Annotated in this window: 52 protein-coding genes, 1 tRNA gene and 1 pseudogene (1 of these 54 cut by a window edge); 31 read left to right on the top strand and 23 right to left on the bottom strand. The window is 59.8% G+C overall.

Annotation, left to right across the window (positions count from 1 at the left end; genetic code table 11):
* Positions 1–845 carry the 3' portion of a sodium:solute symporter family protein gene (locus WHJ28_RS07065; RefSeq protein ID WP_340041038.1) on the top strand. It extends 586 nt beyond the left edge of the window, so 845 of the gene's 1,431 nt are visible here — the last part of the coding sequence; its start codon lies beyond the left edge, outside the window; its stop codon occupies positions 843–845.
* 349 nt (positions 846–1,194) lie between these two features.
* Here WHJ28_RS07065 and WHJ28_RS07060 read toward each other — a convergent pair whose 3' ends face one another.
* The 6 genes from WHJ28_RS07060 to WHJ28_RS07035 all read right to left on the bottom strand — a co-directional run bounded on the left by WHJ28_RS07060 (position 1,195) and on the right by WHJ28_RS07035 (position 5,574).
* Positions 1,195–1,587: a hypothetical protein gene (locus tag WHJ28_RS07060; protein WP_340041036.1), complete on the bottom strand. Its 393-nt coding sequence runs from the start codon at positions 1,585–1,587 to the stop codon at positions 1,195–1,197.
* Between the two features lie 3 nt (positions 1,588–1,590).
* Positions 1,591–2,199, bottom strand: a complete 609-nt coding sequence (locus WHJ28_RS07055) for a hypothetical protein (protein WP_340041034.1) — start codon at positions 2,197–2,199, stop codon at positions 1,591–1,593.
* 238 nt (positions 2,200–2,437) lie between these two features.
* Positions 2,438–4,807 (bottom strand): phage/plasmid primase, P4 family, encoded by a 2,370-nt coding sequence (locus WHJ28_RS07050; RefSeq protein WP_340041032.1) that lies wholly within the window; start codon positions 4,805–4,807, stop codon positions 2,438–2,440.
* On the bottom strand, positions 4,800–5,201 hold the full coding sequence (locus WHJ28_RS07045; protein ID WP_340041030.1) for a hypothetical protein: 402 nt from the start codon (positions 5,199–5,201) through the stop codon (positions 4,800–4,802). Before WHJ28_RS07045 ends, WHJ28_RS07050 begins: the two co-directional genes overlap by 8 nt.
* A complete protein-coding gene (locus WHJ28_RS07040; protein WP_340041028.1) occupies positions 5,198–5,395 on the bottom strand; it encodes a helix-turn-helix domain-containing protein in 198 nt (65 codons plus the stop codon). Before WHJ28_RS07040 ends, WHJ28_RS07045 begins: the two co-directional genes overlap by 4 nt.
* Positions 5,395–5,574: a hypothetical protein gene (locus tag WHJ28_RS07035; RefSeq protein WP_340041026.1), complete on the bottom strand. Its 180-nt coding sequence runs from the start codon at positions 5,572–5,574 to the stop codon at positions 5,395–5,397. Before WHJ28_RS07035 ends, WHJ28_RS07040 begins: the two co-directional genes overlap by 1 nt.
* A gap of 147 nt (positions 5,575–5,721) precedes the next feature.
* Between WHJ28_RS07035 and WHJ28_RS07030 the strand changes: the two genes are divergently transcribed.
* Positions 5,722–6,420: a helix-turn-helix domain-containing protein gene (locus tag WHJ28_RS07030; RefSeq protein WP_340041024.1), complete on the top strand. Its 699-nt coding sequence runs from the start codon at positions 5,722–5,724 to the stop codon at positions 6,418–6,420.
* 100 nt (positions 6,421–6,520) lie between these two features.
* The gene (locus WHJ28_RS07025) at positions 6,521–7,702 is read left to right on the top strand and encodes a tyrosine-type recombinase/integrase (protein WP_340041022.1); all 1,182 of its coding nucleotides are present in this window, start codon (positions 6,521–6,523) and stop codon (positions 7,700–7,702) included.
* A gap of 78 nt (positions 7,703–7,780) precedes the next feature.
* On the opposite strand, the gene WHJ28_RS07020 is transcribed toward WHJ28_RS07025, so the two are convergent.
* Positions 7,781–7,856 (bottom strand) — tRNA-Val (locus WHJ28_RS07020).
* A gap of 123 nt (positions 7,857–7,979) precedes the next feature.
* Between WHJ28_RS07020 and ymfI the strand changes: the two genes are divergently transcribed.
* The 8 genes from ymfI to WHJ28_RS06980 all read left to right on the top strand — a co-directional run bounded on the left by ymfI (position 7,980) and on the right by WHJ28_RS06980 (position 15,666).
* Positions 7,980–8,702, top strand: a complete 723-nt coding sequence (ymfI, locus tag WHJ28_RS07015; RefSeq protein WP_340041020.1) for an elongation factor P 5-aminopentanone reductase — start codon at positions 7,980–7,982, stop codon at positions 8,700–8,702.
* Positions 8,703–8,844: 142 nt separating this feature from the next.
* A complete protein-coding gene (locus WHJ28_RS07010; protein ID WP_340041018.1) occupies positions 8,845–10,047 on the top strand; it encodes an ABC transporter substrate-binding protein in 1,203 nt (400 codons plus the stop codon).
* A 175-nt stretch (positions 10,048–10,222) separates the two neighbouring features.
* A complete protein-coding gene (locus tag WHJ28_RS07005) occupies positions 10,223–11,095 on the top strand; it encodes a branched-chain amino acid ABC transporter permease (protein ID WP_340041016.1) in 873 nt (290 codons plus the stop codon).
* A 10-nt stretch (positions 11,096–11,105) separates the two neighbouring features.
* Positions 11,106–12,197: a branched-chain amino acid ABC transporter permease gene (locus WHJ28_RS07000; protein ID WP_340041014.1), complete on the top strand. Its 1,092-nt coding sequence runs from the start codon at positions 11,106–11,108 to the stop codon at positions 12,195–12,197.
* Positions 12,190–13,041, top strand: a complete 852-nt coding sequence (locus WHJ28_RS06995) for an ABC transporter ATP-binding protein (RefSeq protein ID WP_340041012.1) — start codon at positions 12,190–12,192, stop codon at positions 13,039–13,041. The genes WHJ28_RS07000 and WHJ28_RS06995 overlap by 8 nt, the downstream gene beginning before the upstream one ends.
* Positions 13,042–13,044: 3 nt before the next feature.
* Positions 13,045–13,755: an ABC transporter ATP-binding protein gene (locus tag WHJ28_RS06990; protein ID WP_425461110.1), complete on the top strand. Its 711-nt coding sequence runs from the start codon at positions 13,045–13,047 to the stop codon at positions 13,753–13,755.
* Positions 13,756–13,960: 205 nt separating this feature from the next.
* Positions 13,961–14,665 (top strand): stalk domain-containing protein, encoded by a 705-nt coding sequence (locus WHJ28_RS06985; RefSeq protein ID WP_340041010.1) that lies wholly within the window; start codon positions 13,961–13,963, stop codon positions 14,663–14,665.
* A gap of 155 nt (positions 14,666–14,820) precedes the next feature.
* Positions 14,821–15,666 carry a zinc dependent phospholipase C family protein gene (locus WHJ28_RS06980; protein WP_340041008.1) on the top strand — a complete coding sequence of 282 codons (846 nt, stop codon included), beginning with the start codon at positions 14,821–14,823 and terminating at the stop codon, positions 15,664–15,666.
* A gap of 190 nt (positions 15,667–15,856) precedes the next feature.
* Here the strand turns inward: WHJ28_RS06980 and WHJ28_RS06975 are convergent, their stop codons facing one another.
* Genes WHJ28_RS06975 through WHJ28_RS06965 form a run of 3 tightly spaced genes read right to left on the bottom strand, consistent with a single transcriptional unit; the run spans position 15,857 to position 17,922 of the window.
* Positions 15,857–16,276: a PaaI family thioesterase gene (locus WHJ28_RS06975; RefSeq protein ID WP_340041006.1), complete on the bottom strand. Its 420-nt coding sequence runs from the start codon at positions 16,274–16,276 to the stop codon at positions 15,857–15,859.
* Positions 16,260–17,183 (bottom strand): SufB/SufD family protein, encoded by a 924-nt coding sequence (locus WHJ28_RS06970; RefSeq protein ID WP_340041004.1) that lies wholly within the window; start codon positions 17,181–17,183, stop codon positions 16,260–16,262. Before WHJ28_RS06970 ends, WHJ28_RS06975 begins: the two co-directional genes overlap by 17 nt.
* Position 17,184: 1 nt before the next feature.
* Complete coding sequence (locus WHJ28_RS06965) at positions 17,185–17,922, bottom strand: ABC transporter ATP-binding protein (protein WP_340041002.1); 738 nt, start codon at positions 17,920–17,922, stop codon at positions 17,185–17,187.
* Positions 17,923–18,066: 144 nt separating this feature from the next.
* On the opposite strand from WHJ28_RS06965, the gene WHJ28_RS06960 reads away from it, so the two are divergent.
* On the top strand, positions 18,067–18,660 hold the full coding sequence (locus WHJ28_RS06960; RefSeq protein ID WP_340041000.1) for a rubrerythrin: 594 nt from the start codon (positions 18,067–18,069) through the stop codon (positions 18,658–18,660).
* Positions 18,661–18,663: 3 nt separating this feature from the next.
* Here the strand turns inward: WHJ28_RS06960 and WHJ28_RS06955 are convergent, their stop codons facing one another.
* Entirely contained in the window at positions 18,664–19,491 is an 828-nt protein-coding gene (locus tag WHJ28_RS06955) for a putative RNA methyltransferase (RefSeq protein ID WP_340040998.1), read from the bottom strand.
* 374 nt (positions 19,492–19,865) lie between these two features.
* Complete coding sequence (locus WHJ28_RS06950) at positions 19,866–22,031, bottom strand: bifunctional metallophosphatase/5'-nucleotidase (RefSeq protein WP_340040996.1); 2,166 nt, start codon at positions 22,029–22,031, stop codon at positions 19,866–19,868.
* 234 nt (positions 22,032–22,265) lie between these two features.
* On the opposite strand from WHJ28_RS06950, the gene WHJ28_RS06945 reads away from it, so the two are divergent.
* Together WHJ28_RS06945 and WHJ28_RS06940 are read left to right on the top strand one after the other, a co-directional pair.
* Entirely contained in the window at positions 22,266–23,861 is a 1,596-nt protein-coding gene (locus WHJ28_RS06945; protein WP_340040994.1) for an ABC-F family ATP-binding cassette domain-containing protein, read from the top strand.
* Between the two features lie 199 nt (positions 23,862–24,060).
* Positions 24,061–24,504 (top strand): hypothetical protein, encoded by a 444-nt coding sequence (locus tag WHJ28_RS06940; protein ID WP_340040992.1) that lies wholly within the window; start codon positions 24,061–24,063, stop codon positions 24,502–24,504.
* 64 nt (positions 24,505–24,568) lie between these two features.
* Here WHJ28_RS06940 and WHJ28_RS06935 read toward each other — a convergent pair whose 3' ends face one another.
* A complete protein-coding gene (locus WHJ28_RS06935) occupies positions 24,569–25,897 on the bottom strand; it encodes an MATE family efflux transporter (protein ID WP_340041304.1) in 1,329 nt (442 codons plus the stop codon).
* 178 nt (positions 25,898–26,075) lie between these two features.
* On the opposite strand from WHJ28_RS06935, the gene WHJ28_RS06930 reads away from it, so the two are divergent.
* From WHJ28_RS06930 to WHJ28_RS06920, 3 genes are all read left to right on the top strand, one after another.
* Positions 26,076–26,894, top strand: coding sequence for a hypothetical protein (locus tag WHJ28_RS06930; RefSeq protein WP_340040990.1), 819 nt, complete (start codon positions 26,076–26,078; stop codon positions 26,892–26,894).
* Entirely contained in the window at positions 26,887–28,929 is a 2,043-nt protein-coding gene (gene metG / locus WHJ28_RS06925) for a methionine--tRNA ligase (protein WP_340040988.1), read from the top strand. The genes WHJ28_RS06930 and metG overlap by 8 nt, the downstream gene beginning before the upstream one ends.
* 179 nt (positions 28,930–29,108) lie before the next feature.
* On the top strand, positions 29,109–29,465 hold the full coding sequence (locus WHJ28_RS06920; RefSeq protein ID WP_340040986.1) for a hypothetical protein: 357 nt from the start codon (positions 29,109–29,111) through the stop codon (positions 29,463–29,465).
* Positions 29,466–29,528: 63 nt separating this feature from the next.
* Here the strand turns inward: WHJ28_RS06920 and WHJ28_RS06915 are convergent, their stop codons facing one another.
* Positions 29,529–30,896, bottom strand: a complete 1,368-nt coding sequence (locus WHJ28_RS06915; RefSeq protein ID WP_340040984.1) for a citrate/2-methylcitrate synthase — start codon at positions 30,894–30,896, stop codon at positions 29,529–29,531.
* 139 nt (positions 30,897–31,035) lie between these two features.
* Between WHJ28_RS06915 and spoIID the strand changes: the two genes are divergently transcribed.
* Positions 31,036–32,037, top strand: coding sequence for a stage II sporulation protein D (gene spoIID, locus WHJ28_RS06910; RefSeq protein WP_340040982.1), 1,002 nt, complete (start codon positions 31,036–31,038; stop codon positions 32,035–32,037).
* A 163-nt stretch (positions 32,038–32,200) separates the two neighbouring features.
* Here the strand turns inward: spoIID and WHJ28_RS06905 are convergent, their stop codons facing one another.
* The 3 genes from WHJ28_RS06905 to WHJ28_RS06895 all read right to left on the bottom strand — a co-directional run bounded on the left by WHJ28_RS06905 (position 32,201) and on the right by WHJ28_RS06895 (position 35,464).
* Complete coding sequence (locus WHJ28_RS06905; RefSeq protein ID WP_340040980.1) at positions 32,201–34,294, bottom strand: M56 family metallopeptidase; 2,094 nt, start codon at positions 34,292–34,294, stop codon at positions 32,201–32,203.
* On the bottom strand, positions 34,291–34,665 hold the full coding sequence (locus WHJ28_RS06900) for a BlaI/MecI/CopY family transcriptional regulator (RefSeq protein ID WP_340040978.1): 375 nt from the start codon (positions 34,663–34,665) through the stop codon (positions 34,291–34,293). The genes WHJ28_RS06905 and WHJ28_RS06900 overlap by 4 nt, the downstream gene beginning before the upstream one ends.
* 103 nt (positions 34,666–34,768) lie before the next feature.
* Positions 34,769–35,464 (bottom strand): hypothetical protein, encoded by a 696-nt coding sequence (locus WHJ28_RS06895; RefSeq protein ID WP_340040976.1) that lies wholly within the window; start codon positions 35,462–35,464, stop codon positions 34,769–34,771.
* 311 nt (positions 35,465–35,775) lie between these two features.
* On the opposite strand from WHJ28_RS06895, the gene WHJ28_RS06890 reads away from it, so the two are divergent.
* A complete protein-coding gene (locus WHJ28_RS06890) occupies positions 35,776–37,170 on the top strand; it encodes an NAD(P)/FAD-dependent oxidoreductase (RefSeq protein WP_340040974.1) in 1,395 nt (464 codons plus the stop codon).
* A gap of 52 nt (positions 37,171–37,222) precedes the next feature.
* Here WHJ28_RS06890 and WHJ28_RS06885 read toward each other — a convergent pair whose 3' ends face one another.
* Both WHJ28_RS06885 and WHJ28_RS06880 read right to left on the bottom strand, forming a co-directional pair.
* Positions 37,223–37,903, bottom strand: coding sequence for a YczE/YyaS/YitT family protein (locus WHJ28_RS06885; protein ID WP_340040972.1), 681 nt, complete (start codon positions 37,901–37,903; stop codon positions 37,223–37,225).
* A gap of 173 nt (positions 37,904–38,076) precedes the next feature.
* On the bottom strand, positions 38,077–39,441 hold the full coding sequence (locus WHJ28_RS06880) for a hemolysin family protein (protein ID WP_340040970.1): 1,365 nt from the start codon (positions 39,439–39,441) through the stop codon (positions 38,077–38,079).
* A gap of 358 nt (positions 39,442–39,799) precedes the next feature.
* On the opposite strand from WHJ28_RS06880, the gene WHJ28_RS06875 reads away from it, so the two are divergent.
* The 7 genes from WHJ28_RS06875 to pyk all read left to right on the top strand — a co-directional run bounded on the left by WHJ28_RS06875 (position 39,800) and on the right by pyk (position 48,105).
* Complete coding sequence (locus tag WHJ28_RS06875) at positions 39,800–41,104, top strand: chloride channel protein (RefSeq protein ID WP_340040968.1); 1,305 nt, start codon at positions 39,800–39,802, stop codon at positions 41,102–41,104.
* Positions 41,105–41,134: 30 nt separating this feature from the next.
* Positions 41,135–41,503: a VOC family protein gene (locus WHJ28_RS06870; protein WP_340040966.1), complete on the top strand. Its 369-nt coding sequence runs from the start codon at positions 41,135–41,137 to the stop codon at positions 41,501–41,503.
* Positions 41,504–41,507: 4 nt separating this feature from the next.
* On the top strand, positions 41,508–42,572 hold the full coding sequence (locus WHJ28_RS06865) for an acyltransferase (RefSeq protein WP_340040964.1): 1,065 nt from the start codon (positions 41,508–41,510) through the stop codon (positions 42,570–42,572).
* A 13-nt stretch (positions 42,573–42,585) separates the two neighbouring features.
* Positions 42,586–43,992, top strand: a complete 1,407-nt coding sequence (locus tag WHJ28_RS06860; RefSeq protein WP_340040962.1) for an MBOAT family O-acyltransferase — start codon at positions 42,586–42,588, stop codon at positions 43,990–43,992.
* Between the two features lie 14 nt (positions 43,993–44,006).
* Positions 44,007–45,215 carry an alginate O-acetyltransferase AlgX-related protein gene (locus WHJ28_RS06855; protein ID WP_340040960.1) on the top strand — a complete coding sequence of 403 codons (1,209 nt, stop codon included), beginning with the start codon at positions 44,007–44,009 and terminating at the stop codon, positions 45,213–45,215.
* Between the two features lie 5 nt (positions 45,216–45,220).
* Entirely contained in the window at positions 45,221–46,438 is a 1,218-nt protein-coding gene (locus WHJ28_RS06850; protein WP_340040958.1) for an MFS transporter, read from the top strand.
* Positions 46,439–46,671: 233 nt separating this feature from the next.
* Entirely contained in the window at positions 46,672–48,105 is a 1,434-nt protein-coding gene (pyk, locus tag WHJ28_RS06845; RefSeq protein ID WP_340040956.1) for a pyruvate kinase, read from the top strand.
* Positions 48,106–48,171: 66 nt separating this feature from the next.
* On the opposite strand, the gene WHJ28_RS06840 is transcribed toward pyk, so the two are convergent.
* A complete protein-coding gene (locus tag WHJ28_RS06840) occupies positions 48,172–49,638 on the bottom strand; it encodes a M15 family metallopeptidase (protein WP_340040954.1) in 1,467 nt (488 codons plus the stop codon).
* Between the two features lie 347 nt (positions 49,639–49,985).
* Between WHJ28_RS06840 and WHJ28_RS06835 the strand changes: the two genes are divergently transcribed.
* From WHJ28_RS06835 to WHJ28_RS16505, 5 genes are all read left to right on the top strand, one after another.
* Positions 49,986–50,243: a TM1266 family iron-only hydrogenase system putative regulator gene (locus WHJ28_RS06835; RefSeq protein WP_340040952.1), complete on the top strand. Its 258-nt coding sequence runs from the start codon at positions 49,986–49,988 to the stop codon at positions 50,241–50,243.
* The gene (gene hydE, locus WHJ28_RS06830; RefSeq protein WP_340040950.1) at positions 50,236–51,273 is read left to right on the top strand and encodes a [FeFe] hydrogenase H-cluster radical SAM maturase HydE; all 1,038 of its coding nucleotides are present in this window, start codon (positions 50,236–50,238) and stop codon (positions 51,271–51,273) included. Before WHJ28_RS06835 ends, hydE begins: the two co-directional genes overlap by 8 nt.
* A 61-nt stretch (positions 51,274–51,334) precedes the next feature.
* Complete coding sequence (gene hydG / locus WHJ28_RS06825; RefSeq protein ID WP_340040948.1) at positions 51,335–52,753, top strand: [FeFe] hydrogenase H-cluster radical SAM maturase HydG; 1,419 nt, start codon at positions 51,335–51,337, stop codon at positions 52,751–52,753.
* A gap of 12 nt (positions 52,754–52,765) precedes the next feature.
* The gene (gene hydF, locus WHJ28_RS06820) at positions 52,766–53,953 is read left to right on the top strand and encodes a [FeFe] hydrogenase H-cluster maturation GTPase HydF (RefSeq protein WP_340040946.1); all 1,188 of its coding nucleotides are present in this window, start codon (positions 52,766–52,768) and stop codon (positions 53,951–53,953) included.
* A gap of 228 nt (positions 53,954–54,181) precedes the next feature.
* Positions 54,182–54,487: an IS3 family transposase gene (locus tag WHJ28_RS16505; RefSeq protein ID WP_425461108.1), complete on the top strand. Its 306-nt coding sequence runs from the start codon at positions 54,182–54,184 to the stop codon at positions 54,485–54,487.
* 82 nt (positions 54,488–54,569) lie between these two features.
* Here the strand turns inward: WHJ28_RS16505 and WHJ28_RS06815 are convergent, their stop codons facing one another.
* From WHJ28_RS06815 to WHJ28_RS06805, 3 genes and pseudogenes are all read right to left on the bottom strand, one after another.
* Positions 54,570–54,875 carry a cysteine-rich small domain-containing protein gene (locus WHJ28_RS06815; protein ID WP_340040944.1) on the bottom strand — a complete coding sequence of 102 codons (306 nt, stop codon included), beginning with the start codon at positions 54,873–54,875 and terminating at the stop codon, positions 54,570–54,572.
* A gap of 111 nt (positions 54,876–54,986) precedes the next feature.
* Positions 54,987–55,652 (bottom strand): acyltransferase, encoded by a 666-nt coding sequence (locus WHJ28_RS06810; RefSeq protein ID WP_340040942.1) that lies wholly within the window; start codon positions 55,650–55,652, stop codon positions 54,987–54,989.
* Between the two features lie 170 nt (positions 55,653–55,822).
* Positions 55,823–56,293 (bottom strand): annotated as a pseudogene (locus WHJ28_RS06805) (lactate racemase domain-containing protein); the annotation flags it as partial.

The raw sequence follows: 56,293 nt of genomic DNA, 5'->3' as shown, positions 1-56,293 counted from the left end.
TCGCCATGTTCCATGCCGGGGGGATAGACGGGATCGGCCAGGCTGCTCAGTCGGCAGGCAAGCAGGACTATATGAGCATCATGGCAGGCGCCGGCGACTATATCGTGTATATCATTACCTTTGGCTGTGCGTGGACCATACAGGCAAATGTATGGCAGCGCATCTCCGCCACAAAAACAAGTCGGGACGCGCGGCGAATGGCCATGATCGGCTTTTTTGCCTATATCCCTCTTTACCTGATCGTGGTGCTCAGCGGCATGGCGGCCTTTGTGCTCTTTGACGCTATGCCGGAGGGCGGCGTGGTCACAGCCATCGTCATGGATTATATGCCCCCGGCGCTGGGCGCATTGGTGTTTGTGGGGATCTCTGCCGCCATCATGTCCACCATGGATTCCCTCATCAATACCGGAGCCATGACCCTGACCATCGACCTGAACCTCAGACCGATGGAGGAGCAGGCGCAGCTGCGCTTTTCCCGGATCGCCACCCTCTGCGTAACTGCCGCGGCCCTTCTGATTGCGTTGAAGATCCGTTCCATTCTGGAAATCGCGTGGATCGCCTCTGATATGATTACCACCGGGGCGTTTATTCCGCTCATTGCCGGCTTTATCTGGCGGAGAGGGAACAGGCAGGGCGCATTGGCGGCCATGCTCTCCGGCCTGGCGTACTGCGGATATCATTTGATGATCCAGTTGGGGGTACCGCTGCCGAGTTTCTGGGAACAGCAGTCTGCATTGCGGATCGTGCTGGGCGTGGCAGGGTCGGCGCTGGTATATGTGCTGGTCAGTTTGTGTACCCCGCCGGATTATGAGTGGGCAAATCGCTTTATGGATCAAACAGGTTGATACAAATAGCGGAATGGTTCTATGGAGTTTCCCCAAAAGGTCCGCTTTCATTCAAACAAAAACCCCTGGAACCGTGTGGTTCCAGGGGGACGTCATACAACAAGGCTAAAACCTGTTTTTAGGCAAAACAAAATCCCCTGAAGCCTTGCGGCTTCAGGGGATTGGTCTGGTGGACGATACAGGACTTGAATTAAAAAATGCTGATTATTGTGCGTAAATTGCTGTCATTGCCTGTATTTTTGCCGCTTGCAATTTTGGATAAGTGTAAATAGTGGGTATGACTGTAAAGGGTAGAAAAGCGGCTAAAGGGTATTTTGAAGGGTCAAAAAGGGTCAGGCCTTAGGCGGTGTCAGGGGTCGATATAATAGACTTGTCCGGTGGTCTTGTCAGTAACCACGATCAGCGCCCCGGCCAGCTCGATTTTCAGTGTGGCGGTGTTTGCGGAAGTCCGGGCAATACAGCGGGCTTTCATCTGCTCCAGCGTGGGCTGCTGGGTGGTGAGTTTCCGGGTGGTGGTATAGCTGTACTCGGTTCCGGTGGTCTTGTCCGTTACGGTGGTTTCTGCGCCCTCCAGGACGATTTTTACAGTAGAGGTGTCGAATAGTACCACAGCCTTTTGCACAGCCTGTACGTCCGCTGTGGAGGCGCTGGAGGGGCGTTCCGGTGCTGTTGCGCATCCAGTAAGAACACCGATCAGAATAGCAAGTGCACAAGCAAGGGGAACGATTTTAAATCTTTTCATTGCTTATTCTCCTTTATTTGCTTTTAAGTTCAATTTGGTAATATCCATGAGAAGCTGCCGCTTATACCTATTCTGGTAGTAAGAAAACTTATTTAAGTGCTTGCTGTACGTTTTTCGCCACATCCCGCTCGGCTTTTCAGGTTGGTAATCCATAAAGGTGAAGCCATCTATAAAAAAAGGTGACGGAAGAAGGTTTTTGCTGACGTACTTCATACCACGGCAATAATCTGTCGTGGAATCTCTTGTTTTTTGTTGGCTGCGGTAGTTCAGTCTGGCGCACTGGCGGCAAAGAAACAGGTTTTCCTTCAGGTACAGATACCGTACCCTTTCCCCACACTGAGGGCACAGAAAAAAGGTCTGTGGCTTTCCCCCATAACCGTTTGGCTTGTGTGATAGTTTTACCATTGTGCCTTCTCCCCAGCTTGTTGGGTAAATGCAGGCGGTTGTACCCTCTGTGTTGATCTCTATGGGCGTGTCTCCCAGGACTTCACATCCACAACGGATAATACCCAATGATGTGCCCATTGGCAGCTCAAAGGAATCAATCCGGGGTGTACGCTCCACCTGTCCGTGGCTACGGTTCCAGCCTCCGGCGTTGCTTTGGTAGTACATTTCTTTTCCCTCGTTTTATGCCTAAATACATTGAAAACTGTGGGTGTATCTCCACCGGGTGGAGGTTGAGTGGAAGCGCCTCCACCGGCTATATCCCCACTCCCACAAGGGATTGCGGGTTTTGGTGGAGGCGGTGGAGCTATTTCCCCAAAAGTCCCTATAGGGTTTTAATTTTTTCCGATTTTTTTAAACAATAGGAAAGTAGCTCCACCTCCACCTAGTAGCTCCACCTTTTAAGTCATGCAACACCCTGCCACACGTTGCAGGTCTTTGTCTTTTTTCGGGATAGTCCCCGATTTTCCAGGGCTGCATTGAAGTCAGGCAGACGGCGCACGTAGTCCCCCGAATTTTCCGCCCATTGGCGGTAACGCTGGTACAGTTCAGAGGATGGAACCCACACACCTGGCCCCAGGGTGCAGCACTCCGCCAGGAAGTTGCCCACCCAGTCCTCCTGCCCTCGGTATGTTTCTGTGGCTTCCTCCACCACATCCGGGGTCTGGAGCTGGTAGCCGTTGCGTGCAAAGTTCACAGCTCCTTCAATGGCCCAGGACAGGATAGACGGCCCGGCATCTCGCACCAGAATGTCACCATAGTTTGACCGGCTCCCCTGTGTGGGGATGGTGGCACGGAAGGGTACCACGATCAGCCGCCGCCAGGTGCCGGGGTCGGTGCTGCCAACACGGGGTAGATGGTTGGTAAACAGGCACAAGGTATGGGAGGGGGTGATGGTCTCCGGGGCCTTGTACTTTTCTTCGATGGTGATCCGGTCGGTAGAGCATACCTTTTTCACCGTGGCAACGGATAGCCGCCGCCCTTCCTCCAGCTCTCCGGCAATCACAAGGCGCTTGCCTCGCAGGGTTGCCAGGGCTGCGCCTCTGTTCTGCTTGTCGGTAGTAAAGGTGTCGATGTCGATACTTCCGGCATAGTCACCCAGGACAGCGGCCAGGGCATTAAAAAAGGTGCTTTTGCCGTTGCGGCCCGCTCCGTGGGCCAGGATCAGCCCTTCATGGTAGACTTTGCCGTGGAGGGCCATACCCGCCACAAGCTGGAGGAATCCCCGCAAGCTGTTGTCCCCCTGGGTGATGGTGTCCAGGAAGGTGTCCCACATCTGCGCCCCCTGTTCTCCGGGGGAGGCGGTGGTGATCTGGCTACATCGTGCTGCCCGGTCATGGGGCCGTAGCGCCCCAGTGGTTAGGTCAATAATCCCGGCGGGGGTGTTCAGGTCTGCCGGGTTTGCGTCCAGGGTGTCGGCCTTAACCACAAAGGCGGGCTTTGCCAGCTCCAGCATACTTTTCAGCCGTCCGGCGCTGCGGGTCCGCTTTGTGTGGGTAAGGTATGCCTTTGCACTTGCGGCCCGATTGGTGGCCCGCTCCATGTCCTCCGGCTTGCTTCTACCCTCCGCCTCTGTTGCCTTTGCCTCTGCCATAGCTACAAGAGCGGCGCGGTTCTCCCGCTGTGCATCTGCCAGCATTTCCCCGGATAGCTCGGTTGCCAGGGTGAGGGCCTTGTGGTCGCTGCGCTCCCAGCGTTGACTGTTCCACACCATCCAGCCCAGGGCATCGGAAAAGAGAAGGGTGTCCCGGTATATCTGGATAAATGCCTCAGAGTTGCCAGCGTCCGAAAAGTCCGGCGGTCTGACTTGCTCCGGCGAGCATTTAGGGGGTGTTATCAGGGCATTTTTGGGTAATTTTTGGGGGTATGTATGCGGCTCATAGGAGGCGCTGCAAGTACGGATAGCCTCCGCAATGGTCAAGGCCCCATAGGTGCTGCCGCTCTGCCGCCTGTCCCATTTCTCCCGCATCAGGCCGGACGATCTGAAAAGTCTGTCCATCTGTCCGGCGTTGCATCCTGTCCAAAAGGCCAGGGCGTTGCAGAGGGCCATGTCTGCCTCTGAATGACTGCCATAGCCGGAAGTGTCCCCGTTCCACAGGGCGGCAAATGCGGCCCCGTTGCGGGCGTTGTGAGCCTTTGTGATGATCTCGGTATCCGACAGGTCAAGGGGTGCCTGGGGCGCTCTGGTGGCCTCTGGAGTGGTTCGAGCGGGGCGCACCATGTAGCGGTCGAGGATGGTCTGCAATGCCTCCGCCCGCTCGTGGACGGGGAAAGCACCCGCCCAGGGTTCAGAGTTGCCGGTGACGGTCAAAAACTTGTTGGTAGCGCCAGAAACATAGATTTCCAGCCCTTGTTTTGCGTTCATGGTGTAATAGCGGGCCTTGTCGTAGGTAAAACCGGCGGCTTTGAAGAATATCCTTACCCCTTGCCCGCTGGGGCTTGTTTCGGTGTAGCTCTCCATTGTGGAAACAATGTCCACAGCAAGAGGGGAGGGGGTGCCGTCCTCCGCTATACAGTGGTCAATGTCAACGGCACACAAGCTGTCAAACACACCCACACCCAGGCCGTCATATCTGCCCCGCTCCAGGGCGTTTAGAGCCGTCTGGTAGCCGGTGAAGGTGCTGGGGTTGTTGGACATAGCCCCGCCCCCGGTTCGGGGGTTGTACGGTACTTTGGTAGGCTTGTCCCGGCCCTCTCGCTGTTCGTATCTCCACACGCACCAGCGCCCGCTGTCTTTCAGTTCTTGGGGCAGTCCGTCCGGGAAAAACCTAGTCAAGCCGCCGCCCCCTCAGTTTTACCGCTGTGGCAACCCTGGTGATCTCCGCCGCCCGGTGGAGCATGGACTTGTAAAACAGTTCCACATCCTCCTGGGTTTCAGGCAGATAATAGCCGTTCTGGTTGTCAGCCAGGATCTGAGCGCCCCGCAAGCGTTCCGCCTGAATGAGTTGGCGGACTTGGCGGGCGGGCAGCTCGGTGAGGGTCACCAAATGCTGGAGCGGGACGGCGTTCTCTGCGCCGTGGGATAAAAGCCGCTCGATTTTTCCCGGTTGCCTGCCGGTTGGCTGTGTGGTATTCTGATAAATGGAAGTGGAGGCCCTGCCATAAGTCCCCGTTTCCGCCTGCCGTCCTGGTGCTGCAACACTGGGACGGCTCTTTTTTGTCTTACTCATATATTCACCTCTGCTTGTGTCTGTCTGGAGATCCATTCCCGCAATCCGTCCACACTAATCAAAGTGCGGCTGCCCAGCTTAAAGGAAGGGAATCCGCCTTGATTGATAAGGTCATAAACCTTTGGCCTGCTGATACCCAGCAGACGGGCACACTCCGCCGGGGATACGGCCAGGGGGTCTAGTTTGTCTGCCATTAGCTCACCTCCTTTGCAAGCCGCTGAATGATAGCGAAGATTTTCGCCTTTTCATCCTGGGGCAGCTCCTTGCGAAGTTTCCGGGAAAAGCTGCAATCCGCCATTCCTAGAGCGTCCGCGATCTGCCAGAGTTTCACCCCGGCCCCTGCCGCTGTGCGTCTAATATCCTGGTTGCTCATTTTGATGTCACCTCCATGTTGTTGTTGCAAACGTCCTTTGCGTCTGCTATAATTATTATAGTGCAACATCAACGTACTTGCAACACACAAGAACACATATATCAGATATGCAAACTAATAGAACATACAGGGATTGGAGTGAGACATTTGGCAAGGAAAGAGGTATCTGATGATTTTAAGGTGTTTTCAGAGCGCCTTTCGATTCTCATGAAAGAAAGAAACTTAAAGCAGAAAGATTTAGCTGACTATCTTGGAGTAAAACGTCAAACCGTTAGCCTGTACATGACGGGACAATCTATGCCAGACGCAGAGTTACTTAAAAAGATAGCTGTATATTTTGAAGTATCTGCTGACTGGATACTAGGTTTAAGCGATGTAAAAATGGTGAACGCTGATGTCCAAAGCATTTGTAGATATACCGGCCTATCCGAAGAAAGTATTGACTATACTCATCGCTTGAAGGTTAGCCAACAAAACGATTTACTGTTTATTCTAAATACATTGTTTGGATGGGAAACATTTGACGTGCTAATCAATACAATTCAGGAAATACGAGAATTGCAAAAGTCTAGAATTGAATATGGTTCTTTCGAATATGAAGCTGAAAGCAGTGCGATAGAACAAGCACAAGCGTTATTAGATGCGGCTGGAGTTTCAAATTATGAGATTATCGATCGTGATACTTTAATGATGTACAAGCAACGCTGTTTAGAGGGGATATTTGCAGCCAGTATGGATATTCTTCTTTATTCTGACAGTGGCCCACTAAATATGAGCTACAAAGTGCCGTATGGTAAGCTTCTTGTAGATGCCGTTAAAGATATAAGAAAGGCATCAAAAAAATAAAACCGCCCCCGGTGCTGCGAACACCAGGGACGGCTATAAGGGCAGTAAACTTTGACGGCCTACTGCCCTCCCATTCTATCAATTTAAGGGAGGAATTGCAATGCCAAGAAAGAGCAACACCAGAGGGGCCCAGGGGGCCGGGACGATCCGCCAGCGAAAGGACGGACGATGGGAGGCCCGTTATACGGTGGGCCGTGATCCCGGCACCGGGAAGCAGATACAGCGGTCAGTCTATGGGGCCACTCAGCAGGAAGTGAGGAAGAAGCTGGCCCAGCTTACTACCGCCCTCGATAACGGCACCTATAAGGAGCCCTGCAAGATGACGGTGGGCCAATGGCTGGACATTTGGACGGCGGACTATATGGGCGGCGTAAAGCCCTCCACCACTTTTCTCTATGGGGAACAGATACGGCTATATATCAAGCCCGCCCTGGGTGCGGTGAAGCTGGAGGCCCTGAACACCCACACCATTCAGGGCTTTTACAACGGCCTGAGCATCGAGCGGGAAGGGGGCAAGGCACTGTCCCCCAAGTCCGTAAAGAACATCCACGGCATCCTCCACAAGGCGCTCCAGCAGGCCGTGGCGGTGGGATATATCCGCTTCAATCCGGCGGACGCTTGCACCCTCCCCAGGGTGGAGAAAAAGGAGATAAGCCCGCTCGATGAAGAACAGATAGCAGCCTTCCTAAAGGCCATAGAGGGGCACCGGCACGAACTGCTTTATAAGGTAGCCCTGTTTACCGGCATGAGGGAGGGGGAGGTACTGGGGCTCATGTGGGATTGTGTGGACTTTGAGAAGGGCACCATTACCATCAAGCGCCAGCTCCGTCGGGAACAGAAAAAGGGCGGGGCCTACTACATTACCACACCAAAGAACGGAAAGCCCCGTACCATCACCCCTGCCCCCTGGGTGATGAAGCTGCTCCGTTCTCAAAAGGCCAGACAGGCGGAGCAACAGCTAAAAATGGGCCCGCTGTGGGAGAACTCCGGGATGGTGTTTACCAATGAGACGGGTGGGTATCTCTCTTACCGGACGGTGTACGATTGCTTCAAGCGCATTGTGGCCCAGATGGGCACCCCGTCCACCCGGTTTCACGATCTGCGCCACACCTTTGCCGTGGCATCCCTTCGAGCGGGGGACGATATCAAGACTGTCCAGGGCAACCTGGGGCACCACACGGCGGCATTTACCCTGGACGTATACGGCCATGTCACGGAACAGATGAAGAAGGACAGCGCCCAGCGCATGGAGGGGTTCATAAAAGGTGTTTTGAACCTGTAAAGGGTCAATTAAAGGGTCATTCCCTGATTTTAGACAGCAAAAAAGCCCTGGAACCGTTGAGGCTCTAGGGCTTTACTCTGGTGGACGATACAGGACTTGAACCTGTGACCTCCCGCACGTCAAGCGGATGCTCTACCAGCTGAGCTAATCGTCCGAACAGCATGGACTATTATAGCGAAAATAAAGACGCTTGTCAACACTTTTTTGAAATTTCTCTTTTCAAGGCCGCAAAGCGCTGGTATACTGAGAAAAACGCCGTAAACAAGGAGGAAATGGTATGGCAGGACGGGTGGTTCTCATTACCGGCGGCAGCCGGGGCATCGGTGCGGCGGCGGCCCGGCGGTTTGCCGCCGGGGGCGACCGGGTGGTGGTCAACTACTGCCGCTCTAAAGAGAAAGCAGAGACCCTGGCGGCGGAGATCGGCGGCTGGGCGATCCAGGCCGACGTGTCCGACCCGGTCCAGGTACAAAATATGGTTGACAATGTGTTGGATAAATTTTGTCAACTTGACATTCTGATATGCAACGCTGGCATCGCCCAGCAGAAATTGTTTGGCGATCTGACGGACGAGGACTGGCGGCGGATGTTTGCCGTTAATGTGGACGGAATGTTCTACACCATCCGGGCGGCGCTGCCCCATTTGATCCATCGGAAGGCGGGGAAAATTTTGACGCTGTCCTCCATGTGGGGACAGGTGGGCGGCTCCTGCGAAGTGGCCTATTCTGCCGCAAAAGCTGCTGTTATTGGGCTTACAAAGGCCCTTGCCAAGGAGGTTGGGCCCTCTGGGATCACGGTGAACTGTGTGTCTCCCGGAGTCATTGACACCGAGATGAATGGCAACCTGGGCCCTGAGGACCTGGCTGTCCTGGCGGAGGAGACCCCCCTGGAGCGCATCGGCCGGCCGGAGGATGTTGCGGAAGCCTTGTGGTTCCTGGCTTCCGACGCTGCAAACTTTATCACGGGACAGGTTTTGTCCCCCAATGGCGGGTTGATCATCTGAAATTGCCTGATTACATTCGCAGATTGTTCATAATTTACACAAGGGCTGCCTGTGGAGGGGCGGCCCTTGTGCATTTTTGAGGTTGACAATTTCCGGCGACACGCATATAATTGTCAACAACTTCTTGAAGGAGGAATGAACGATGAAAAAGTCTCGCATCCTGTCTCTTGCGCTGGCGGGTGCGCTCAGCTTCTCCATGCTGGCCGGCTGCGGCGGCGGCAATGAGGGCGGCTCCGCCAATACTCCCTCCGGCGGCAATGGGACCACCGGCGGCAATACTGAGGGCACCATTCAGATCGGCGGCATCGGTCCTCTGACCGGCTCCGCTGCTGTTTACGGCCTGGCCACCAAGCAGGGCGCCGAAATTGCCATTCAGGAGATCAACGCTCTGGGCGGCCTGCAGTTCTCCCTGAACTCCCAGGACGATGAGGGCGACATTGAGAAGGCGGTCAACGCCTACGGCAAGCTGAAGGACGACGGCGCCAAGATCATCTACGGCTGCACCACCACCAACCCCTGTGTGGCCGTGGCCGCCGAGACCTTCAATGACCGCTACTTCCAGCTGACCCCCTCCGCCTCTTCCACCGACGTGACCGCGGGTAAGGACAACGTGTTCCAGGTGTGCTTTACCGACCCCAACCAGGGCGTGACCGCTGCCAACTACATTAAGGACAACAATCTGGGCACCAAGGTCGCTGTCATCTACAACAACGGCGACGCCTACTCCACCGGCATCTACAATGCCTTCCAGGCCACCGCCAAGGAGATCGGACTGGAGGTTGTGACCGTTCAGACCTTCCCCGATGACACTAACACCGACTTCAACGTGCAGCTGAACGCTGCCAAGGACGCCGGCGCCGACCTGGTGTTCATGCCCATCTACTACACCCCCGCCTCCCTGATCCTGTCCCAGGCCAAGAGCATGGGCTATGAGCCCACCTTCTTCGGCTGCGACGGCATGGACGGCATCCTGGACCTGGAGGGCTTTGACAAGAGCCTGGCCGAGGGCCTGATGCTCATGACTCCCTTCAACGCCTGGGGCGAGGATGAGCGCACCAAGACCTTCGTCAGCGAGTATGAGGCCGCTTACGGCGGTATCCCCAACCAGTTCGCCGCTGACGGCTACGACTGCATGTACGCCATCTATGAGGCCTGCACCGCTGCCGGCGTTACCGCCGACATGAGCGCCGAGGAGATCTGCGAGGCTCTCATTGCTCAGTTCACCTCCGGCGACTTCAGCGTGGACGGCCTGACCGGCACCGGCATGACCTGGTCTGCCAACGGCGAGGTCTCCAAGGCCCCCGTGGTGGTCAAGGTCGAGGGCGGCGTGTATGTCACCCAGTAAGTGTATCAGCTTCCGCTGACATAGGAAATGGAAGCGGGTTGCCGGGGGGACCCGGCAGCCCGCTTTTCCCCATTATCCCCGATCGGATGTATGGTGGAAACATCGGCAGCCCGCAGGACCGCCGATGTTTCTGCCATACACAGAACAGAGAAAACAAGTTAGAGAGGTGAATGGTTTGAGCTTCCTCAATAATCTGATCACCGGTATCAGCCTGGGCAGCGTCTACGCCATCATCGCCCTGGGCTACACCATGGTGTACGGCATTGCCAAGATGCTGAACTTTGCCCACGGCGACGTTATTATGGTGGGCGCCTATGTGACCTTCTTTGCCACCGGCAGCTTTAACCTGCCCCCTGTGCTGGGCGTGCTGCTGGCTGTGGTGGTGTGTACCGTCCTGGGCGTTGTCATTGAAGGACTGGCCTATAAGCCCCTGCGTCAGGCATCCTCCCTGGCGGTGCTCATCACCGCCATCGGCGTCAGTTATTTTCTGCAAAACGCCGCCCTGCTGCTGTGGGGCGCAGACCCCAAGGTGTTTACCCCCGTTATCCCTGAAGGCTCCCTGCCCATCGCCGGTGTAAACATCACTTACGTGTCCCTGGTTACCGTGCTGGCCTGTATCATTATCATGGTGGCCCTTACCTGGTTCACCAGTAAGACCAAGATGGGCAAGGCCATGCGGGCCTGCTCCGAGGATAAGGCGGCCGCTCAGCTCATGGGCATCAACGTCAACCGTACCATCTCCATGACCTTTGCCATCGGTTCCGCCCTGGCCGCCATTGCCGGTGTGCTGCTGTGCTCCAGCTACCGGACCCTGATGCCCACCACCGGCTCCCTGCCCGGCATCAAGGCCTTTACCGCTGCCGTGTTCGGCGGCATCGGCTCCATCCCCGGCGCCATGCTGGGCGGCATCCTGCTGGGTATCATCGAGACCTTTGCCAAGGTGATCAACACCAACATCTCCGACGCGGTGGTCTTTGCGGTGCTCATCATCGTGCTGCTGGTGAAGCCCGCCGGTCTGCTGGGCAAGACTGTCCGCGAGAAAGTGTGAGGTGAGGGATATGAAGAAATTGACTTCCGGCCGGAAACGGCTGATCAACAACACCATCACCTACGCCATTGTCATTGCGGCCTTTGTGATCCTTCAGGTGCTCAATGCGGGCGGTATGCTGTCCTCCTCTCTGCAGGGCCAGCTGGTGCCCATCTGCGCCTATATCGTCATGGCCCTGTCCCTCAATCTGGTGGTAGGTATCTCCGGTGAGCTGAGCCTGGGCCACGCCGGCTTTATGAGCGTGGGCGCTTTCTCCGGCGTGGTGACCGCCATGTCCCTCCAGCAGGCCATTCCCAACGGAGCGGTCCGCCTGGTGGTGGCCATGATCGTGGGCGCGGTGCTGGCCGGTATCGCCGGTTTCATCGTGGGTGTGCCCGTGCTCCGTCTGCGGGGCGACTACCTGGCCATCGTGACTCTGGCCTTCGGCGAGATCATCCGCAACATCATGAACGTGCTCTATGTGGGCGTGGACAAAAACGGCCTGCACTTCTCTCTGGAGAATGAGATGGCCCTTAACCTGGAGGAGGGCGGCAAGGCTATCCTGAAGGGCCCCATGGGCTTCACCACCAACGTAAAGCTGGCCTCCTTCACCGCTGGCTTTGTCCTGGTACTCATTGCCCTGACCGTGGTGCTCAACCTGGTGCACAGCCGCTCCGGCCGGGCCATCATGGCTCTGCGGGACAACCGCATTGCCGCTGAGAGCGTGGGTATCGGCGCCACCAAGTACAAGCTGATGGCCTTCGTTACCTCCGCCGTCATGGCGGGCGCCGCTGGCGTGCTGTACGCCATGAATTTCTCTTCCGTGGCTCCCAAGAAGTTTGACTTCAACACCTCCATTCTGGTGCTGGTGTTCGTGGTGCTGGGCGGTATCGGCAACATCCGCGGTTCCATCATCGCCGCCGCCTTCCTCACCTACCTGCCCGAGCTGCTGCGGGCCATCAACCTGGATGAGTACCGGATGCTGGTGTACGCCATCGTGCTCATTCTGGTGATGATTGCCACCAACAACCCGGTGATGCGCGGATTCTTCAACGGCATCAAGGAGAAATTCCGTAAGCCGCCGGAACAGCCGGCCGAGAAGGGAGGCGTCAGCCATGAGTAAGCCCAAGCGTCCCGAGACCAAGCTGGTCCCGGTGCCCAGCCCCAATATCATCCCCGAGCGCGACATCAAGCAGACCCCCATTCTGGAGTGCCAGCACCTGGGCATCGACTTCGGCGGCCTGACCGCCGTGAATGAGTTCAACATGGCCATCGGCCGCACCGAGATCGCCGGCCTCATCGGCCCCAACGGCGCCGGTAAGACCACCGTGTTCAACCTGCTGACCAAGGTGTATCAGCCCACCCGGGGCACCGTGCTGCTGGACGGCATCGACACTCACAATATGTCCACCGTTCAGGTGAATAAGGCGGGCATTGCCCGTACCTTCCAGAATATCCGCCTGTTTGACAACCTGACGGTGGAGGACAACGTAAAGATCGGCCTGCACAACCATGTCCGCTACCCCATGTGGAGCGGCATCCTCCGTCTGCCCGGCTACTGGAAGAAGGAGAAACTGGCCCATGAGAGCGCCCTGGAGCTGCTGAGCATCTTCGATATGCAGCATCTGGCCAACGCCAAGGCGGGCAGCCTGCCCTACGGCGACCAGCGCAAGCTGGAGATCGTCCGTGCCCTGGCCACCAATCCCTCTCTGCTGCTGCTGGATGAACCGGCGGCGGGCATGAACCCCTCCGAGACCGCCGAGCTGATGGACAACATCGTCAAGATCCGGGATACCTTCCACATTGCCATTCTGCTCATCGAGCACGATATGAATCTGGTCATGGGCATCTGCGAGGGCATCTGCGTGCTCAACTTCGGCCAGATCATCGCCAAGGGCACCCCCTCGGAGATCCAGAACAACCCGGAGGTCATCAAGGCCTATCTGGGCGACCAGAAGGAGGTATAAGCCATGGCGGTATTGCTGGATGTCAAGAACATCAACGTGTACTACGGCGCCATCCACGCCGTAAAAGACATCTCCTTCCACGTGGAGGAGGGGGAGATCGTCACCCTCATCGGCGCCAACGGCGCCGGTAAGACCACCACCCTTCAGACCGTCTCTGGTCTGCTCCACACCCGTACCGGCTCCATTGAGTTTATGGGCAAGCCCATTCAGGCGGTGCCTGCCTCCAAGCTGGTGGCCCAGGGCCTGGCCCAGGTGCCCGAAGGCCGCCGGGTGTTCCAGCAGATGACGGTGGAGGAGAACCTGGAGATGGGCGCCTTTACCCAGCCCAACTCCACCATCGCTCCCAACCTGGAGCGGGTGTACGCCCAGTTCCCCCGGCTGAAGGAGCGCCGCAAGCAGGTGGCGGGCACCCTGTCCGGCGGCGAGCAGCAGATGCTGGCCATGGGCCGGGCGCTGATGTCCAATCCCAAGCTGCTTATGCTGGATGAGCCCTCCATGGGTCTGGCTCCCATCCTGGTGGAGCAGATCTTCGATATCATTAAGCAGCTGCACAAGGCGGGCACCACCATCCTGCTGGTGGAGCAGAATGCCCAGATGGCCCTGAGCGTGGCCGACCGGGGCTATGTGCTGGAGACCGGCCGAGTGACCCTTACCGGCCCGGGTCGGCAGCTGCTGGCCGACGAGGCCGTCAAGAAAGCCTACCTGGGCGGTTAAGCCCGACATAACGAAAGAAAAAGCGCGCTGCAATGTGGCAGCGCGCTTTTTGACGTGAAACTCCATAAAATGGTAGCAAAAATTCTCGAAAAATTTTTGCTTTTTTAAAACCGCCCTCCCAGAACCGGACACTAACAGGAGAAAAGAGAGTTCAAGAAGAAATCTCTGCATTCATGAGAAACAATAATATGGGAGGAATTGTATTATGAAACACACCATGCGTAATCGGGTCCTGACCACCATAGTTGCCGCCGGACTGCTCTGCGGCTCGGCGGTGGCGGCCGGTACCGTGACTACCAAAATGATCGAGGCCAACTATATGGGCATCAAGATCGTGGTGGATGGCAAGGAGGTCACCCCCACCGACGCCAGCGGCAAGGCGGTGGAACCCTTTGCCAGCAGCGGCACCACCTATCTGCCTGTCCGTGCCATTGGCGAGGCCCTGGGCAAGGAGGTGACCTGGGACGGCAGCACCGCTACCGTCTATGTGGGAGATATCCCCGGTCAGGAGAGCAGCTGGATGAAAAAACTGCCCCCTTACCAGGTCAGCAAGTACACCAAGATCTATGACGGAAGCGACCACAAAGCCTTTATGGCGGTTGGCGGAGAGGAGATCATGGAAGGTGTTCAGATGAAAGGGAGTACCAGCCATGCTCTGTGGAATACCAATCTGAAGTACAGCAGCATGACCTTTACCGTGGGACATATTGATGGCTCCGCGGAGCTGAATATCAATCTGGATGTCTATCTGGACGGCCAGATGTATGACAGCTATGAGATCAAGTGGGATGAGCCGCCCAAAACCATTACAATCCCGCTGAACCGGGCTGCCAACATCAAATTACAGGGACAGACCGTGGACAGCTGGAATGGACACAACTATGGTATTTACCACATCTCCTTCTCCTGAATCCATACAAAGCGAGCGCGCCGCCGCAGCGGCGCGCTCGCTTTGTATGGAAAAAGATTTAACATTTTTCTGCTTTCTCTCCCTGACACACCGTGATACAATAAACCTATATAATGGACTGCTATGGACTGTGACAGGAGGGAATCAAGGTCACCATGCCAAATTATTACGCGCATCTGAAATTTGGGGATAAGGTATTGGGCGGACTGCCTCGGCCGCTGGCCCAGATCATTGATGAGGAGCGGGAGGCCTTCGACCTGGGCTGCCTGGGTCCCGATCCGCTGTTTTTCTACCAGCCCATCCGACCCAACGCCGTCCGGCGGGAGGGGGTGCGGATGCACCGCAATTCCGCTCTGCCCGCCGTGGAGCGGCTTCGTCAGGCCATTGAGGAGGGCGTGCCCATGTCGGTGGGCTACGGGGCCGGCTTTCTCTGTCACCTGGCTCTGGACAGCGCCTGTCACGGCTATGTGGACGAGCGGGCCGCCGACGGACCCATCTCCCACATGGCCATGGAGGGGGAGTTCGACCGGATGCTGATGGAGAGCGACGGCCTGGACAGCACGGCCCAGGCCCACCTGCCCACACCGCCCCGGAAGGGAAGCCGGGTGTGGAACGCCGCCGCCGCGGCCTATGTCCACGCATCCCCCCGGCAGATGCGCCGGGCTTACCGGGCCATGAACTGGTATCTGGGCTTTTTTGCCCGCTCCTGCGGTACCCGGCGGGGCAAGGTCATCGGCGCGGTGAGCCGGATGCTTCCCATCCAGTCCGCCAAGGATGTGGCCCTGAAGGAGACGCCCCACCCCGCCTCTCTGGAGAGCAGCGCCGATCTGGACCGGCTGCTGGAGGGCGCGGTGGATGAGACCACCCAGCAGATCGGCGCTTTTTTCCAGGCTATTCGGGAGGACGCTCCGGTGCCCCTCTGGTTCGATCGGGATTTCAAGGGAAACCCGCCAGAGGGGGAGAAAGAGTGGGCCGCGGCCCTCAACGGCTCCCTGTCCTGAAGGATTATGTTGTAACTCAGGCGGGCGGCCCTGAGGGTCGCCGCGCAGCCATTCAGCTTGCCTGCCTTACGGGTGCGGCGTACCTCTTGCGGATAGCGCCTGCCAGGCTCCCTGCGAGAGGGTCCATTTTAACAAACAGAACGGGGGCATTGCGATTGCCGCAATGCCCCCGTTCTGTTTAGGGAAACAATCAGGTGTTGAGCCCGTCCACCGACATATCTTTGATAAAGAAAGAGAATACGCCGCTGGCCACCAGCCGGTCCTGGTTGTCAGTGAGGGTCACGTCATAGACCGCGATGGTACGGCCCAGCTTTTTGGGTTTGGCGGTGCAGTAGACCTTGTCGCCCTTGGCGGCGGCCAAAAACTGCATGGAGCTGTCCAGAGTGACACAGGTGTGGCCAGTGGTGAAGGCCGCCGTTCCGGCCACGGTATCCGCCAGGGTGAAGAGGGCTCCGCCGTGGACGATGCCCATGGGATTGCGGGTATCGGTGCAGATCTCCAGTTCCCCATCCGCCTCGCCGTCCCTTGCCCGGGTGACCTTTACCCGGCTGCGGGGGCCGAAGTAGGGGCCGTTATTGACCGCGTTTAACAGTTCACTGTAGGAATCCATCCAGAATCTTTTCCTCCGCTTCCTGCTCGGTCAGGCCCAGGGTCATCAGCTTGAGGATCTGATCCCCGGCGATGCGCCCGATGGCAGCCTCGTGGATGAGCTGAGCGTCCACATGGTTGGCCACAATGGCGGGGATGGAGGAGATCTTGGCGTTGCCCATGATGATGGAGTCGCACTGAACATGGCCGAAGCACTTGGTATTGCCGGTCATTTTGGGGTAGAACACCTGGACGGAGTTGTCCTGGGCCACGGACCGGGAGATGACCCGGCCGGTGGCGTCCTCGCCGTCCAGAATGATTTCCATATCGCTCTCAGCGGTCTGCTGACCGTGGGTGAGCAGCTTTTCGGTGATGATGGCCTCGGCGCCCTTGCCCACCACAATGCGGGTCTCCCGCTTGGTGGAGTCCACGCCCCGGATCTGGGTGGACTCCATGTTGATGGAGGCCCCCTCGTCCAGGTAGACGATGGTCTGGGGATTCATGATCCGCTTGCCGGTGCCTTCACCCTCGCCGTAGTGGCGCTCCACATAGCGAACCTTGGAGTTTTTGCCGATGTGGAAGGTGTGGACGCCGTCGTGCTGGCTGGTCTCACAGCCGGTGTTGTGGATACCGCAGCCGGCCACGATGTCCACGTCGCAGTCGTCGCCGATGAAAAAGTCGTTGTACACCAGCTCGGAAAGACCGGTCTGGCTGATGATGACAGGGATGTGGACCGACTCGTGCTGGGTGCCGCTCTTGACGGTGATGTCGATGCCCGACTTGCCCGGCTCGGTCTTGGTGGTGATCTCAATGTTGGCGGTGTTGTTCCGGGAGTCCAGCTGTCCGTTGCGCCGGATGTTGTAGGCCCCCTGGGGGGTCTTCTCCAGGTCCGCGATCTCCTTGAGGAGCTTCCATTCCGCTTGATCCATCTTACTTCGCTCCTTCCGACAGATAACTGCAAGAGGTCCTGGTGTTGGCCAGGATCTGGGGGAAGATCTCATCCTTGGGGCCATGCCGCTGCACCTTGCCGTCGGCGATCATGATGATCTCGTCGGCCAGGTCGATGATGCGCTCCTGGTGGGAGATGACGATGAGGGTGGCCTCCCGCTTCTGGTGGATGAGCTTGAAGGTCTCGGTGAGCTTGGCAAAGGACCAAAGGTCGATGCCGGCCTCCGGCTCGTCAAAGATCATCAGACCGGTCTTGCGGGCCAGGATGGTGGCGATCTCAATGCGCTTGACCTCGCCGCCGGACAGGGAGGCGTCCACTTCGCGGTCGATATAGTCCCCGGCGCACAGGCCCACCTTGGTCAGGTACTGGCAGCCTTCTTCCCGGGTCAGCTTTTCGCTGCCGGCGGCCAGGGCCAGCAGATCCTTTACCTTCAGACCCTTGAAGCGGGGGGGCTGCTGAAAGCCGTAGCTGATGCCCAGACGGGCGCGGCCGGTGATGTCCAGATCGGTAATATCGGTGTCGTTCCAGCGGATGGAGCCGCCGGTGGGCTTGACCAGGCCCATGATGGCCTTGGCAAGCGTGGTCTTGCCGCCGCCGTTGGGGCCGGTGATGACCACAAACTGGTGGTCCTTGACAGAGAGGGAGACGTCGTTGAGGATGCCCAGCTCCTGGCCTTCCTCTCCCTCCACCTGATAGCTGAGATGGCTGATCTCCAGCATAGTCTGTCTCTCCTTTGTAAATGGTTCATTCCATGAGCAATTATTTTATCACGGAAGGCAGGAAAATACAACCCTGAGCGGGGCAAATCTTGCCAGGACGGCATAGGATGGTGGGAATCTACACAGAATGGGGAGGCAATGCGTATGGAACAGGAGTTGCTGCCCGGCTGCGACCGGGAGGTTTTCGAGCGGGTATGGAAGCGGGTCATGCCCAACGAGCGGGGGGACTGCCCCTTTGAGGTGGTGGAGGCGGTGGCCCAGCGGCCTCTGCCGGCGGTGGTGGTACACGACACTCCGGCGGCGGAAGAGGAGGAGACCATCACCTGTCTGGGGCCCGCCTCGGCAGTTCATGGTCCCCAGCTTCAGCAGTACATAGACCAGGAACTGGCCGCCCACCGGTGCTGCCAGGCGCTGGCCCGGCGGGTACCGGGTACCGGGGGCAGGATGCTCTCCAACCTGGCCGCCGAAAAGCGGCGGCGGGCCAAGCGGCTGAGCACCGCCTATTTCCTCATCTCCGGGGTGCGCTACTGGCCCGCTGACCGGGGGAGCGCTCCCGCGCTCCAGCCGGTGCAGGCCGCCCTGCGGGAGCAGTTTCAGGCCATGCAGCGCTACGCAGCCTGCTACCGGGCTGCCGCCGCCGGCACCGCCGACCCCTGCCTGGAGGCCCTCTTCCACGAGTCGGCTGACGAGGCGGAGGCACACGCCTGGATCATCCGCAGCGTGCTGGAGCAGATGTAGTCCTCAGTCCCGGCGGAACACGTGGATACGGAAGGAGGCCTGTACCTTCAGTCCGTCCAGTGCCGCCAGCCGGGCGGCTCCCTCCCTGGGGGTCTTCCAGTAGTAGGGGGTCATCTGGAACAGATGGGGCAGGTCCTCACCCGCCACCTCCATGGTGGTATCCACCGGCACCACGCTGACATAGGAGAAGCCCTCGTAGGGGATGTCCTGCTCCTGATTGGGGTAGGGCTTGTCGTAGAGCACCTGCTTGAGCTCCCACAGGTGGTTGGCGGCAGGCACCACATAAAGAAACAGACCGCCGGGGCGGAGCACCCGCCGGAACTCCTCCAGCGCCAGAGGGGAGAAGCAGTTGAGGAGCAGGTCTACGCTCTGATCCGCCACCGGCAGGTGGTAGGCCGAGGCCACGGCAAACTCCCCCTGGGGCACGCGCTTTGCCGCCAGGCGCACCGAGGGCTTGGACAGGTCGATCCCCGCCAGCTGCACCTGCCTGCCCGCCCCGGTGAGGGCGGTGTGGATGCCGGCGGTGTAGTAGCCCTCCCCGCAGCCCGAGTCCAGCACCGATACCTGCCCGCCGGTATGCTCCAGAGCCAGGGCGCACAGGGCGTCCCGGAGGGGGGCGTAGTAGTCCCTGGACAGGAACTGATTGCGGGCAGTTACCATGCCCTTGTCGTCACCCGGGGACTTGGAGTGCTTCTGGTTGGCGGGGAGCAGGTGGACATAGCCCTCTTTGGCGATGTCAAAGCAGTGGCCGTTGGGGCAGGTATAGGAGCGCTCCTCCCGGTTCAGGGGAGCGGCACAGTGGGGACAGCAAAACAGGCTCAAGGGGGCCATCTCCTTCCAAAGTATCTGAGGGTATCATACCAGTTCGGAGAATATAACACAAGGGCCGCGCCAATGGCGCGGCCCTTCAGTCTGTCGAAAAAGGCGGAACTGATGCAAGAGAGGAATATGTTCTTGCACCAAGGAAAAGCCCTCGGCAGAGTTTTGCCGCCCGCAGGCGGCAAAACAGAGTAAGAATCTGTTTTTTCCAAGGACATGAGCCTTGGAAAAAACACTTCCCAGCCCGCAAGCGTGCGCGCTTTGCGCGTGCGACGCAGCGGGCTGCATTCCCTCGAAAAAATGCTTGCATTTTTGAGAAGCGTGTCGAGCTTTCTCGACACGCTGAAGGGCCGCGCCATTGGCGCGGCCCTTTGCTGCGGCAGGATTTACTTGGTGGTGATGTTGAGGGTGCCGTCGGTGACGGTGCAGGTAATGCCCAGGGCCTCCAGAGCGGAGGGGGCCACATAGTAGTTGCCGTTGGAGAGCACCACGCTCATGCTCTGAGCGGCGCCGTCCACCTTTACGGTCAGGGTCTCGGCGGCAAGACCGGCGGGAGCCTGGGCGGGCATGGTCAGAGCGGGGTCGGCATAAGCCGCGCCGGTGGCGATCTCAACGCCGGCGTTCCACAGCACGTTGAATTGCTTGCCAGTGCCGTTGAGGGCGGCGGCCAGGTCGCGCAGGCGGTAATAGGTGCTGCCGGCGGCGTCGGTGGCGGTGGACACCGCCTTGGGAGTGCCGTCCACCAGCACGGCGGCGTTGGCCTTGGCCTGAGCCACCAGAGCGTCATAGTCGGCCAGGTTGTAGCTCTCGGCGTAGGGGGCGGGCAGCAGGCCGGCATTGATGTAGCCGATGAGTTCAGCGCGGCGGGGGTCGTCCTTATTCAGGTCCACGCCCACGATCTTCCAGTTGTTGTCCACCTCGGGAGCCACGGGGGAGTGCTCGGCGAAGTAGGCCACGATCATGTCGCGGATGGAGTTGGAGGACTCCCACTCCTTGGTGCCGGAGATCAGGTTCTGGCCCTTCAGGGCGGAGGAGTAGCGGTAGTTGTTTACCGCCAGGGTGAGGGTCTGGTCGTCCTTCAGAGGCTCGCCCTTGAACATCACGTTCTTGATGCGCTCGCCCTTGGGCTGAGACAGGTCGATCTCATACTCCACACCGGCGAACATATCATAGAGGTAGTCGGGGTACTCGGGGTCGAAGGAGATGTTGATGTCCCCTTCCTTCCACTGGTTGTAGCACTCGGCGGACCACTCCATGTAGGCCTTCAGCTCCGCGCCGGTGACCTTCACCCGGTAGAGGGTGTTGTCGAACTTGTAGATGTCGAAGATGTTGCCGTAGTTGATGTCACCGGCGGGCAGGTCGCTGGTGTTCTTGAACAGGGCGGCGGCGGACACGTCGGCGCCCGAGTTCTCCAGCTGGATCTTGTTGATCAGATCCATGACGGCGGTATCCTCCAGCTTGCCCTGAGGCAGGCCGGAGATCTCATTCTCCGGCTGGAACTTGGCGGTGGTGGTGCCCAGCGGGGGGAGGGGCTCGCCGCTCTCGTCGGTGCCGCCGGCGATGAAGTCGATGGTCTTCTGATGGGCCTCGGCCACCAGGGGGATGTCCCGAACAGCCTGGCTGGGGGTGACGCCGGCCATGTCCACCACTTCCACGGAGGAGGCGGTGATGTTGTTGTCCTTGTCCAGAGTCAGGTCAAAGCGGGCGATCTCCCGGCCGGCGTTGCGCACGCCGCCGATGACCACATCGCCCTGCTTCTCCTGAACGGTGGTGTGGAGATGGGCCACCTGGAGCACGTCGATCTCCGGGTTGTCGTCCAGGATCTTCTGGGCGGAGTCGGAGCCGCCCTCCTCGTCAAACTCGGCGTACATACCCATGTGGGCGGACACCACGATCACGTCGGCCTGGTCGCCGATCTCGTCGATGGCCTTGCCCACGGCAACATTGGCGGCCTCATAGGTGGCGTCCTCAATGCCCTCCTTGCCGCCATCCCAGATGGGCACGTCGGGGGTGACCACGCCGATGATGGCCACCTTCACGCCGTCCTTTTCCACGATGGTCCAGCCGGCTCCGGTGACGTACTTGCCGTCGGCGTCGGTAACGTTGGCGGCCAGCACGGGGAAGTCGGCCTGACCCAGGATGGTCTGCATGGTGGGGATGCCCCAGTTGAACTCGTGGTTGCCCAGGGTCATGGCGTCATAGCCCATGAAGTTCATGGCGGTGATGACGGGGTGGGGCTGGTCGGGGGTCTTGTTGTAGATATCGTCGGTCATGATGGTGCCCTGGATATCGTCGCCCGCGTCAATGAGGATGGTGTTGGGATTCTCTGCGCGGACCTGCTGGATGTAGGTGTACAGCCGGGCCATGCCGTTGTTGTCGGTCTCTTTGTTGTCCTCGTAGGAGTAGCCCCAGATGTTGCCGTGCATATCCGAGGTGCCCAGGATGGTGATGTGTTTCTCACTGTCAGCGGCGAAGGCGGCGGGCATCAGAGACGCCAGCAGCGCACCGGTGGCCAGCAGAGAGAGCAGCCGGCGGGAACGGTGTTTCTTCATGTTTGATCCTTCCTTCCAACCCAAATTTTACCGGATAGTTTACCCGGTTTTCGCCTTCATACTAGCACTTCCGGGCCGGGAAGTCACCTCTTTTTTCAGCTTTTTTACAGAACATTTTCAGCGGGGCGATATTCTGCCGGTTTATGGTTTGTTTTTTTCTTGTTCTATGGTATACTGTAAAATTGCGAAGATTTTCCCGGCCTGACGCCGGGCTGAACAAAAAAGGAGTACGACATGATCACTGTTTCCGACCTGACCCTGGCATACAGCGGCCAGCCCCTGTTTTCCCATGTGGACCTGCAGTTCACCAAGGGCAACTGCTACGGCATCATCGGCGCCAACGGCGCCGGCAAGTCCACCTTCCTGAAGATCCTCTCCGGCGATCTGGAGCCCACCTCCGGCGAGGTGTCCATCCTGCCCAAGACCCGTATGTCCGTTCTGAAGCAGGACCAGAACGCCTACAACGCCTATTCCGTGATGGATACCGTCATCATGGGCAATAAGCGCCTGTATGATATCGGCAAGGAGAAGGACGCCCTCTACGAGAAGGAGGAGATGACCGAGGCCGACGGCATCCGGGCCTGTGAGCTGGAGGAGGAGTTTGCCGAGCTGGGCGGCTGGGAGGCCGAGAGCGACGCTTCCCGCATCCTCCAGGGTCTGGGTGTGGGCACCGAGTTCCACCAGACCTCCATGGAGACCCTGGATGCCCGCCTGAAGGTGAAGGTGCTGCTGGCGCAGGCCCTGTTCGGCAACCCCGACATCCTGCTGCTGGACGAGCCCACCAACAACCTGGACATCAACGCCGTCAACTGGCTGGAGGACTTCCTGCTGGACTTTGAGGGCACCGTCATCGTGGTCAGCCACGACCGCCACTTCCTCAACACCATCTGTACCCACATCGTGGATATCGACTACAACAAGATCAAGCTCTATGTGGGCAACTACGACTTCTGGTACGACGCCTCCCAGCTGATGCAGAACCTGATGAAGAACCAGAACAAGAAGAACGAGGAGAAGGCCCAGGAGCTGAAGGAATTCATCTCCCGGTTCTCCGCCAACAAGTCCAAGTCCAAGCAGGCCACCGCCCGCCGGAAGCTGCTGGAAAAGATCACCCTGGAGGAGATCCCCGCCTCCTCCCGCCGCTACCCCTGGGTGGCCTTCTCCCCCGACCGGGAGGTGGGCAAGGACATCCTCTTCGTCACCGATGTGTCCAAGACCATCGACGGGGTGAAGGTGTTGGACAAGGTGTCCTTCATCGTGGGCCACGGCGACAAGATCGCCTTCGTGGGCGACAACGAGAACGCCCAGACCGCCCTCTTCAAGATCCTCACCGGCGAGATGGAGCCCGACGAGGGCACCGTGAAGTGGGGCCAGACCGCCACCTTCTCCTACTTCCCCAAGGACAACACCGAGTTCTTCAAGGATTGCGACGACAACCTGGTGGAGTGGCTGCGCCAGTGGTCCTCCGACCCCCACGAGGCCTACCTCCGGGGCTTCCTGGGCCGGATGCTCTTTTCCGGCGACGAGGTGTACAAGGCCGTCAAGGTCCTCTCCGGCGGCGAGAAGGTGCGCTGTATGCTCTCCCGCATGATGCTCTCCGGCGCCAACGTGCTGCTGCTGGACCAGCCCACCAACCACCTGGACCTGGAGTCCATCGCCGCCCTGAACAACGGCCTGGAGGCCGTCAAGTGCAACGTGCTGGTGGCCTCCCACGACCATCAGCTCATCCAGACCGTGTGTAACCGGGTGTTCGACTTCACCGCCGACGGTCAGCTCATCGACCGCAAGATGACTTACGACGAGTACCTGGAGAGCCAGAAGGCCGAGTAAGCTCCAACTGGATATGAAAAAGGAAACCGCAAGCGAGGACTGCCCCAAAGGGCTCCGCTTGCGGTTTCCTTTCTGGTGCCATTGTGTTATAATCTGAGAGGAAGAGAACAGAATCAAAGGAAAAAGACCTGTACCGGAGCAAGATGCCTGGAAATTGTAACGTGCCCCATTTTGTTGAAATGCAAGGAGGATGAGCAGCATGAAGTCCGGAACAAAACGCCGTTTGATCCTGTTGGGGTGTGTGGCAGCGGTCTGCCTGGCGGTGGCGGCTTTTTTGATGTGGCCCCGCAGCATGGAGTCATTGGTGGGCATTCCACCGGAAAAAGTCACCTTCTGGGGGCTGGAAGCCTACTCCGGCGAGCATGAAGGCCTGTCCATTTCCTCCCGGACCGAAGGCCGCTCCGCGGAAGAGGATCTGCGGTATCTGTATGGCCTTACCTTCTCCTGGCCCACCTGGAGTCCGAGCCTGTATTATGAAACAGGGAGTGCTTCTTACAGCCTGGTATTTTCCGGAGCAGATGGGCAGAAGCGGTTCGATCTGCTGGAGGACGGCACCCTGTGGGACGGCACCTGGCGCTATTCCCTGGCGGGTGGAGAGACCGCCCTTGCCCGATTGCAGGAGTGGCTGAACCGCTTGGGATAGGTCTCAAATCAGAAAAAAAGCACCGCCGCGGACACAGTCCGCGGCGGTGCTTTTGCCTGGAAATTCAATGGAGGACAGGGCGGCGAAGGTAGAAGACCAGCCCCGCCAGGTCGGCCAGTCCCCACCCGATGGGCACCGCCCACCAGATGCCCTTCAGGCCGATGGACGGGATGGGAGCCAGAAGGTAGGCCAGAGCCACCCGGGTGCCCAGGGAGATCACCGTCAGCACCACCGACACCCCGGGCCGTCCCAGCCCCCGGAAGAGGCCGTAGAGCAGGAAGAGGATGCCGATGCCGCAGTAGCACAGCCCCTCAATGCGCAGATATTCCACTCCGATGGCGATGATCTTGGTCTCCCCCGGCTCCACAAAGAGGGCCATCAGGGGGGCGGCAAAGAGGTACACCAGCAGGGAGCTGACCACGCAGAAGAGGATGGACACCACCACGGCGGAGCGGATGCCCCGGCGGATGCGCTCCGGCTGAGAGGCTCCGGTGTTCTGGGCCACGAAGGTGGAGAAGGCGTTGCCGAAGTCCTGGACGGGCAGATAGGCGAAGGCATCGATCTTGACGGCGGCGGCAAAGGCGGCCATCACGTTGACCCCGAAGGAGTTGACCAGCCCCTGTACCATCAGGATGCCGAAGTTCATCACCGACTGCTGCACGCAGGTGAGCAGGGAGTAGTGGATAATGCGGCCCAGCTCTCCCCGCCGGAAGGTACAGTGCTCCCGCCGCAGGCGGAGCAGGGGCACCCGCTTCCAGCAATACAGGGCAATACCGGCGGCGGACACCCCCTGAGCCAGCACGGTGGCCCCGGCGGCTCCCGCCACCCCCCAGCCCAGACCCAGCACGAACCACAGGTCCAGCCCAATATTGAGCAGGGTGGACAGGGCCAGAAAGACCAGGGGAGCGGTGGAGTTGCCCACCGACCGCAGCAGGCAGGCGAAGTAATTGTATAAGAAGGTAAAGCAGACCCCCAGCAGCACCACCCGCAGATAGGCGTGGGTGTCGGCCCAGGCCTCCGCCGGAATACGCAGCAGGGTCATCACCGGCTCCAGCAGCAAAAGCACCCCCACATTGAGCACCACCGCCACCGCGCCGATGAAGAGGAAGGAGAGGAAGAGGCAGCGTTTGAGCTCCTCCTCCCGCCGGGCCCCGTGGAGCATGGACCACAGAGCCCCGCTGCCCATACACAGCCCCAGCAGTACCGAGGTGAGGAAGGTCATCAGAGTAAAGGAGAAGCCCACCGAGGCCAGGGCGGAGGGCCCCAGAGCCCGGCCCACGATGAGGGTGTCGGCAATATTGTAGCACTGCTGGAGCAGGTTGCCCGCGATCATGGGCGCGGCAAAGCACAGCATGGGCCGGGTGATGCCGCCCCGGGTCAGATCAATCTGCATGATGATCACACGTTCCTTTCCAGGGCATGATAACAGGCCCGGGGAAAAAATACAAGAGCAGCCTTGCCTTTTAGGCCGGGAAACGATAAGATAGGATATGCAAAAAAACCGTGCGTTTTTAACCATATCGTGCTATACTACATATTCGAACTTACTTCATCCGGAAAGGATGCTGACTATGCGAAAAGAGATCCTTTTGCCCGCCATCGCGGTGGTGGGCGGCGGGGCCGGTTTCGCCCTGCGGCGCTGGGAGCTGGCTACCGCCTTTGAGGCGGACACCGGCCTGCCCATCTCCGGCGCTCCCGCCACGATGGCCCTTATCGCCCTGTCGGTGGTGGTGGCCGCCGTGCTGCTGATCCTCAGCTTTATGGGGAAATATCCCCGATTCAGCGGCTATGACCAGGCCTTTTCTGCCAAGGACAATACCCTGTACGCCATGGCGGGGGTGCTCTCCGGCTTCCTGCTCATTGGTGCGGGCGGTCTGATGGCCTATGATTTTGCCGCCGGTACCAATCCCCTCTACACCCGCCTCATGGTGGCGGCTATGGCGGCCATCTCCGGGCTGTGCGTCATGTCCACGGTGCGGGACAACTTCAAGGGAACCAACAGGGGCAAGTACAGCGTGCCCCTGCTGATCCCGGCCTTTGCCTTCTGTGTGTGGCTCATCGCCGCCTACCAGGTGCGGGCGGGGGACCCGGTGCAGCTGGACTATGTGTACGAGCTCTTCGCCATCATTACCGGTCTGCTGGGCCTCTATTTTATGGCCGGATTCTCCTTTGACAAAGGTAAGTGTGCCCCCATGGTGCTGTTCTCTCTGCTGGGGGTGTACTTTTCTCTGGTCACCCTGGCCGACCAGCACGACTGGGCCACTCTGGCCCTTTATGGCTTTACCATTCTCTATCTGCTGACTTCCAGCGCTTTGCTGCTGTACAATGCCGCCCGGCCTCTGCCAGAGGAGCCGGTCGAGAACGATACGGAGGGATCCTCTGATGTCTGAGAAAAAGAAATTTTATATCACCACCCCCATTTACTACCCCTCGGACAAGCTTCACATTGGCCATGCCTACTGCACCGTGGCCACCGACGCCATGGCCCGCTATAAGCGCCTCACCGGCTGCGACGTGATGTTCCTCACCGGTACCGATGAGCACGGCCAGAAGATCGAGGACAAAGCCAAGGCCGCCGGCGTCTCCCCCAAGGAGTACGTGGACAACATCGTGGAGGGCCCCCAGGGCGTCAAGGACCTGTGGAAGCTGATGAACATCTCCAACGACCGGTTCATCCGCACCACCGACGATTACCATGTGGCCGCCATTCAGAAGATCTTTAAGAAGATGTATGAGAAGGGCGACATCTACAAGGGCAAGTATGTGGGCAAATACTGCAAGCCCTGCGAGTCCTTCTGGACCGAAAGCCAGCTGGTGGACGGCAAGTGCCCCGACTGCGGCCGTGAGGTCCAGGACGCCGAGGAGGAGGCCTACTTCTTCCGGCTGAGCAAGTACGCCGACCGGGTCCAGGACCTGCTGGAGAACACCGACTTCCTGGAGCCCCGCAGCCGGGTCAACGAGATGGTGAATAACTTCATCAAGCCCGGCCTGGAGGATCTGTGCGTCTCCCGTACCTCCTTCCAGTGGGGCGTGCCGGTGGATTTCGACCCCGGCCATGTGGTCTATGTGTGGATTGACGCCCTCTTCAACTACACCACCGCCCTGGGCTTCATGAACGACAAGTACGACGACTTTGAGAAGTACTGGCCCGCCGACGTCCACTTCATCGGCAAGGAGATCGTCCGCTTCCACTCCATCATCTGGCCCGCCATGCTCATGAGCATGGAGATGCCCCTGCCCAAGAAGGTGTTCGGCCACGGCTGGCTGCTGCTGGACGGCGGCAAGATGAGCAAGTCCAAGGGCAACGTGGTGGACCCCTATCTGCTGGCCCAGCGCTACGGTGTGGATTCCCTGCGCTACTTCCTGCTGCGGGAGTTCCCCTTCGGCACCGACGGCAACTTCTCCAACGAGACCCTCATCAGCCGTATCAACACCGACCTGGCCAACGACCTGGGCAACCTGGTGAGCCGCACCACCGCCATGGTGGGCAAATACTTCGGCGGGCATCTGCCTGCCGGCTGCGGCGCGGACGAGGATGAGAGGGATCTGGCCAATATGCTGGCTCAGGCCCGGGGCAGCGTGGACCTGGCCGCCAACTTCCCCGAGGACGATCCCCGGAAGTTCGACGTGGAGCTGATCTCCATGGCCGCCGTGCTGCGCAACGCCTATGAGGACAAGATGGAGCAGTATGCCTTCCAGGACGCCCTGATGGAGGTGTTCAAGCTTATCGGCCGGGCCAACAAGTATATTGACGAGAACAAGCCCTGGGCTCTGGCCAAGGACGAGACCCAGCAGGACCGTCTGGCCCATGTACTGTACAACCTGCTGGAGTGCGTGCGCATCTCCGCCGTGCTCCTCACCCCCTTCATGCCCGAGACCTGCGAGAAGATCTTCGCTCAGATCGGCGCCGACGAGAGCCAGCGCACCTGGGAGTCCGCCGGTGTGTGGGGTATGCTGGCTGACCAGGCTGCGGTGAGCAAGGGCGAGAACCTCTTCCCCCGCATCGACGCCGCCAAGGAGCTGGAGGAGCTGGCTGCTCTGGAGGCTGCCGCCAAGGCGGAAGCCGCTGCCAAGGCCGAGCCCGAGTATATCACCATCGACGACTTTGCCAAGGTGAAGTTCGTCACCGCCAAGGTGCTCTCCTGCGAGGCGGTGAAGAAGAGCAAGAAGCTGCTCCGCTTTACCCTGGACTGCGGCGAGGGGCAGACCCGTCAGATCCTCTCCGGCATCCATGAGTACTATGAGCCCGAGGACCTGATCGGCAAGACCGTGGTGGCCTGCGTGAACCTGGCGCCCCGGAAGATGATGGGCCTGGAGTCCAACGGTATGCTCATCTCCGCCGTGAAGGAGGGGGCCGAGGGCCACGAGGAGCTCCACCTGCTCATGCTGGACGACAAGGTGCCCGCCGGCTGTACTCTGGGTTAAGCCATAAAAAGTGATGATATGAAGAAGGAGACGCTGCATGGCAGCGTCTCCTTTTTTATAAATACTATGCAGCCAGCGCATTGTGCCATCTGAGAGAATTCTCTATACTTTAAGAAGAGGTTCAGGTTTTGCAGAGATACCCAAGCCTGCGCCCGTTTTGAGAGGAAAGAAGGATCGCTATGAAAAAGTTTGTTTCCCTTGCGCTGGCCCTGGCCATGATGCTGGGCCTGTGCGCCTGCGGCGGCGGCTCCGCCGCGCCCAAAGAGGAGGACTACTCCGACGCCATTGAGCTGGCGGTACAGTCCGAGGCGGCTGTGGAGTGTATGTTCAGCTATGCCAACGTGAAAAACGTCCTGGCCTCGGTGACCAATACCGACGACAACGGAGACGGCACCTATGACGTCAAAGGCTACATCACCGTAGTGGATGACTACGGCGACCGCTACAAGGCCAAGTTCGACGCCACCGTCTCTGTGGACGAGGACGGCGACGCCGACTGTGACAGCTTCAGCATGGAGACCCCCACCAAGGAGTGATACTTCCAATCCCTTCAAAACAAAGACGTGCTGCACAGCAGCACGTCTTTGTTTTTGGTTCTGTTATCGCTGGTCCAGGGGCACGAAGGGCCGCATGGGGGCCACCGCCTTGTAGGCGGGACGGATGATGCGGTTGCCCGGCTGGTAGACCTCCTCGATACGGTGGGCGCACCAGCCCACGATGCGGGCCACGGCGAACAGGGGGGTGTACAGCTCCTGAGGGATGCCCATCATCTTGTACACCATGCCGGAGAACAGATCCACGTTGGCGCACACCACCTTGCTCTCCCCCTTGACGGAGAGTAGCACCTCGGGGGTGAGCCGCTCCACCGTCTCGTACAGCTCAAACTCGTCCAGCATCCCCTTGCTCTGGGCCAGCTGTTTGGCGAACTTCTTGAGGATGACGGCACGGGGATCGGAGATGGTATAGATGGCGTGGCCCATGCCGTAGATGAGACCGGACTTGTCGCCGGCCTCCTTCCGCAGCAGCTTGCCCAGGTAGGCGCGCACCTCGTCCTCGTCCTTCCAGTCCTTCACTGCATCCTCGATGTAGCCGAACATCTCCATGACCTTCTTGTTGGCGCCGCCGTGACGGGGGCCCTTCAGAGAGCCTACGGCAGCGGCAATGGAGGAGTAGAAGTCGGTACCAGAGGAGGAGAGTACCCGGCAGGTAAAGGCGGAGTTGTTGCCGCCGCCGTGCTCGGCGTGGAGCACCAGACACAGATCCAGCAGCCGGGCCTCCTGCTCGGTGAACTGGTTGTCGTGACGGACAGAGTAGAGGAAGTTCTCCGCCACGCTCAGACCCGGCTGGGGCCGGTGGAGGTAGAGAGACTCGTCGTTGTAGTAGTGGCGCTTCACGGCAAAGGCGTGGGCCACGATGACGGGCACCCGGGCGATGAGCTGGATGGCCTGCCGCAGCTGATTGGACAGAGACATATCATCGGGGTTGTCGTCATAGGAGTACAGGGCCAGTACCGAGCGGGCCAGCTTGTTCATCACGTCGGGACTGGGCGCCTTGATGATCATATCCTCGGTGAACATATGGGGCAGGGTGTGGTTGTCGGTAAGCATCTGCTGGAAAGCGGCAAGCTGCTCTTTGGTAGGCAGAGCGCCGAAGAGCAGCAGATAGGCGGTCTCCTCAAAGCCGAAGCGTTTTTCCCGCACAAAGCCGTCCACCAGCTCCTCCACGTCGATGCCCCGGTAGATCAGCTTGCCGGGGGCGGGGAAGCGCTCCCCGTCCTGAAGGTAGTAGCCCAGTACGTTGCCGATCTGGGTGACGCCTGCCATGACGCCGGTGCCGTCGGCGTTGCGGAGGCCCCGCTTGACCCGATAGCGCTCGTAATCTGCCGGGTCGATCTGGTTATGTTTGCGATATTCCTCACATAGACTGTCAATGAAGTCCATGGATGTGCCCTTCTCCGCGTTTTGCATTTCCAGCCTCTCCTTTGCCCAAATTCTTTTACACGGTATTGTACAACCATTTTGCGGCACAGTCAATATGGAAAGTAGACGAAGTAAAAATTGAAATGGAATGAATGATAACTTGCAAAACGAGAGGACGGTGTTTCCAATGAGACAGGTGGCGGCGATTGCCCTGGCCCTGCTGCTGGCCCTTTTCCTGCTGCCGCTGCTGCTGGTGCCCCAGGGGGAGGGAACCCTGCCGGTGGAGAGCGGCAGCCTGCCCATCGACCGCACGGTGGTCACGCCGGAGCCGGCCCTGGACAGCGCCCAGCAGGTAAAGGTAAAGCGGTCCGACGGCACGGTGGAGACCATGGCACTGGACGACTACCTGTGGGGGGTGGTGGCCGCCGAGATGCCCGCCGCTTTTGAGAGCGAGGCCCTGAAGGCCCAGGCGGTGGCCGCCCGCACCTATACCTATTCCAAAATGGAGCGGGACACCTCCGGTCACCCGCAGGCCGACCTGTGTACCGACGTGAACTGCTGCCAGGCCTACCGCACCCGGGAGGATGCAGCCGCCAGCTGGGGAACCAACGCACAGATGTACACCGACAAGATCGCCGCCGCTGTGGCGGACACCGACGGAGTGGCGGTGCTCTATGGGGGGAAGCCGATCCAGGCCGTCTTTTTCTCCTCCGCTGACGGGCGGACGGTGGACGCGGTGGAGGTGTGGGGCAATTCCGTGCCCTATCTCACCGGAGTGGACAGCCCCGAGGGGGAGGAGGTGCCCAACTACCACTCCACTGTCACCCTGACGGCGGAGGAGTTCAAAACCAAGCTGCTGGCCAAGTACCCCGGGGCGGACCTGTCCGGCGATCCCTCCGGCTGGTTTGGGGGTACCGTGTCCAACTCCGCCGGGGGCGTGAGCAGTGTGGACGTGGGAGGCGTCACGGTCAGCGGACAGGAGCTGCGCACCCTGTTCTCCCTGCGGTCCACCAGTTTCACCGTCTCCGCCGGGGCGGATGGGGTGACCTTTTCGGTCACCGGCTACGGCCACGGGGTTGGCATGAGCCAGTACGGGGCCAACGCCCTGGCCCAGGAGGGCAAAGACTATGAGGAGATTTTAAAGTGGTACTATACCGGCGTGGAAGTGGAGCAGTATGCTCCAGACTGAGGATAAATCCAGCTGGCCAAAAGATTCGGAGGGAAAGATAGTGTGAAAGAAAACCGTCAGGGTTGTCTTTCGCGTCCAATCAAACGACTGCTCTTGTCGAAAAGATCTTTTCGACAAGAGCAGTATACCCCTGGGCAGTCCTGAAACTGCCCAGGGGTATATTTTATGCGGTCAGCTGATTGATGTTGGTTTCGTTCAGTTCATACCAGACCGCATCTTGCTTCTGGGCCTGGGCCTCCAGGACGGCCTCATACTCGGTCTCGGAGACGGGCCGGCCATCCACTTCAAAGGCTTTAGGCTCCCAAGCCTCCATCTCACAGCGGATGTGCTTTTCTAGGGTAAGGCCGTCTTCCTCAAAGCGGGCGGAAGCAATGCCGTCCTCCGTGCCGGCGGAATAGGAGTAAGTAAACGTACCGTCGGTTTTCAGCTGCCAGAAGGTGCGCCAGTGGCTGGGATAGCCCATGATCTCGTCCCCCTCCTGGCGTAAGACCACATAGCCCCCCATGTCATTGGCCACGTCGGTGACCCGGAGGACCGCCTCCCGGCTTCCGTCGCCGTCCAGGTCCAGGACGGCAAACTCCGTTACAGCGGCATAGGAGCTGTAGGGACTGAAGGCAAGGGGAATGTCAGGGAGGAAGGTGGGAGTGTCCTGGCCGGAGCCGTCCACATAGAGGAAAGGAGTCTTTCCCAGCAGGACGTCCTGATAGGGACTCTCCTCTCTGCCTGCGAAGCAGATGTAGGGGAGGGAGATGCCAGACTCCATCCAGCTCTCGCCAATGGCAATGGCTCCTTCGCCGTCCACCGGCACGGAGACCTGGTCCAGGGTCACTAAAAAGCCTTCCGCCGACGGGTCGAACCGATATTGCTTCCACCCGGTCCGCCCCGCGCCGCTGGAGCCGCAGTGGCAGAGGATGTTGTTCTCGCTCACCACATAGAGACTCCGTTCCCAGCCCTCCACCGCCAGGACGGGCTGGTCATCCACCAGGGTGTAGATGGCAAAGACATAGCCCTGGTCCAGATTCCAGATGTCGTTGCCCACCCAGCCCAGCAGCAGTTCCTCCGAGCCGTCCCCGTCCAGGTCCCGGCGGACATAGCCCAGCTGATGGTCCTGCCCCCAGTAGGGAGCAATGACAGCGGATACCAGGTCCGGATAGGCGTTAGGCTGCTGTTGGAGAAAGGCCAATTCATACTCAATCAGAAGGGGTTGATATGGGTCGAATTCCCCGGTAGCAGCCCTGGGATGAGGTTCCAGATCCACCACTGTGCAGGCGCAGCAGGTGACCACCAGTCCCAGAACCAGAGTGAGGCAGATTGCGGCCTTGCCCGGCTTGCGGTATCCTTTAATCCCCAGAAGCCGGGCTTTCAGCCGCTTCCCATTCTGACAGAGAGGGGCTGTCATCCACGGGGAGGCCCTACCAGGCCGGGCGGCCAGCAGCAACAGCATATCCCCGTAGGCCATCCGCTTCTCCGGCTCCAGGGCGCGGAGTACCGCCTCGTCGCAGGACAGCTCACAGTCCAGCGCAATGCGCCGCCCCATCCAGTGGACCAGGGGATTGAACCAGTGGAGGCTGGTCACCAGCACCACCAGCCACTTGTAGCAGATGTCCCACCGCCGGGCGTGGATGAGCTCATGGCGGAGGGCGGCGGCCAGAGCCTGAGGAGGAAGGGCCAGCCCGTCCTGAGGCAGGACGATCACCGGCCGCAGCACCCCCAGCAGCATGGGGGCGTTTACCTGGTCGCTGCAAGCCAGCCTCACCCGGCGGCTGTGGCCCAGCTCCTCAAACAGGGCAAGGGCCTCCGCCGTTGGCGGGGCGAGAGAGGCGCGGACCCAGTGGGAGAAAAGGGCATAGGTGGCGATGTGCCAGCAAAAGAAGCCTGTTCCAACCGCCAGCCACAGGAAAACCAGCACGCCGGGGAGGGAAACTGTCGGGGCGGACGGCCGGGCCGCCTCCGGCTGCTCCGCCGTGACCGGCTCCGACGGCGGAGTAATGGGAGCGGCCTGTGTGCCCCCTTGGTCCTGCCGGTCGGGGAGGGCGGTTTCCTGCCGGACCACCTCCTGGGTGGGCTGGGGAGGCTGGGGCAGGGTGATGCCGTAGCCGAAGGGAATCAGAAAGCGGAGCAGCACCGCCAGCCAGAAATAATAGGAAACGGCCTTGGGCACCCTGTTTCCCATCACGGGGCGCAGGAGCAGCAAAAGCACACACAGCAGGGAGCCGGACAGAGTAAGGGAGAGCAGGGTGAGTAAAATCTCGTTCATGACGACTCCTCCTGATGAAACAGGGCGGACAGCTCGGCGATCTCCGCCTGGCTCAGCTGGCCGTCGGACAGCAGGGAGGCCACCAACTTTTTGGCGCTGCCGTTAAACACCTGGTCCACCAGGTGGCGGGCGGACCAGCGGCCATATTGAGCCTGGGTAATGACCGCCCGGTACATTCCCCGGCGCTCCAGTTGAACGGCCCCCTTCTCGCACAGACGGCGCAGCAGGGTCTTGACGGTGGAGTCCTCCCAGCCGCACCGGGCCGACAGGATGCGGCGCAGCTCCAACAGCGGCGCCGGCTGGGGCAGACTCCACAGGGCCTTCATGACCTCCAGTTCGGCATCCTGGATCTTTTCAGCACCAATACACATAGCGGCCTCCTAAAAAAGTTTACTGTTGTAGCTTAATATAAGACTACAACAGTAAACTTTATTTGTCAAGAACTTATGTACTTGGGCGGCCCCGGGGCGGGGATTATGTACCCTGCCTGTGCAGCTTGCGGCGCTTGGCCGCCTTTATGAGGCGGAGGATCAGGTAGAGGGCAAAAATGACGGTGTAAATCAGGATATCCACCAGCTTTTTATCCAGCTTGGGAAGGAAGAGGACCATAACATGGATATAGATCAGGGCAAAGAATACATAGGCCAGCCGCTGCAGGCTCTTCCAGCGGGATGCCGGCATACGGCCCCGGACGGCCTTGAAGGAGGTCACCATCAGGGGGATCATGATGGCGATCATGATAACGGAGAGTATGGCGGCAATCAGAACATTGGGCTTCATCTCCCAGGGATTGGTGAAGAGAGCCACAAAATGCTTCATGCCGTAGACAATATTGTGCCCAAGGGTAAGGATACAGGCGATAATGGACAGCTCTCCCCGGATCTCCATCAGTTTGCGAACGGCAGGACGGTTCCCATCCAGTGCGCCCAGGTACATTACAACAATGAACATGGCGGTGGAGAGCGCGCCCCGTTTAAAGAAGTTCACAACATGGGCGGTCAGCCATTCCGGCGCCATGTCACGGATGCCGAACTGATAGTATATGACCTCCAGAACAACGATAAGTGCGGCCGCCAGATAGAAGAGACCTGCGTGCTTTTTGAGGGCGTTGCGGCAGCCAAAGGCAAAGAGCAGAGTCAACGCGACGGATACCAGGATATAGGGATACATAGCATTCCTCCTTACAGTCAGATGGGGTGCACCAGTTATTGGTTAGCGAAGACTAACCGCGAGTCAGTATACAATACTTTTGTGGGTATGTCAACCAGGTGATGCGCAGAAACGGAAACTTTTTCAGGGGGGGACTATCGCTATTTCCTAAAAAAAGAAAAAACTAGTAAACGTAGCGGGGAAAAAAGACACCGAATTTTTTACAGGACAGACACTCACCGTTGTCAAAAATGAGACCTTTTGGTATAATATCAAATTGGAAAGATGGGTCCCATCTCTTCCAAAATATGACGTAAAGTGAGAGATCGCACATGAACACACGGTATGACGTTGCTATTCTGGGCTGCGGCGAGGCCGGTATTTTCGCCGGGTACGAGCTGATGCACCGCAACCCCGGCCTCAAGGTGGTGGCCCTGGATCAGGGGGCCGATATCTATACCCGCAGCTGCCCCATCGTGGCGGGCAAGGTGAAGGAGTGCGTCCACTGCAAGGTGTGCGGCACCATGTGCGGCTTTGGCGGCGCCGGCGCCTTTTCAGACGGCAAATATAACTTCACCACCGCGTTCGGCGGCTGGCTCACCGACTTCATGCCCAGGGAAGAGGTCATGGGCCTCATCGACTATGTGGACTCCATCAACATGAAGCACGGCGCTACCGATAAAGTGTTTTCCACCGATACCCCGGCGGCCCGGGCCCTGGAGAAGCGTGCCCTGGAGCACGACCTCCACCTGCTCCAGGCCCGGTGCAAGCACCTGGGCACCGAGAACAACCTGAAGATCCTGCAGAGCATTTATGAAGAGTGCCGCAAGGGTGTGGAGTTCCGCTTCCACACCGCTGTCACCAAGATCGAGGATCTGAAGGGGGAGGGCTACCGTCTCATCACCGAGGGAGGCGACGAGATCGACTGCACCTGGCTCATTGCCGGCCCCGGCCGCTCCGGCGCCGAGTGGTTCTCCAACCAGTGCAAGGAGCTGGGCATCCAGCTCATCAACAACCAGGTGGACATCGGTGTGCGGGTGGAGCTGCCCGCCAAGGTGTTTGAGCACATCACCGACGTGGTGTACGAGTCCAAGCTGGTCTACCGCACCAAGCAGTATGGCGACCAGGTGCGTACCTTTTGCATGAACCCCTACGGCCATGTGGTGGCTGAGAGCGTGGAGGGCATCAACACCGTCAACGGCCACTCCTACTCCGATCCCGCCCTCCAGAGCGAGAACACCAACTTCGCCCTGCTGGTGTCCAACCGGTTTACCCAGCCCTTCAACGAGCCTTACCGCTACGGCAAGCACATTGCCTCTCTGAGCAATATGCTGGCCGGCGGTGTGCTGGTCCAGCGCTTTGGCGATCTGGTCAGCGGCATCCGCACCAACGAGCACCGGATGAGCAAGTCCTTCGTCCGGCCCACCCTCACCGCCGCTGTCCCCGGCGATCTGTCCCTGGCCCTGCCCAAGCGGCAGCTGGACGATATCATCGAGATGATCTACCAGCTGGATAAGATCGCCCCCGGTACCGCCAATTATGACACCCTGCTCTATGGCGCCGAGGTGAAGTTCTACTCCGCCCGGCTGGCCCTGTCCGGCGAGTTGGAGACCTCTCTGCCCGGCTTCTTTGCCGTAGGCGACGGCGCGGGCGTCACCCGTGGCCTGGCTCAGGCAGGCGCTTCCGGCGTAAAAGTGGCTCAGGTGATTCTGGACCGGCTGAAATGAAACCAATCAAAAAACAGCTGCAAGCCATTGGCTTGCAGCTGTTTTTTATTTATTATGCAACGGAGACGCGGGTGTCGGGCAGAGGGGTCTCCTCCGGCTTCTTCACCAGGAAGGCCAGCCGCTTGCAGAAGAACCGGGAGATATAGCCCACCGTCAGGGCGCACACCACGGTGCCCTCCCGCAGACCATACACGGCTCCCAGATCCAGCAGGGACAGCAGGGTGGCGGCGGTCACCATGGTCAGATCGTAACCGGTCTTGGTCTTGCCGAAGTCCCAGTGGAATTCCTGGCTGCACACCCGGACAAAGCCCTCGCAGGGGAGAATGAGCACATTGGGGATGACCTCCAGAGCCACGCCCAGACCCAGGCAGGTGCAGCCCAGAAGCAGTACCACCCAGTGGCCGGCGTAGGACTGGGGCACCAGGTCGCCCAGCAGTCCCATCCACAGGTCGATGCAGCAGGAGAACAGAAAGGTGAAGGGGACCTGGAGCAGCTGGATGGGACGGAACTTCTTGCGGAGGATCAGGGCCTGGCCGCCCAGCATGACGCAGTTCACCAGGAAGGTGAAGGTGCCCAGAGAGACGCCGGGGAATACATAGGTGAGTACATAGGCCAGACTGGATACCGCTGAAGTACCCATTCCGGCCAGGGTAATCAGAGAGATGCCAAGGGCTGAGCACAGGACCCCGGCCAGGAAGATCAAATAGCGCCGGAGCAGACCGGAATGAGACATCGCGCACACCTCGAAAAATATTTTTTAGCACTAAAAATAGTTTAGCACGATAAACAGGGCGGTTCAAGCGGCATCTTTACCAAAACAAAAGGAAAAATTTTGTCGATTTAACAAGAGGGTGGAGTGAATGGATATCAAAGGCGTGCCGCTGAGAACAGCGGCACGCCTGAAATTCAGGATTCTTTTTTGTGGGCGGTGTGTTCCGGTTCCTCCTCCGGCGGGGGGGTATGTTTGGTGACGGTGGCCCACTCCACCCGGCGCTCGGACAGTTCCTCCACCCGGATGTGCAGGCCGTAGATATCCACCTCGGGGTGACTGCCGTCCTCGGGGATGACGGAGAGCTGAGCGTACACCAGCCCCCCCAAAGTCTCCGATTCCTCCTCTTCCGGCATTTCCAGGTCCAGAGTGTCGAAGAGCTCCTCCAGCTCGGCGGAGCCGGCCACCCGCCAGCGCCCCTCCCCCAGGGGGATGATCTCCAGGTCCTCCTGGGGATCAAACTCGTCGTAGATGTTGCCCACGATTTCCTCCAGCAGGTCCTCCATGGTGACCAGTCCGGCGGTGCCGCCGTACTCATCCACCACAATGGACAGGTGGACCTTTTTGCTCTGCATATCCCGGAACAGCAGGTCGGTGCGTACCGACTGGGGCACGAAGTAGGGGGGGCGGAGCAGCTCCCGCAGGGGTTTGGGCTGGGGTTTGCGGGCGTTGATGAGCCACTCCCGGGTGGAGAGGATGCCGATGATGTCGTCGGCGTCCTCCTCGTAGACCGGGAAGCGGGACAGACCGGAGTCCTCAATGGTCTTTTCGATCTCCTCCGGGGTGTCCTCCGCCCACAGCATGACCATGTCGGTGCGGTGGACCATCACGTCGGCGGCGGTCATGTTGTTGAACTCGAAGATGTTCTGGATCATTTCCTTCTCGTCGGTCTCGATGGCGCCCTTCTCCTCGCCGATGTCCACCAGGCGGCGGATACCTTCTTCGGAGACGGGGGCCCGGTCGGCGTGGGGGTCCATGTGGACCAGCCGCAGGCACAGCCCGGTGAGCAGCTCCAGCGGAGCGGTCAGGGGCAGAAGGACGGCGGAGAGGACGGACACCAGGCCGCAGGTGCGGCGAGCCACCGCCGGGCCCCGGTGGAGGGCTATACGGCGGGGGATCATATAGCCGAATACCAGGGTGACCAGGGCCAGCACCAGGATGGTGAGCAGCAGGCACAGGATATGTACCCCCTGGGCGGCGGAACCGGTGAGCTGCCAGCGGAGGGCGGCCCACTGGGAGAGGGGACGGGCCAGCCCCTGGGCGGCAAAAGCCGCTCCCCACAGCTGGGCCAGAATGACGCACAGCTGTACCGTGGTGCGGGTACGGGAGGAGCGGCGGAGCAGTTTTTCCAGGCAGGCGGCTCTGCGGTCGCCCTCCTCGGACTGATGGCGGAGGTCGTTTTCATCCAATGAGAGGATGGACAGCTCAGCGGCGGCAAAGATGGCGCCAAGACAGATGAAGAGGATCTGAAGCAGCAGCCGGGACCATAATGGGGGGTACAAGGTGATTCCTCCTTGACGGTTTGGATGTGTCTTTTTGATCCAGTATAGCACAGCCGTGGAAAAAATCTATAAGAATAGGGAAAAAAGTTGGTATCCATGTTATAATAACCGCAGCCCAAACAGCTGGGCTGTTTGGGGCCGCCTTTCAGGCGGCTGGGCGCGGCGAAACGCCGCGCACTGCGCTTGTTACACCATGGCCGAAACCGGCTGTGCCGGTTTTCGCCGCTCTGCGGCGCGCAAGCCGAAGCGGTTTGCAGCCATGGTATAATACCCGTGTATGTCGTACTGTGCGGAGGGATATTCGCAGCCGCAGGAGAGTAACGGTCCCCGTGCCGGGGACCGATGGAGCGTGAAAAAGATGGAGATAGAGACAAAGAAGATACCGGCCTGGCTGGAACATCCGGCCGCATTTGTCAAATGGCTGATCTTCGCGGGGGTCAGCGGCCTGCTGTGCGGCGGGGTGGCCACCGCCTTTTACTATGCCTTTTCCGCGGTCACAGACCTGCGCCATACAAATCCCTGGGTGATCTGGCTGCTGCCATTGGGCGGTCTGGCCATTGTACTGCTCTACCGGGTGTGCGGTATGGAGGGGGACCGGGGCACCAACTTCGTGCTGGCGGCGGTGCGTGAAAACCAGCCTCTCCGGCTGCGTACCGCCCCCTTGGTCTTTGTGTCTACCATGATCACCCACCTGGTGGGAGGTTCCTCCGGTCGGGAGGGAGCCATCCTACAGATAGGAGGCTCCATCTCCTCCAAGGTGGGTCGGTGGATGCGCCTGGACGATAAGGACAGCCGCATCATCACCATGTGCGGAATGTCGGCGGCCTTCTCCGCCCTCTTCGGCACCCCGCTCACCGCCGCCATGTTTGCCATGGAGGTCACCAGCGTGGGCGTGCTCTACTATGCCGCCATCGTGCCCTGTATTCTCTCCTCCGTCATTGGCCTGTGGATCGCCCAGCATTTCAGCGTACCCCCCACCGCCTTTGTTTTGGAGGGCATCCCAAACTTAAGCGCCGTCACCCTGCTGCAGGTCATTGGAATGGGCATTCTCTTTGCCCTGCTGTCCATTTTCTTCTGCCGGCTGATGCACGCCGCCCCCAAGCTGTACGACAAATTCCTGCCCAATCATCTGGTGCGCTCGGCGGTGGGGGGCGGCCTGGTCATCGGCCTCACCTATGTGATCTGGATCTGGAACCCTGGTACTTATGACTACAACGGGGCGGGAGAGGCTATCATCCACGCCGCCATCGGCGGAAACGCCCGGCCGGAGGCCTTCTTCTTTAAAATGCTCTTTACCACCATCACCCTGGGGGCGGGATTTAAGGGCGGCGAGATCGTGCCGGTGTTCTTCACCGGGGCCACCTTTGGCTGCACCGTGGCCCCCTTCCTGGGGCTCCACCCCTCCTTCGGGGCGGGACTGGGCATGGTGTGCGTGTTCTGCGGCGTCACCAACTGCCCCATCACCTCTCTGCTGCTCTCTCTGGAGCTCTTCGCCGGGGACAGCCTGGGGATGTTTACCGGTCAGAGCCTGTGCCTGTTTGCCGTGTGTCTGGCGGTGTCCTATATGCTGTCCGGCTATTATGGGCTGTACAGCGAGCAAAAAATCGTTTATAGTAAACTGCGGCCCGAATTCATCGACAAGAAAGCCAACCAGGACCACTGAGTCCGAGGACCCATGCAAAGGAGAACCCATATGCTGCGATTTGATCATTTCAATTTCAATGTTCTGGACCTGAATCGGTCCCTGGATTTTTACCGTGAAGCTCTGGGGCTGGCGCCGGTGGCGGAAAAGAACGCCGAGGACGGCTCCTTCAAGCTGGTCTACCTGGGGGACGGGGAGACCGGCTTCCGGCTGGAGCTGACCTGGCTGCGGGACCGGAGAGAGCCCTACGATCTGGGGGAGCAGGAGTTCCACCTGGCCTTTGTCACCGACCGCTTTGACGAGCTGCTGGAGCGCCACCGCGCCATGGGCTGCGTGTGCTTTGAAAATCCTGCCATGGGCATCTATTTCATTGAAGATCCCGACGGCTACTGGATCGAGATCGTTCCTGGGAAGGAATAAGGACATGAGCAAGACAGTGACGGGAGGCCGCCTGGCCTATGCCGACCTGCTGCGGGCTGTGGCCATGCTGGCGGTCATTGTGGTCCATCTGGCCGGCTCTCAGCTGGGCAACGTGCCGGTGGGTTCGGCGGAATTTCATGTGCTCAACGCCTACGACGGGCTGACCCACTGGTGTGTGCCCGTCTTTATCATGCTGTCCGGAATGTTCCTGCTGGACCCCAAGCACAGCCTCTCCCCATCCAAGCTGTTTTTCGGCCACATCCTGCGGATGCTGGTGGCCCTGGTGGTGTGGGGGACGGCCTATGCCCTGGTGACCCAGGTGTCGGCGGCGGGGCTGAGCTGGGCCAGCGTCAAGGCGGCCCTGTGGCAGGTGCTTCAGGGTAAGACCCACTTCCACCTGTGGTTTTTGTATATGATCGTGGGCCTGTACCTCATCACCCCCATTCTCCGCGCCTTTGTGCGGGGGGCCAGCCGGGCGGACTTCCACTGGTTCTTCCTGCTTTGCTTCGTGTTTGCCAACCTGCTGCCCACCCTGCTGCGGCTGTGGCCCCATGAAGCGGTGAGCCTGTGGGTCAACAACCTGAACCTCCACCTGGTGCTGGGCTATGTGGGCTACTATGTGCTGGGCTATTATCTGAAAACCTACACCCTCAACCGGGCGGCGGAGTATCTCATCTATATCCTGGGCATCCTTGGGGCGGTGGTCACTGTGGGGGGCACCGCCTGGCTGTCCCAGCAGCGGGGCGTCTTTGCCCAGACCCTCTACAACTATGACAGCCCCAATATCGCCCTGATGAGCGTGGCGGTCTTTGTGTTCTTCCGGTATGTGCTGGGAGTCAGCGAGGAGCGCTCCCGCCGCCAGCGGATGAGCTCGGTGGCCCAGGTGTCCTTTGGAGTGTACCTGGTCCACGTCTTTTTCCTCATCCTGCTGGACCGGCTGCACATCACCGTGCTCTCCATTCCGCCGGTGCTGGCGGTGCCCGTCCTGACGGCGGCGGTGTTCCTGTGTTCCTTTGCCGTGGCCTGGCTCATCTCCAAGATCCCCCTGGTGGGGCGCTACCTGACTTAAAGGAGGCAACTGAGTGCTCTTTTCCAGTTCCGTATTTCTCTTCCTCTTCCTGCCCCTGGTGCTCATCATCTACTATGTGCCCCTGCGGAAGTTCCGGCAGGGGCAGAACGTGTTCCTGCTGCTGGCCTCCCTGGGCTTTTACGCCTGGGGCGAGCCCTGGTTCGTGCTGGTGATGATGGGCTCCATTGTGGTCAACTACGGCTTCGGCCTGTGGGTGGACCGCAACAAGCGGCGGGACAGGTCCTGCCGGGCCCCCATTTTATTGGCCCTGCTGGTCAATTTGGGTATTCTGTTTGTATTTAAATACCTGATGTTTACGCTGAGTATTCTGGATGGCCTGGGGGCCAGCTTTGTGATCCCGGTGATCGAGCTGCCCATCGGCATTTCCTTCTTCACTTTCCAGGCCCTCAGCTATGTGCTGGACGTCCATCGGGACCGGGGAAAGGTGCAGCGCTCCCCGCTGAAGGTGGGACTGTACATCTCCTTCTTCCCCCAGCTCATCGCCGGCCCCATCGTCAAATATGAGACGGTGGCCGACCAGATCGACAACCGGAAGGAGAGCTGGGAGGACTTCTCCGCCGGCTGCGCCCGGTTTGTGGTGGGCCTGGGCAAGAAGGTGCTGCTGTCCAACCAGCTGGCCATCATTGCCGACCGGGCCTACGGTATGGCGGGAGACGGGCTCACCACCTCCTTTGCCTGGCTGGGAGCGGTGGCCTACATCCTCCAGCTGTATAACGACTTCTCCGGCTATTCCGACATGGCCATCGGCCTGGGCCGGATGTTTGGGTTCCACTTCCTGGAGAACTTTAACTATCCCTTTGTGGCCAACTCCCTGGCCGACCTGTGGCGGCGGTGGCACATCTCCCTGGCCACCTGGTTCCGGGACTATGTGTATATCCCCCTGGGAGGCAGCCGGGTGGACAGCAAGGCCAAGCTGATCCGCAATATCTTTATGGTGTGGCTGTGTACTGGCATCTGGCACGGAGCCAACTGGACCTATCTGGCCTGGGGCATGATCAACTTTGCCCTGCTCATGCTGGAGAAATACGGCGGCCTGGGCCGGGGCTGGCCCAGGTTCTTCCGGTGGCTCTACCCTGTGCTGGTTTTCATGCTTACCTGTGTGTTCTTCCGGTCGGAGAGCATCGGCGCTGCCCTGCAGTATTTCCAGGCCCTGTTCGGCTTCGGCGCCGGACTGGGGGACGGGCTGACGGTGCTCTATCTCACCGAATGCTGGCTGCCTCTGCTGGCCGCCGTGGTTTTTGCGGCGCCTGTGGCCCCCAAGCTGCGGGACTGGGCCGGCAAGCGCAACTGCGTGGTGCTGGATCTTGGCTACGCCCTGCTCATTGCCGGGGTGTTCCTGGTGTCGGCCAGCTTTATCATCAAGGGTACCTATAATCCCTTTATCTACTTCAACTTCTGACAAGGAGCGGCCCAATGAAACGACGCAATACCATAACCGCCTGCCTGTTCCTGCTGCTGATGGCGGGAGGCTTCGTGCTGCTGCTCACCTCCTTTTTGGGGCGGGAGGGCAGCTTTGAGGCCCTGCTCAAGACCTTTGCCAGGGACAAGGATGTGACCGCCTTCCTGGCCCGGGCGGAGACCGCCGTCAACCAGGATCTGGACCGGGACCATCTGTTTATCCAGCTCTATGGCGGCATCCAGCGCATGACCGGTCGCAGAATGGTGGAGGACGCGGTGGATGAAAACACCGTGGTCAAGCTGTCCACCGGGGCGCTGAACTTCGTCAAGCCGGACAGCACCGCCCAGCCTGCGGAAAGCGTGGAGGCCAATGCCGCCGCCACAGTGGAACTGGCCCAGACGCTGGAGGAGCAGGACATCCCCTATCTCTTTGTGATGGCCCCCCAGAAGATCCAGCGGGGGCAGGATATGCTGCCCATAGGCATGGCGGAGAACGGCAACGCCACCGCCGACGCTTTCCTGGAGGAGCTGGACCAGTCGGGCATCAGCTATTTTGACCTGCGGCCCCTCTTTGAGAGCAATGGCATCTATTCCGGCTGGTTCTTCAACACCGACCACCACTGGAAGCCGGAGGCCGCCTTCTTTGCCTGGCAGCATCTGGCCCAGCTGCTGGACCACAGGTACGGGTTCGTCACCCCCTCCCGCCTTACAGATCCCGCCAACTGGTCCACCACGGTGCTGGATGACTTTTTCCTGGGCAGCCAGGGCAAGCGGGTGGGGTCCCTCTACGCCGGGGTGGACGATTTTACCATCTATACCCCCAAATTTGACACCAATCTCACCTATGCCAGCACCGACGGCGGCTTTGAGCGCACCGGCCCCTTCAACCAGTCGGTGTGCTTCCCCGAGCGGGTGGAGAAAAAAGACTGGTTCAACGGCAACCCCTACACCTACTACTCCGGCGGGGACTACGGTGTGGCTACCATGACCAACCACAACAACCCCAATGGGCCCAGGATCGTGCTGCTGCGGGAGTCCTTCTCCTGCGCCCTGGCCCCCTTCCTGGCCCTGTCCTGCTCGGAACTGACCACCATCGATCTGCGGCAATTCCAGGGCGACCTGCTGGCCACCATTGAGGACCTGGACCCTGACCTGGTGATGACTCTCTATGCCGCCAGCTCCACGGGGCTGGAGACCATGTTTGCCTTTGAAGGAACGGAGTGAACCAAGTGGAACTGAGTGAACGCAGGCCCTCCCTGCGGCGGCTGGACTATCACTATATTGCCATGCAGGCGGGGTTCTGGGCCATGTTTGCCGCTATTGTGGCCTACCAGACCGCCCTGCTGCTGCAGCGGGGCTTCTCCAACAGCGAAGCGGGTCTGATGACGGCGGTGCGCTGCCTGGCGGGCATCCTGTTCCAGCCCCTGCTGGGGGGCTTTGCCGACCGGCATCCCCGCATCCCTCTGAAGTATATCGTGGGCCTGTCCCTGCTGATCTCGGTGGCGGCGGGGGCCTGGTACTGGCTGTCCCCCGGCATGGGCCTGTGGGAGACCACCCTGGTGTGGGTGGTCATCGGCGGCCTGGAGGTGTCCTGCTATCCCCTGATGGATGCCATGGCGGTGCAGTTTATCAACGAGGGTATGCCCATCCGCTACAGCCTGGGCCGGGGTATGGGGTCCCTGGCCTACGCGGTGGTATGCGTGGTACTGGGCTTCCAGGCCGGCCGGCTGGGCATGGAGAGCACCCTGCTGACCCATCTGGTCCTGGTGATGGTGGAGATCCTGCTGGTACTTACCTACCCGGCCTACCGGGGCAAGGGGGGACAGGCGGGAGAGGAGGGTCCCAAGCCCCAGTCCGCTCTGTCCCTGCTGCGGAGCAATCCCTGCTTTACCCTGATGCTGGTGGGAGTATTCCTGGGCCTCACCGGCATCATGCCCCTGTCCAACTTTCTGGTGAACATCGTGAGCAGCCGGGGAGGCACCGATTCTGATTTGGGTATCGCCCTCTTCCTTATGGGAGCCTCCGAACTGCCCACCGCCTTCTTCTTTCAGAAACTGCTGCGGCGGCTGGGCAGCGGAAAGCTGCTGATGCTGAGCATGATGTTCGGCACCCTGAAAGGTGTGCTGCTGCTTGGTACCTTTAACTGCCTGGGGGTGCTGGCGGTCCAGCCCATTCAGGTGCTGGGTTACGGTCTGTTTACTCCGGCCTCGGTGTACTTCGTCAACGAGTCGGTGCCCGCCGCCGACCGGGTGCGGGGGCAGACCGTGATGATGGTGGCCTCCAACGGTCTGGGCGGCATGATGGGCGGTGTGCTGGCCGGCTGGACCCTGGATCTGGGGGGCGTCAATCTGATGCTGGCGGCCTGCATTGCCTCGGGCTGTCTGGGTGTGCTCTTCTGTTTGGCGGCCCTACGACTGTTTTCCGGAAAAAGAAACCGGCTAGTATAGCTTTAGGCGCCGCTAAAAGGGCAAGCGAACAACAAAATAGTGGAAAAAAAGGCTGTTCCTGAGTGGGGGGACAGTCTTTTTTGAGCTTAACGCGTATCAACTGGAAACATTTCTAATGAAAAACTCCGAAAGTTGGGTAAAATGAAAATTACCTCTATGCAAAACGGAAAGATTGGTGTATGATAGTCCCGGATTTTTTTAGAGTCATATTTGCATACCTATGGAGGTAGGAAATGAGAAAGACAAAAATCATCTGCACTCTGGGTCCCGCTGTGGACAACGAGGAAACCATTCGCCAGCTGATTCTGAGCGGCATGGACGCCGCCCGCTTCAACTTCTCTCACGGCAGCCACGCCGAGCAGCTGGCCCGGCTGACCATGCTGAAGTCCGTCCGGGACACCCTGGGCCGCCCTGTGGCCACCATCCTGGACACCAAGGGCCCTGAGATCCGAATCAAGTCTTTTGCCAACGGCCCTGTGACCCTGGAGAAGGGTCAGGAGTTTGTCCTGAGCACCGACGAGGTGGAGGGCAGCGAGAAGCAGGTGTCCGTGACTTATCTGAATCTGCATGAAGAAGTGGGCCCCGGCTGCCGCATCCTGGTGGATGACGGCCTGATCGAGCTGCTGGTGGAGAAGGTGGAAGGTCACAACATCCACTGCACCGTGGAGAACGGTGGCCCCCTGTCCAATAACAAGTCCATCAACATCCCCAATGTGAGCATCATGCTCCCCTCCCTCACCGAAAAGGACAAGGACGACCTGAAGTTTGCCGCCGAGAATGACTTCGACTTCATCGCCGCCTCCTTTGTGCGCAAGGCCAGCGACGTGGAGGATATCCGTACCGAACTGCGTAAGCACGAGGGCGGCGAGAATATCCGTATCATTGCCAAGATCGAGAACCGTGAGGGTGTGGACAACCTGGAGTCCATCATTGAGGCCGCTGACGGCGTCATGGTGGCCCGCGGCGACCTGGGCGTGGAGATTCCCGCTCACGAGGTGCCCATCCTCCAGAAGAGAATGATCAAGGCCACCATCCGGCAGGGCAAGCCCGTTATCACCGCCACCCAGATGCTGGACTCCATGATCCGCAATCCCCGGCCCACCCGCGCCGAGGTGTCCGACGTGGCCAACGCCGTGTTTGACGGCACTTCCTGCGTGATGCTCTCCGGCGAGACTGCCTCCGGCAAGTACCCCGTGGACGCCCTTCAGACCATGGTGGACGTGGTCACCTCCGCCGAGAACTCCATCCGCTACTGGGGCCGTTTCCGTGAGCGCAACCTGCTGCCTGAGATCGGCGGCATCAACGACGCCATCACCCACTCCTGCTGCCTGACCGCTATGGACCTGAATGCCACCGCCATCCTGGCGGCCACCAAGTCCGGCTACACCGCCAGGGTGATCTCCCGCTTCCGTCCCGCCTGCCCCATCCTGGCTCTGTGCCAGAATGAGTCCACCCGCCGTCAGCTGGCCATCTCCTGGGGCGTGAAGCCCCTGCTTTCCGGCGAGGTGGATTCCACCGACCGGATGTTCTCCATGGCTGTGGACGTGGCCCGCAAGGAGGGCATCGTGAAGCCCGGTGAGACCGTGGTCATCACCGCCGGCGTGCCTCTGGGCAAGTCCGGTACCACCAACCTCATCAAGGCTGAAGTGGTGGCCGAGCCTGTGTAACAGGTTTCTGAGCATACTTGACCGACATAAAAAAGGAACCGCTGCAGCAGCGGTTCCTTTTTTTGCTTACCCACCCATGTAGGAGAAGTGCATATAGTCGTGGTAGCCGGTGGCGTCGTCGCTGTCAGCGGCCCAGGCGTCGCCGCCCCAGCTCCAGCCGTGGGTCTCAAAGATGCGGACCACAGAGCTGTCCGGCGCAATGGAGTAGGGGTTGCTCCCCGGCTCCCAGCAGCTGCCCACCAGGACCTGCCCGTCCCGGATCTGGTAGTTCTCGTTGGCGTTCAGGTCGATGGCGGTGCCGCAGTTGTGCTCACCGGTGGTGCCTTCCACATACCGGAAGCCGCTGATGCCGTTGATGGGGAACTGCTCCGGGTCGTTGTAGATCTCGGTGAAGATGGCCTTCACATCGTCGGCAATGGCGGCGTGGACCTGGAGCGTGGCAGTGGAGGTCTTCTTTACCCCTTTGGACAGCGTCCAGATGGGCACCGTAATGGTGGTCATGGCGGCCTGGGCCTCTGCCTGGCTGTCAAAGCGGCGTTTTTCCGTGGAGCCGAAGAGCAGGTTGTGCTTGGCTTCGTTCTCCCCCTGCATGGACAGCCAGAAGGGCTGGGTCCAGTAGTCCTCCGCGCTGGCCAGTCCCTGCTCCACCTGATCCCAGAAATCGGCCTCCGCCCGCTCCGCCTGAGTCATGGGCCGGTACTGGGCATAGTAGCTGGTGCAGGCGGAGGTCACGGTGCCGCCTCCCTGAAATCCATCAAAGATATAGTATTGGGGGGCCTCCTCCAGCAGACCGAACAGATAGGCCCCCACCTCGGTTGCATACTGCTGATGGAACAGCTCCTGGCCGCTCTCGCTGTCCACCCCGTACAGAGTAATGGTGGCGGTCTTGCCGGTCCGGGCCTGATCCACCACGTTCAGGGTGCGCATCAGCAGCACCGTGCCGTCGCACCGCTGGATGGGGTCCGTCCGGCCAAAGGAGCCGTCCGGCTTGCCGGAGGATACCTGGGTGTCGGCCAGGGCGGATACCGCCGCCTGATGGACCTCATCCATCTGGTCAAAGTCGGTGAAGAGATCCTCATTTTCCGGGTGGGCGTACTTCTCCTGGATCTCCTCCGGCAGGGCACGGTAGAGCAGCGCCGCCGCGTCCTCCCGGGTAATGATCTCCCCCAGCTGTTCAGGGCTGACAGGCAGGGCGTCCTCCTCCCGCAGAATGCCGGCGGATGCTGCCGCCAGATAGCCCGCCTCATCCCAGGCTGCCCCCTGGTCCAGGGCGCTCTGATAGTCGTCGGGGGCAAAGGTCCGGGTGACCAGAGCCAGGAACTGTCCCCAGCTCATGGTAAAGGCGGGGGCCAGTTGGTTGTTTCCCACCCCCTGGAGGATACCCAGCTCCACCGCCCGGGTCATCTCCACGTAGGCCCAGTGGTCCTGGCCCAGATCAGCGTACTCCGCCGCCCGGACGGGCAGGACGGACAGGGACATGACCCCGGCCAGAGCCAGGGCGCTTACTTTCACACACCAGTTGCGTACCGTCATAATCAGACTTCCTTTCTCTCTCTTGATCTGTGGGGAACGGAGGATGGTTTTCTCTTATTAGTGACGCCGGATGGTGCGGTGGTTTTATCCTGAGCAAATTTTTTTGAAAAATGTCGATATGGGTCGCAGGCTTGATCAAAACGTATCCTACCGCACTTTGACCCAAAATACAATGGCGCAAAAGAGACTTTACAAAAACTAAAATGTGCAGTATAATTTAACAACCGACACTGACGCGAAAGGGGTAACAGCCTGACGGGAAAGGGTCGCCAGACAGAACGAGAGTATGCTGTGGCGCACCCTTTTTGGGTGCGCCATTTGTCATTTTTTACAAGGAGGAAATTGTTATGGAAGAGACCCGCGTGGCCCTGCTGGGCGTGGTGGTGGAGAACCCAAACTCTGTGGAAGAACTCAACGCCCTGCTCCATCAGTACAAGGACTATATCATCGGCCGGATGGGCCTGCCCTACCGGGAGCGGCAGGTGAACATTATCTCCATCGTGCTGGACGCCCCCGCCGACGCCATCAGCGCCCTGTCCGGCAAGGCGGGTATGCTGCCGGGCGTAAGCTGCAAGGCGGTGTACTCCAAGCTGACCAATGAATGAGCTGCTGGACAAGCTGTGCCGTCAGCGGCGGCTGGACCGGGACGAGTGGCGGACCCTGCTGGCCGGTCGGCGCAGCCTGGATCAGAAGGATCTCTTTGCCCGGGGACTGGAGGAGCGCCGCCGGTGGTACGGCGACCAGATCTACGTCCGGGGATTAATTGAGTGTAGTAATATCTGCAAAAATAACTGTCTGTATTGCGGTATCCGGCGGGATAACCGCCAGGTGGCCCGCTACCGGCTGGATCGGGACACCATCCTGGCCTGCTGTGAGAAGGGCTACGGCTGGGGGTTCCGCACCTTTGTACTCCAGGGAGGCGAGGACCCGGGACTCACCCCCGACTGGGTGGCGGAGACGGTGGCGGCCATCAAGGCCCGCTGGCCGGACTGCGCAATTACCCTCTCTCTGGGGGAGTTCGACCGGCAGACCTATCAGCTGTGGTTTGACGCCGGAGCCGACCGGTATCTCCTCCGCCACGAGACGGCGGACAGTGTCCACTATGGCAAACTCCACCCGCCGGAGCTGACCCTGGCCCGCCGGCTGAACTGCCTGCGTACTTTGAAGGACATCGGCTACCAGGTGGGGGCCGGGTTCATGGTGGGCTCTCCGGGACAAACGGTGGACACCCTGGCGGAGGACTTCTGCTTCCTTCAGGACTTCCAGCCCCACATGGTGGGTCTGGGGCCCTTCATCCCCCAGAAGGACACCCCCTTTGCCGAGGAGCAGGCGGGCACTTTGGAGGACACCCTGATTTTGCTCTCTCTGGTGCGACTCACCTTACCCAAGGTGCTGCTGCCCGCCACCACTGCTCTGGGCACCATCCATCCCCAGGGCCGGGAGCTGGGCATTCTGGCGGGGGCCAACGTGGTGATGCCCAACCTGTCGCCCCCCACCACGCGGGACAAGTACACCCTTTATGACAACAAGCTCTGCACGGGCGACGAAGCCGCCGAGCACCTGGCGGGCCTGAAACAGCGTATGGCCGCCATTGGCTGCACCGTGGCCGTCCACCGTGGAGACTTTCCTGATTAAACAGAGAAAAAACTGATGGGGAAGGGTTTTGCCCTGACCCAAAAGAAAGGAAGTAACACCCATGTACGATCCCAAATCCAGAAAAGCAGAGGACTTCATCCACCACCAGGAGATCCTGGACACCCTGGCCTATGCCGACGCTCACAAGAGCGACGCGGCCCTCATCGACGCCATCCTGGAGAAGGCCAGGCTCCGCAAGGGCCTGACCCACCGGGAGGCCTCGGTGCTGCTGGCCTGCGAGCTGGAGGACAAGAACCAGGAGATCTATGAGCTGGCCCGCCAGATCAAGAAGGACTTTTACGGGGATCGCATCGTCATGTTTGCCCCCCTGTACCTGTCCAACTACTGTGTCAATGGCTGCCTCTACTGCCCCTACCACGCCAAGAACAAGCACATTCCCCGCAAGAAGCTGACCCAGGAGGAGATCCGGGCCGAGGTCATTGCCCTTCAGGACATGGGCCACAAGCGGCTGGCGCTGGAGGCCGGCGAGGACCCGGTGAACAATCCTCTGGAGTACATTCTGGAGTCCATCCAGACCATCTACTCCATCAAACACAAGAACGGGGCCATCCGCCGGGTGAACGTGAACATCGCCGCCACCACGGTGGAGGATTACCGCAAGCTGAAGGAGGCCGGGATCGGCACCTATATCCTGTTCCAGGAGACCTACCACAAGGAGAGCTACCAGAAGCTCCATCCCACCGGACCCAAGAGCAACTACGCCTATCACACCGAGGCCCACGACCGGGCCATGGAGGGCGGTATCGACGACGTGGGCCTGGGGGTGCTCTTCGGCCTGGAGCTGTACCGTTACGAGTTTGCCGGTCTGCTGATGCACGCCGAGCACCTGGAGGCGGTGTTTGGGGTGGGCCCCCACACCATCAGCGTGCCCCGGGTGTGCCCCGCTGACGACATCGACCCCAACGCCTTTGACAACGGCATCTCCGACGAGATCTTTGAGAAGATCGTGGCCTGCATCCGGGTGGCGGTGCCCTATACCGGCATGATCATCTCCACCCGTGAGAGCCAGAAGGTACGGGAGCGGGTACTGGGCCTGGGCATCTCCCAGATCTCCGGCGGGTCCCGCACCAGCGTGGGCGGCTATGTGGAGCAGGAGCCGGAGGAGGAGTCCTCCGCCCAGTTCGACGTGTCCGACACCCGCACCCTGGACGAGGTGGTGCGTTGGCTGATGGAGCTGGGCTATGTGCCCTCCTTCTGCACCGCCTGCTACCGGGAGGGGAGAACCGGCGACCGGTTCATGTCCCTGTGCAAGGCGGGACAGATCCAGAACTGCTGCCTGCCCAACGCCCTCATGACCCTGAAGGAGTACCTGACGGACTACGCCGCCCCCGAGACCCGCGCGGTGGGTGAAAAGGTCATTGCCCAGCAGCAGGCCTACATCACCAATCCCAAGGTGAAGGAGATCGTGGCCGACCGGCTGGTGAAGATCGCCCAGGGTGAGCGGGACTTCCGATTCTGAGGAGGGATACCCATGAGCCTCAACGCCACCCCCGCCGGCGAGCGGGTCCACATCGCCTTTTTCGGCCGGCGCAACGCCGGTAAATCCAGCCTGGTCAATGCCTTCACCGGCCAGGATCTGGCCATCGTGTCCGACGTGAAGGGCACCACCACCGACCCGGTGTATAAGGCCATGGAGCTGTTGCCCCTGGGCCCGGTGCAGATCATCGACACCCCCGGCATCGACGACGAGGGCGAGCTGGGTGAGCTGCGGGTGAAAAAGACCCGGCAGGTCCTCAATAAAACGGACCTTGCCATTCTGGTGGCCGACGCCACCGCTCCTTTGGGCAAGGCAGAGGAGGAACTGATTTCTCTTATCAAGGATAAGAGCATCCCCTGGCTGCTGGTCTGGAACAAGGCTGACCTGCTGGACAGCGTGCCCGAGGAGGGGGAGAACACCCTGTGGGTCAGCGCCCTTACCGGTCTGCATATCCACGAATTGAAGGAGAAGGCCGCCCGGCTGGCGGGGCAGGAGGGCCCCAAGCGCCCCCTGATTGCCGATCTTTTGCAGCCCGGCGACACAGTGGTGCTGGTGGTGCCCATCGACAAGGCGGCCCCCAAGGGCCGGCTCATCCTCCCCCAGCAGCAGACCATCCGGGATGTGCTGGAGGCCGGGGCTGCTGCCCTGGTGTGCCGGGACACCGAGCTGGCCCTCACCCTGGCGGGGCTGCCCAAGCCCCCCCGGCTGGTGGTCACCGACAGCCAGGTGTTCGGCAAGGTGGCAAAGATCGTGCCCCGTGAGGTGCCCCTCACCTCCTTCTCCATCCTCATGGCCCGGTACAAGGGAGACCTGGCCCTCACTGTGGAGGGCGCCCGGGCGGTACGGGAGCTGAAGGCCGGAGACAAGGTGCTCATTGCCGAGGGCTGCACCCACCACCGCCAGTGTGAGGACATCGGCACGGTGAAGCTGCCCCGCTGGATCCGCGAGGCCACCGGAGTGGAGCCCGACTACACCTTCTGTTCCGGCCGGGAGTACCCGGAGGACTTGACGCCCTACAAGCTGGTCATCCACTGCGGGGGCTGCACTCTGGGGGAGCGGGAGATGAAGTACCGCCAGCGCACCGCCGCCGATCAGGGCATTCCCATCACCAACTACGGGATTTTGATTGCCTCCCTCAACGGTATTCTGGAGCGTACCCTAGAGCCCTTTCCAGAATTTTGAGGAGGATACAGCCTGCCGCACCCAGGATTTGCCTGCTGTATGCGGACACATTCCACATTTGCGGCCTGAGAAGTATTTTTCCAACTTATATGTGGCATGGGAAAACGAAGGATGTTTTTCGCAATCCCCAAACTGTACTGCGGAGCATGAAGGCGTATGATCTGCTCTCAAAAATCCCCCGCCGGAGGAAATGGCAGCAGACGGTAAGTCTGGTTCTGAAAAAGAAAAATGAAGGTCGCTGCGGAGTTGCACCTCCACAGCGACCAGGGGTTTCAGCGCACCTCGCAAGCGTACTTCAACCTGACTCAAGCATACGGCAGTATGCCTTCCACGTCAAGAAAAGGCAATCCATATGATGCTGTCATGGTGGAAAACCTCTTTTCCATGCTCAAAACAGAGTGTGTTTACCGCCACAAGCCCTCCACTTTCTCAGAAGCCAATGAGATGATTAATTGCTATATCTATTCTTACAACCATGAGCGCATCCGGTTAAAGAATGGAGAGGCGCCGCTGTCGCGGCGCCTCTCCATTTAGATCCTAATATTTCCCAATACAGCTTTTGCGCTGTCTGCATAAGCTGTGGCGGTGTACAATGCAGCCGGCCCTCTTGTGTGCACTATTTGTGCCCGGCTTCCCGCTCCCGGTCGGCCATGGCCTTGGCAATCTCCTGGAATTTGGCGGCAATGTAGCCGTAGTTCTCCCGCTTGTGGGGGAGGGTGCAGCTGCTGCAGTCCTTGATTCCGTTTTCCATATATCTGAAGTTGCCGCCGCAGTCCCGGCCCAGCATATACAGCGGGCAGTAGCAGAACAGGCAGTTGAAGTCCTGTCCCTCGGGGACCTTGTGGCAGGGGTAGTACTCACACTCCTTGTTGGTGTAGAAGGAGAAGTGCTTGCCCTCCCAATAGGGTTTATTTTCTTCCATAACAGTGCCCCTTTCTGTATGATCCGTGAATCCGTGCTCTCATGATACACGGAAGAGGCGGGGACTGTCAAGCCACAGGGAAGCCGCCGCTCTGATGTGGGGATGGGCCGGTCAGCCCTCCTGACGCAGGACGATATGGTCCTTATCCTTATAGATGCTGTGGGCGGGAACAACGCCCCGGACGCAGGAGGTGGGATAGACGCTGCTGTGACGGCCCAGAATGGTGCCGGGGTTGAGGACCGAGTTGCAGCCCACTTCCACAAAGTCGCCCAGGATAGCGCCCATCTTCTTCCGTCCGGTGGGGATGAGGGCCTCCCCCTTTACCACCACCAGCGTCTTATCGGACTTGACGTTGGAGGTGATGGAGCCGGCGCCCATGTGGCTCTTGTAGCCCAGGATGGAGTCGCCCACATAGTTGTAGTGAGGGGTCTGGACGTTGTCGAAGAGGATCACGTTTTTCAGCTCCACCGAATTGCCCACTACACAGTGGGCTCCCACCAGAGCGGAACCCCGGATGAAGGCGCAGTGGCGTACCTCGGTCTCAGGACCGATGATGCAGGGTGCGCCCAGGTAGGCGGTGGGGGCCACCACGGCGGTTTTGTGGACCCAGACGTGCTCCTGGGGCTGGCTGTACTCCTCAGCGGGGAGCTGGCTGCCCAGGGAGAGGATCAGGTCCTTGATGCCGTCCAGGGCCTCCCAGGGGTACTGAAACTGCCGGAGATAATCCCCCGCCAGGGTGTGGGACAGATCGAGCAGATCGGAAATGGTGATGTTCATAGGATACAGGACCTCCTGTTTCATTGAAATCTCAAACTCTCGCCGCAGGGACCCCCTGCGGCAAAGCCATATCCGGGCTGTATTATAGCACAAAGACTGCGCTTTGTCACCAAAACGGCCGTGCTGTGAAGAACGATTCACAGCACGGCCGCAGTTTGTGCAGGGCGGGGTTATACGCGGCTCAGATCGTCGCCCTTCATGCACAGATGGACGGCGCCCAGCTTGAAGGTCTGGGGCAGAGCCAGGATGTTGGGGTTCTCGCCCACGAACTTCTTCTTGGCGTCCTCCAGGGCCTCCTCGAAGGTGGCCCGGGTCTTGAGGCCCATGCCGCGGGCAATGCCGGGCTCCTGAGCACCCACGATATAGATGGCGCTGGTGTTCATCTCGGCGATGTGGCCGCAGCTCATCATGGAGAAGCCGTGGAAGGGGTGGAAGGCGTTGCAGAAGCGGTACTTGCGGATGTACTCCTGGTTGGTGGCAAAGTACTCGCCGTAGCGGTCCATGTCGGGCAGGATGTTCATATAGTCGTGCTGGAACATCTCATACAGCTCCCGCAGGTAGGGCCAGCGCTCGTCGTGGAAGTAGCCGTTGCAGATGGAGGAGCAGATGATGACGCAGTTGTCCTTCATGACCCGCTTGTG

It is taken from the genome of Flavonifractor porci, assembly GCF_037572415.1.
Taxonomy (GTDB): domain Bacteria; phylum Bacillota; class Clostridia; order Oscillospirales; family Oscillospiraceae; genus Flavonifractor; species Flavonifractor porci.
This window is presented reverse-complemented; position numbering and strand designations above follow the sequence as displayed.

Coding starts and splice junctions, on each gene's coding strand:
- WHJ28_RS07025 (WP_340041022.1), top strand. CDS start 6,521: ATGCCAAGAAAGAGCAACACCAGAGGGGCCCAGGGGGCCGGGACGATC.
- WHJ28_RS06810 (WP_340040942.1), bottom strand. CDS start 55,652: ATGAACATCACCATTTCCGATCTGCTCGATCTGTCCCACACCCTGGCG.
- WHJ28_RS16505 (WP_425461108.1), top strand. CDS start 54,182: ATGAAGGTCGCTGCGGAGTTGCACCTCCACAGCGACCAGGGGTTTCAG.
- pyk (WP_340040956.1), top strand. CDS start 46,672: ATGAGAAAGACAAAAATCATCTGCACTCTGGGTCCCGCTGTGGACAAC.
- WHJ28_RS06915 (WP_340040984.1), bottom strand. CDS start 30,896: ATGCAAAACGCGGAGAAGGGCACATCCATGGACTTCATTGACAGTCTA.
- WHJ28_RS06945 (WP_340040994.1), top strand. CDS start 22,266: ATGATCACTGTTTCCGACCTGACCCTGGCATACAGCGGCCAGCCCCTG.
- WHJ28_RS06920 (WP_340040986.1), top strand. CDS start 29,109: ATGAAAAAGTTTGTTTCCCTTGCGCTGGCCCTGGCCATGATGCTGGGC.
- WHJ28_RS06885 (WP_340040972.1), bottom strand. CDS start 37,903: ATGTCTCATTCCGGTCTGCTCCGGCGCTATTTGATCTTCCTGGCCGGG.
- spoIID (WP_340040982.1), top strand. CDS start 31,036: ATGAGACAGGTGGCGGCGATTGCCCTGGCCCTGCTGCTGGCCCTTTTC.
- ymfI (WP_340041020.1), top strand. CDS start 7,980: ATGGCAGGACGGGTGGTTCTCATTACCGGCGGCAGCCGGGGCATCGGT.
- WHJ28_RS07000 (WP_340041014.1), top strand. CDS start 11,106: ATGAAGAAATTGACTTCCGGCCGGAAACGGCTGATCAACAACACCATC.
- WHJ28_RS07055 (WP_340041034.1), bottom strand. CDS start 2,199: ATGTACTACCAAAGCAACGCCGGAGGCTGGAACCGTAGCCACGGACAG.
- WHJ28_RS06995 (WP_340041012.1), top strand. CDS start 12,190: ATGAGTAAGCCCAAGCGTCCCGAGACCAAGCTGGTCCCGGTGCCCAGC.
- WHJ28_RS06955 (WP_340040998.1), bottom strand. CDS start 19,491: ATGGCCCCCTTGAGCCTGTTTTGCTGTCCCCACTGTGCCGCTCCCCTG.
- WHJ28_RS06930 (WP_340040990.1), top strand. CDS start 26,076: ATGCGAAAAGAGATCCTTTTGCCCGCCATCGCGGTGGTGGGCGGCGGG.
- WHJ28_RS07035 (WP_340041026.1), bottom strand. CDS start 5,574: ATGAGCAACCAGGATATTAGACGCACAGCGGCAGGGGCCGGGGTGAAA.
- WHJ28_RS06905 (WP_340040980.1), bottom strand. CDS start 34,294: ATGAACGAGATTTTACTCACCCTGCTCTCCCTTACTCTGTCCGGCTCC.
- WHJ28_RS06985 (WP_340041010.1), top strand. CDS start 13,961: ATGAAACACACCATGCGTAATCGGGTCCTGACCACCATAGTTGCCGCC.
- WHJ28_RS06815 (WP_340040944.1), bottom strand. CDS start 54,875: ATGGAAGAAAATAAACCCTATTGGGAGGGCAAGCACTTCTCCTTCTAC.
- WHJ28_RS06940 (WP_340040992.1), top strand. CDS start 24,061: ATGAAGTCCGGAACAAAACGCCGTTTGATCCTGTTGGGGTGTGTGGCA.
- WHJ28_RS06835 (WP_340040952.1), top strand. CDS start 49,986: ATGGAAGAGACCCGCGTGGCCCTGCTGGGCGTGGTGGTGGAGAACCCA.
- WHJ28_RS06980 (WP_340041008.1), top strand. CDS start 14,821: ATGCCAAATTATTACGCGCATCTGAAATTTGGGGATAAGGTATTGGGC.
- WHJ28_RS07045 (WP_340041030.1), bottom strand. CDS start 5,201: ATGAGTAAGACAAAAAAGAGCCGTCCCAGTGTTGCAGCACCAGGACGG.
- WHJ28_RS06900 (WP_340040978.1), bottom strand. CDS start 34,665: ATGTGTATTGGTGCTGAAAAGATCCAGGATGCCGAACTGGAGGTCATG.
- WHJ28_RS07040 (WP_340041028.1), bottom strand. CDS start 5,395: ATGGCAGACAAACTAGACCCCCTGGCCGTATCCCCGGCGGAGTGTGCC.
- hydE (WP_340040950.1), top strand. CDS start 50,236: ATGAATGAGCTGCTGGACAAGCTGTGCCGTCAGCGGCGGCTGGACCGG.
- WHJ28_RS06855 (WP_340040960.1), top strand. CDS start 44,007: ATGAAACGACGCAATACCATAACCGCCTGCCTGTTCCTGCTGCTGATG.
- metG (WP_340040988.1), top strand. CDS start 26,887: ATGTCTGAGAAAAAGAAATTTTATATCACCACCCCCATTTACTACCCC.
- hydG (WP_340040948.1), top strand. CDS start 51,335: ATGTACGATCCCAAATCCAGAAAAGCAGAGGACTTCATCCACCACCAG.
- WHJ28_RS06865 (WP_340040964.1), top strand. CDS start 41,508: ATGAGCAAGACAGTGACGGGAGGCCGCCTGGCCTATGCCGACCTGCTG.
- WHJ28_RS06965 (WP_340041002.1), bottom strand. CDS start 17,922: ATGCTGGAGATCAGCCATCTCAGCTATCAGGTGGAGGGAGAGGAAGGC.
- WHJ28_RS06950 (WP_340040996.1), bottom strand. CDS start 22,031: ATGAAGAAACACCGTTCCCGCCGGCTGCTCTCTCTGCTGGCCACCGGT.
- WHJ28_RS06960 (WP_340041000.1), top strand. CDS start 18,067: ATGGAACAGGAGTTGCTGCCCGGCTGCGACCGGGAGGTTTTCGAGCGG.
- hydF (WP_340040946.1), top strand. CDS start 52,766: ATGAGCCTCAACGCCACCCCCGCCGGCGAGCGGGTCCACATCGCCTTT.
- WHJ28_RS06895 (WP_340040976.1), bottom strand. CDS start 35,464: ATGTATCCCTATATCCTGGTATCCGTCGCGTTGACTCTGCTCTTTGCC.
- WHJ28_RS06975 (WP_340041006.1), bottom strand. CDS start 16,276: ATGGATTCCTACAGTGAACTGTTAAACGCGGTCAATAACGGCCCCTAC.
- WHJ28_RS06890 (WP_340040974.1), top strand. CDS start 35,776: ATGAACACACGGTATGACGTTGCTATTCTGGGCTGCGGCGAGGCCGGT.
- WHJ28_RS06875 (WP_340040968.1), top strand. CDS start 39,800: ATGGAGATAGAGACAAAGAAGATACCGGCCTGGCTGGAACATCCGGCC.
- WHJ28_RS06990 (WP_425461110.1), top strand. CDS start 13,045: ATGGCGGTATTGCTGGATGTCAAGAACATCAACGTGTACTACGGCGCC.
- WHJ28_RS06870 (WP_340040966.1), top strand. CDS start 41,135: ATGCTGCGATTTGATCATTTCAATTTCAATGTTCTGGACCTGAATCGG.
- WHJ28_RS07060 (WP_340041036.1), bottom strand. CDS start 1,587: ATGAAAAGATTTAAAATCGTTCCCCTTGCTTGTGCACTTGCTATTCTG.
- WHJ28_RS06970 (WP_340041004.1), bottom strand. CDS start 17,183: ATGGATCAAGCGGAATGGAAGCTCCTCAAGGAGATCGCGGACCTGGAG.
- WHJ28_RS06840 (WP_340040954.1), bottom strand. CDS start 49,638: ATGACGGTACGCAACTGGTGTGTGAAAGTAAGCGCCCTGGCTCTGGCC.
- WHJ28_RS06935 (WP_340041304.1), bottom strand. CDS start 25,897: ATGCAGATTGATCTGACCCGGGGCGGCATCACCCGGCCCATGCTGTGC.
- WHJ28_RS07010 (WP_340041018.1), top strand. CDS start 8,845: ATGAAAAAGTCTCGCATCCTGTCTCTTGCGCTGGCGGGTGCGCTCAGC.